The organism is Flagellimonas lutimaris, from assembly GCF_003581615.1.
GTDB classification, from domain to species: domain Bacteria; phylum Bacteroidota; class Bacteroidia; order Flavobacteriales; family Flavobacteriaceae; genus Flagellimonas; species Flagellimonas lutimaris.
This window is the reverse complement of the sequence record NZ_QXFH01000070.1, coordinates 922,744-980,414: the sequence shown is the minus strand read 5'-3', so window position 1 is coordinate 980,414 and position 57,671 is coordinate 922,744. Positions and strand designations below refer to the sequence as shown.

The 57,671-nt window shown below is 41.6% G+C and carries 50 protein-coding genes and 1 tRNA gene (2 of these 51 only partly in view); 13 read left to right on the top strand and 38 right to left on the bottom strand.

Going from position 1 to position 57,671, the window contains the following annotated elements:
* The 11 genes from D2V08_RS08840 to D2V08_RS08790 all read right to left on the bottom strand — a co-directional run.
* Window positions 1–815: the 5' portion of a c-type cytochrome gene (locus tag D2V08_RS08840; RefSeq protein WP_245980544.1), read on the bottom strand. Its footprint begins 268 nt before the window's first position; only the first 815 of its 1,083 coding nucleotides appear in the window; it begins with the start codon at window positions 813–815; the stop codon falls past the left edge of the window.
* Between the two features lie 232 nt (window positions 816–1,047).
* A complete protein-coding gene (gene ruvB / locus D2V08_RS08835) occupies window positions 1,048–2,070 on the bottom strand; it encodes a Holliday junction branch migration DNA helicase RuvB (protein WP_119607664.1) in 1,023 nt (340 codons plus the stop codon).
* Between the two features lie 61 nt (window positions 2,071–2,131).
* Window positions 2,132–2,953, bottom strand: coding sequence for a GIN domain-containing protein (locus D2V08_RS08830; RefSeq protein WP_182835505.1), 822 nt, complete (start codon window positions 2,951–2,953; stop codon window positions 2,132–2,134).
* A 120-nt stretch (window positions 2,954–3,073) separates the two neighbouring features.
* Window positions 3,074–4,897: a cytochrome c oxidase subunit I gene (locus D2V08_RS08825; protein ID WP_119607662.1), complete on the bottom strand. Its 1,824-nt coding sequence runs from the start codon at window positions 4,895–4,897 to the stop codon at window positions 3,074–3,076.
* Between the two features lie 35 nt (window positions 4,898–4,932).
* A complete protein-coding gene (locus tag D2V08_RS08820) occupies window positions 4,933–6,060 on the bottom strand; it encodes a cytochrome c oxidase subunit II (RefSeq protein ID WP_119607661.1) in 1,128 nt (375 codons plus the stop codon).
* A gap of 27 nt (window positions 6,061–6,087) precedes the next feature.
* Complete coding sequence (locus tag D2V08_RS08815; RefSeq protein ID WP_119607660.1) at window positions 6,088–7,422, bottom strand: quinol:cytochrome C oxidoreductase; 1,335 nt, start codon at window positions 7,420–7,422, stop codon at window positions 6,088–6,090.
* Window positions 7,423–7,439: 17 nt separating this feature from the next.
* Window positions 7,440–8,009, bottom strand: coding sequence for a c-type cytochrome (locus D2V08_RS08810; protein WP_119607659.1), 570 nt, complete (start codon window positions 8,007–8,009; stop codon window positions 7,440–7,442).
* Between the two features lie 4 nt (window positions 8,010–8,013).
* Entirely contained in the window at window positions 8,014–8,541 is a 528-nt protein-coding gene (locus D2V08_RS08805; protein ID WP_119607658.1) for a DUF3341 domain-containing protein, read from the bottom strand.
* A gap of 2 nt (window positions 8,542–8,543) precedes the next feature.
* On the bottom strand, window positions 8,544–10,295 hold the full coding sequence (locus D2V08_RS08800) for a helix-hairpin-helix domain-containing protein (protein ID WP_119607657.1): 1,752 nt from the start codon (window positions 10,293–10,295) through the stop codon (window positions 8,544–8,546).
* A gap of 33 nt (window positions 10,296–10,328) precedes the next feature.
* Window positions 10,329–13,442 (bottom strand): TAT-variant-translocated molybdopterin oxidoreductase, encoded by a 3,114-nt coding sequence (locus D2V08_RS08795; RefSeq protein ID WP_119607656.1) that lies wholly within the window; start codon window positions 13,440–13,442, stop codon window positions 10,329–10,331.
* A 32-nt stretch (window positions 13,443–13,474) separates the two neighbouring features.
* Window positions 13,475–14,842, bottom strand: a complete 1,368-nt coding sequence (locus D2V08_RS08790) for a cytochrome c3 family protein (protein WP_119607655.1) — start codon at window positions 14,840–14,842, stop codon at window positions 13,475–13,477.
* Between the two features lie 235 nt (window positions 14,843–15,077).
* On the opposite strand from D2V08_RS08790, the gene D2V08_RS08785 reads away from it, so the two are divergent.
* Complete coding sequence (locus tag D2V08_RS08785) at window positions 15,078–15,455, top strand: SPOR domain-containing protein (RefSeq protein ID WP_119607654.1); 378 nt, start codon at window positions 15,078–15,080, stop codon at window positions 15,453–15,455.
* Between the two features lie 56 nt (window positions 15,456–15,511).
* Here the strand turns inward: D2V08_RS08785 and infB are convergent, their stop codons facing one another.
* The 3 genes from infB to rimP are packed head-to-tail and all read right to left on the bottom strand — an operon-like array spanning window position 15,512 to window position 20,008.
* Complete coding sequence (gene infB / locus D2V08_RS08780; protein WP_119607653.1) at window positions 15,512–18,259, bottom strand: translation initiation factor IF-2; 2,748 nt, start codon at window positions 18,257–18,259, stop codon at window positions 15,512–15,514.
* Window positions 18,260–18,301: 42 nt separating this feature from the next.
* On the bottom strand, window positions 18,302–19,534 hold the full coding sequence (nusA, locus tag D2V08_RS08775) for a transcription termination factor NusA (protein ID WP_119607652.1): 1,233 nt from the start codon (window positions 19,532–19,534) through the stop codon (window positions 18,302–18,304).
* Between the two features lie 12 nt (window positions 19,535–19,546).
* The gene (gene rimP, locus D2V08_RS08770) at window positions 19,547–20,008 is read right to left on the bottom strand and encodes a ribosome assembly cofactor RimP (protein WP_119607651.1); all 462 of its coding nucleotides are present in this window, start codon (window positions 20,006–20,008) and stop codon (window positions 19,547–19,549) included.
* A gap of 343 nt (window positions 20,009–20,351) precedes the next feature.
* Between rimP and D2V08_RS17485 the strand changes: the two genes are divergently transcribed.
* On the top strand, window positions 20,352–23,780 hold the full coding sequence (locus D2V08_RS17485; RefSeq protein WP_220473389.1) for a PA14 domain-containing protein: 3,429 nt from the start codon (window positions 20,352–20,354) through the stop codon (window positions 23,778–23,780).
* A 103-nt stretch (window positions 23,781–23,883) separates the two neighbouring features.
* Window positions 23,884–24,999 (top strand): adenylate/guanylate cyclase domain-containing protein, encoded by a 1,116-nt coding sequence (locus D2V08_RS08760; protein ID WP_119607650.1) that lies wholly within the window; start codon window positions 23,884–23,886, stop codon window positions 24,997–24,999.
* Here D2V08_RS08760 and D2V08_RS17650 read toward each other — a convergent pair.
* The 20 genes from D2V08_RS17650 to D2V08_RS08665 form a co-directional block, all read right to left on the bottom strand.
* Window positions 24,996–25,118: a hypothetical protein gene (locus D2V08_RS17650; RefSeq protein WP_262696703.1), complete on the bottom strand. Its 123-nt coding sequence runs from the start codon at window positions 25,116–25,118 to the stop codon at window positions 24,996–24,998. The genes D2V08_RS08760 and D2V08_RS17650 overlap by 4 nt on opposite strands.
* A 131-nt stretch (window positions 25,119–25,249) precedes the next feature.
* Entirely contained in the window at window positions 25,250–25,714 is a 465-nt protein-coding gene (locus D2V08_RS08755) for a VOC family protein (protein WP_245980543.1), read from the bottom strand.
* A gap of 168 nt (window positions 25,715–25,882) precedes the next feature.
* Complete coding sequence (locus tag D2V08_RS08750; RefSeq protein ID WP_119607649.1) at window positions 25,883–26,335, bottom strand: GNAT family N-acetyltransferase; 453 nt, start codon at window positions 26,333–26,335, stop codon at window positions 25,883–25,885.
* 24 nt (window positions 26,336–26,359) lie between these two features.
* Window positions 26,360–26,830 carry a nuclear transport factor 2 family protein gene (locus D2V08_RS08745; protein ID WP_147374083.1) on the bottom strand — a complete coding sequence of 157 codons (471 nt, stop codon included), beginning with the start codon at window positions 26,828–26,830 and terminating at the stop codon, window positions 26,360–26,362.
* A 16-nt stretch (window positions 26,831–26,846) separates the two neighbouring features.
* Complete coding sequence (locus D2V08_RS08740; protein ID WP_119607647.1) at window positions 26,847–28,331, bottom strand: amidohydrolase family protein; 1,485 nt, start codon at window positions 28,329–28,331, stop codon at window positions 26,847–26,849.
* A gap of 45 nt (window positions 28,332–28,376) precedes the next feature.
* Window positions 28,377–29,315 (bottom strand): TolB-like translocation protein, encoded by a 939-nt coding sequence (locus D2V08_RS08735; RefSeq protein WP_119607646.1) that lies wholly within the window; start codon window positions 29,313–29,315, stop codon window positions 28,377–28,379.
* Window positions 29,312–29,695, bottom strand: coding sequence for a hypothetical protein (locus D2V08_RS08730; protein ID WP_119607645.1), 384 nt, complete (start codon window positions 29,693–29,695; stop codon window positions 29,312–29,314). The genes D2V08_RS08735 and D2V08_RS08730 overlap by 4 nt, the downstream gene beginning before the upstream one ends.
* 13 nt (window positions 29,696–29,708) lie before the next feature.
* The gene (locus D2V08_RS08725; protein WP_119607644.1) at window positions 29,709–30,119 is read right to left on the bottom strand and encodes a hypothetical protein; all 411 of its coding nucleotides are present in this window, start codon (window positions 30,117–30,119) and stop codon (window positions 29,709–29,711) included.
* Window positions 30,120–30,132: 13 nt separating this feature from the next.
* Entirely contained in the window at window positions 30,133–30,417 is a 285-nt protein-coding gene (locus D2V08_RS08720; RefSeq protein WP_119607643.1) for a hypothetical protein, read from the bottom strand.
* Window positions 30,418–30,435: 18 nt separating this feature from the next.
* On the bottom strand, window positions 30,436–30,918 hold the full coding sequence (locus D2V08_RS08715; RefSeq protein WP_119607642.1) for a GNAT family N-acetyltransferase: 483 nt from the start codon (window positions 30,916–30,918) through the stop codon (window positions 30,436–30,438).
* Window positions 30,919–31,029: 111 nt separating this feature from the next.
* Window positions 31,030–31,872, bottom strand: a complete 843-nt coding sequence (locus tag D2V08_RS08710) for an NAD(P)H-binding protein (protein WP_119607641.1) — start codon at window positions 31,870–31,872, stop codon at window positions 31,030–31,032.
* A gap of 8 nt (window positions 31,873–31,880) precedes the next feature.
* Window positions 31,881–32,390 carry an anthrone oxygenase family protein gene (locus tag D2V08_RS08705; RefSeq protein WP_119607640.1) on the bottom strand — a complete coding sequence of 170 codons (510 nt, stop codon included), beginning with the start codon at window positions 32,388–32,390 and terminating at the stop codon, window positions 31,881–31,883.
* Window positions 32,391–32,406: 16 nt separating this feature from the next.
* The gene (locus D2V08_RS08700; RefSeq protein WP_119607639.1) at window positions 32,407–32,802 is read right to left on the bottom strand and encodes a DUF5367 family protein; all 396 of its coding nucleotides are present in this window, start codon (window positions 32,800–32,802) and stop codon (window positions 32,407–32,409) included.
* Between the two features lie 92 nt (window positions 32,803–32,894).
* Complete coding sequence (locus D2V08_RS08695; RefSeq protein ID WP_119607638.1) at window positions 32,895–33,749, bottom strand: helix-turn-helix domain-containing protein; 855 nt, start codon at window positions 33,747–33,749, stop codon at window positions 32,895–32,897.
* Window positions 33,750–33,871: 122 nt separating this feature from the next.
* Complete coding sequence (locus D2V08_RS08690; RefSeq protein ID WP_119607637.1) at window positions 33,872–36,115, bottom strand: xanthine dehydrogenase family protein molybdopterin-binding subunit; 2,244 nt, start codon at window positions 36,113–36,115, stop codon at window positions 33,872–33,874.
* A gap of 45 nt (window positions 36,116–36,160) precedes the next feature.
* On the bottom strand, window positions 36,161–38,422 hold the full coding sequence (locus D2V08_RS08685; RefSeq protein WP_119607636.1) for a xanthine dehydrogenase family protein molybdopterin-binding subunit: 2,262 nt from the start codon (window positions 38,420–38,422) through the stop codon (window positions 36,161–36,163).
* A gap of 19 nt (window positions 38,423–38,441) precedes the next feature.
* Window positions 38,442–38,906, bottom strand: a complete 465-nt coding sequence (locus D2V08_RS08680; protein ID WP_119607635.1) for a (2Fe-2S)-binding protein — start codon at window positions 38,904–38,906, stop codon at window positions 38,442–38,444.
* A 94-nt stretch (window positions 38,907–39,000) separates the two neighbouring features.
* A complete protein-coding gene (locus tag D2V08_RS08675; RefSeq protein ID WP_245980542.1) occupies window positions 39,001–39,522 on the bottom strand; it encodes a flavodoxin family protein in 522 nt (173 codons plus the stop codon).
* Window positions 39,523–39,601: 79 nt separating this feature from the next.
* The gene (locus D2V08_RS08670) at window positions 39,602–40,051 is read right to left on the bottom strand and encodes a nuclear transport factor 2 family protein (RefSeq protein ID WP_245980541.1); all 450 of its coding nucleotides are present in this window, start codon (window positions 40,049–40,051) and stop codon (window positions 39,602–39,604) included.
* A gap of 24 nt (window positions 40,052–40,075) precedes the next feature.
* On the bottom strand, window positions 40,076–40,528 hold the full coding sequence (locus D2V08_RS08665; protein ID WP_119607632.1) for a nuclear transport factor 2 family protein: 453 nt from the start codon (window positions 40,526–40,528) through the stop codon (window positions 40,076–40,078).
* A gap of 224 nt (window positions 40,529–40,752) precedes the next feature.
* On the opposite strand from D2V08_RS08665, the gene D2V08_RS08660 reads away from it, so the two are divergent.
* Window positions 40,753–41,664 (top strand): helix-turn-helix domain-containing protein, encoded by a 912-nt coding sequence (locus tag D2V08_RS08660; RefSeq protein ID WP_119607631.1) that lies wholly within the window; start codon window positions 40,753–40,755, stop codon window positions 41,662–41,664.
* A 99-nt stretch (window positions 41,665–41,763) separates the two neighbouring features.
* Here the strand turns inward: D2V08_RS08660 and D2V08_RS08655 are convergent.
* A tRNA-Gln gene (locus tag D2V08_RS08655) sits at window positions 41,764–41,835 on the bottom strand.
* A 170-nt stretch (window positions 41,836–42,005) separates the two neighbouring features.
* Between D2V08_RS08655 and D2V08_RS08650 the strand changes: the two genes are divergently transcribed.
* Window positions 42,006–45,338: a glycosyltransferase family 117 protein gene (locus D2V08_RS08650; protein ID WP_119607630.1), complete on the top strand. Its 3,333-nt coding sequence runs from the start codon at window positions 42,006–42,008 to the stop codon at window positions 45,336–45,338.
* A 37-nt stretch (window positions 45,339–45,375) separates the two neighbouring features.
* Here the strand turns inward: D2V08_RS08650 and D2V08_RS08645 are convergent, their stop codons facing one another.
* The gene (locus D2V08_RS08645) at window positions 45,376–45,675 is read right to left on the bottom strand and encodes a thioredoxin family protein (protein ID WP_100817192.1); all 300 of its coding nucleotides are present in this window, start codon (window positions 45,673–45,675) and stop codon (window positions 45,376–45,378) included.
* A gap of 350 nt (window positions 45,676–46,025) precedes the next feature.
* Between D2V08_RS08645 and D2V08_RS08640 the strand changes: the two genes are divergently transcribed.
* Window positions 46,026–47,330, top strand: coding sequence for an OmpP1/FadL family transporter (locus D2V08_RS08640; RefSeq protein WP_119607629.1), 1,305 nt, complete (start codon window positions 46,026–46,028; stop codon window positions 47,328–47,330).
* A 77-nt stretch (window positions 47,331–47,407) separates the two neighbouring features.
* On the opposite strand, the gene D2V08_RS08635 is transcribed toward D2V08_RS08640, so the two are convergent.
* Together D2V08_RS08635 and D2V08_RS08630 are read right to left on the bottom strand one after the other, a co-directional pair.
* Window positions 47,408–48,640, bottom strand: a complete 1,233-nt coding sequence (locus D2V08_RS08635) for a metallophosphoesterase (protein ID WP_119607628.1) — start codon at window positions 48,638–48,640, stop codon at window positions 47,408–47,410.
* A gap of 54 nt (window positions 48,641–48,694) precedes the next feature.
* The gene (locus D2V08_RS08630; protein ID WP_119607627.1) at window positions 48,695–49,414 is read right to left on the bottom strand and encodes a copper homeostasis protein CutC; all 720 of its coding nucleotides are present in this window, start codon (window positions 49,412–49,414) and stop codon (window positions 48,695–48,697) included.
* Between the two features lie 40 nt (window positions 49,415–49,454).
* Here D2V08_RS08630 and D2V08_RS08625 point away from each other — a divergent pair, with 40 nt between their 5' ends.
* The 7 genes from D2V08_RS08625 to D2V08_RS08595 form a co-directional block, all read left to right on the top strand.
* Entirely contained in the window at window positions 49,455–50,459 is a 1,005-nt protein-coding gene (locus tag D2V08_RS08625; RefSeq protein WP_119607626.1) for an isoaspartyl peptidase/L-asparaginase family protein, read from the top strand.
* Between the two features lie 144 nt (window positions 50,460–50,603).
* Window positions 50,604–53,438 carry a DNA polymerase I gene (gene polA / locus D2V08_RS08620; RefSeq protein ID WP_119607625.1) on the top strand — a complete coding sequence of 945 codons (2,835 nt, stop codon included), beginning with the start codon at window positions 50,604–50,606 and terminating at the stop codon, window positions 53,436–53,438.
* Window positions 53,439–53,464: 26 nt separating this feature from the next.
* Window positions 53,465–54,145: a hypothetical protein gene (locus D2V08_RS08615; RefSeq protein WP_119607624.1), complete on the top strand. Its 681-nt coding sequence runs from the start codon at window positions 53,465–53,467 to the stop codon at window positions 54,143–54,145.
* A gap of 111 nt (window positions 54,146–54,256) precedes the next feature.
* The gene (locus tag D2V08_RS08610; protein WP_119607623.1) at window positions 54,257–55,438 is read left to right on the top strand and encodes an MFS transporter; all 1,182 of its coding nucleotides are present in this window, start codon (window positions 54,257–54,259) and stop codon (window positions 55,436–55,438) included.
* 70 nt (window positions 55,439–55,508) lie between these two features.
* Entirely contained in the window at window positions 55,509–56,327 is an 819-nt protein-coding gene (locus tag D2V08_RS08605; protein WP_119607622.1) for an NIPSNAP family protein, read from the top strand.
* A 23-nt stretch (window positions 56,328–56,350) separates the two neighbouring features.
* Window positions 56,351–56,626: a thioredoxin domain-containing protein gene (locus D2V08_RS08600; RefSeq protein ID WP_119607621.1), complete on the top strand. Its 276-nt coding sequence runs from the start codon at window positions 56,351–56,353 to the stop codon at window positions 56,624–56,626.
* 104 nt (window positions 56,627–56,730) lie between these two features.
* A protein-coding gene (locus tag D2V08_RS08595) for a S41 family peptidase (RefSeq protein ID WP_119607620.1) crosses the window boundary here: on the top strand, window positions 56,731–57,671 show its 5' portion. 2,338 nt of this gene lie beyond the right edge of the window; 941 of the gene's 3,279 nt are visible here — the first part of the coding sequence; its start codon is at window positions 56,731–56,733; the stop codon falls past the right edge of the window.

Below are 57,671 nucleotides of genomic sequence, written 5' to 3'. Positions count from 1 at the left end.
ATAAATTGAGCTGCGGTAATCACACGGGTCATACCGGCGCCATTATTATAAGAATCGTTTCCCCACAGTGGTGGGTAAAGATACAAGTCATTTTGTGGTAAACTTTGGCCTTGACCATCAGCACCATGGCAGATAACACAATGTTTTTGATAAACGGTTTCTCCATGGGATAAATCAACCGCTCTTTCCGGAATTTTTACTTTTAAAAATCCTTGTCCTTCAATTTTTCCGTTTGAAGGAGCAGCACGACCCAACCAATCCATATAAGCGACCATTGCTACCATGGCATCGCTATTTTCCGGTAATTTTCTTCCGTTCATACTGCGTTCCATGCATCCATTTATTCTTTCTTCAATGGTTCCAATTTTATTCTCTCGCCCTCTAAACTGTGGGAATCTTTTGACCACCCCGATCAATGGTGCGGCATAGGGTTTTGTACCTCCATCTAAATGGCAACTTGCACAGGCAAGGTTGTTGCCCGCATATATTTGTGTTGAATCTTTTTGTTTGGGCCCAATATGTAATGGAGTGTTTCTAAAAATTTCAAACCCTTTTTTTACAAGTATGTTTTTTTCGGTCAAGGGCAGATTGTTCACATTGTAATCCATATAATACACACCGTCCGGAATCGTGGCTAGTCCTTTGTCGGGGCTACCAAAACCAAAACCGAAGCGCATCATCATAATGCCAAAGGACATCACAATTATCAATGCTGAAAAAAATCCGATATACATCACCAATTTACGTATTTGACCAGTCACACGCTGAACATCTTCCATTTCGGATGCTCCTGAGTTTTTAAGGTTATCCCCCATGATTTCAATAAGTATTAATAGAAAAGCCTCGGCAGGGAATTAAATTCCCTTGGGTAAAATTTGGGAGTAAAATCTTGAATTTATGGAGTCTATATGATTGCGGAGATATTTCCCACAAAAATCGTAAACTTACAACCCGTTGTAAACCAAAGCAGTATATCAAGATACAAAAAGTATTTAACTATTGGTAGGCAAGCTCGATTGTTGTGCAGAAAATTTGAACTGGTAGTGATTAGAAAAGTCCTCCTTGGACACCACCCTTTTCCCTACCCAAATGTTTGTAAGCAAGTTCGGTTACTTCCCTTCCCCTTGGGGTGCGCATTATAAAACCTTGCTGAATCAAGAATGGTTCGTAAACTTCTTCTATGGTTTCGGCACTTTCGGACACCGCCGTCGCCAAAGTTGTTATCCCCACAGGACCTCCTTTAAATTTATCAATAATGGTACTCAGAATTTTATTGTCCATTTCATCTAGACCATGGGCATCTACATTTAAGGCTTTAAGTCCAAATTGAGAAATTTCCAAATCAATATTTCCGGTACCCTTTATCTGGGCAAAATCGCGGACCCTGCGCAACAATGCATTACATATTCTAGGGGTTCCTCTACTTCGTCCAGCTATCTCTATAGCAGCATCGTTGGTGATCGGCACTTTAAGAATTTCCGCACTACGTTCCACAATGGTGGACAATAGTTCTGTATGATAATATTCCAATCGGCTCTGGATACCAAATCTGGCGCGCATGGGCGCCGTCAGCAATCCTGATCTAGTTGTTGCTCCTATTAAAGTAAAAGGACTTAGGTTGATTTGTACCGTACGGGCATTAGGCCCGGTCTCAATCATAATATCAATCTTGTAATCCTCCATCGCAGAATATAGGTATTCCTCTACAATGGGGCTCAACCTGTGGATTTCATCAATAAAAAGAACATCGCGTTCTTCTAGATTGGTCAAAAGCCCGGCCAAGTCACCTGGTTTGTCCAAAACGGGACCGGATGTAACTTTTATGTTCACACCAAGTTCGTTTGCCAAAATATGGGCCAAGGTGGTCTTACCCAATCCTGGAGGGCCATGAAAAAGTGTATGATCAAGTGCCTCCCCCCGAAGATTGGCGGCCTGCACAAAAATCTTTAAATTTTCGAGCACCTGAGCTTGCCCGGTAAAGTCATCAAAACTAATGGGGCGCAAAGCTCTTTCTATATCAAACTCTTCTGGAGAAAGGTTTTCACCTGTTGGGTCTAAATTTTCGTTCATGGTTCAACAAATATAGTTGAAAAGCCGCGCTACTGGAAACGGTTTGTTCGCGAAACCAAGGTTACTCCTTTTTAATGAGCTGCGCAGTATCCAGAAATTCGGTTATGGCAATATTTGGTGTACCATACAGATAAATGCTTGCACCTCCCGTGGCATTGATTCGGATATCATTAAATGCATATACCCTTGCATTGGCATTCCCTGTGATTTTAAGTTGGCAAGAACCTATTTGCATACTTTCTCCACGATACTTGGCCGTGTCCAATAAATTAGCTTGTAATCTTTCGGAGGTACCCTCCATGGTCAAAGATGAATTCCCTTCCACATCCAATGCCCCCGCGTTGATTTGGGCATAAACGTAGGCTTGCGCTCTTTTATTCAGGTTGATGTTCAAGGAATCTACCTCTACATGAAAATCACCGCTGCTAGTATCTTCCAAATTAACATCCATAACAGCAGCATTAGCCTTTATGTCCATTTTTGCATTATTAAATCCATCAACAAACAGTTCATTGGATTCAATAATATTTTTGGAAACGACGCTTCCATTCTTTAATGTGATGGCCTTAAGTTCGGTATAGTTTACGGTAATTTCCAATTCCTTTTTAGCGGTTATGTTATAATAGGAACTGATTACCAAAGTACCGTCTTTGACTTCAAATTTTAGAACATCTATCAAATTATCATCAGCAATAATATGATATCCTGGACCAAATGACTTATCAAGGTTGATTTCAAGATCATCATTTAAAACAATGGCATCGAATGGTGGAAGTTCTTCGCTCACCTGTGTTACGATTCGACTTCCCTTAATTTTAGGTTTGCGTTGTGCTATTGATACAATTGGGGATACTACCAATAATAGAATAAGTAACTTTTTCATGATGGTTCTCATTTTGATAGGGGAAATGCCATTTAAAGATATACAATTCACTTCAAAATCTATTCCAATAAAAAAGCCCATCCAATCGGACGGGCTCTTTCACTAATATAAATCTATTTTCTAATGGTTGAGTTCTTCTTCGTTCTCCTGAAGCGGAACGTTTTGCGGCACAAAATCCTGCCCTGCAATAATGTACTCACCATTCTCATAAGTTTTACTGTAATCGTATGCCCAACGATAAACGTGGGGAATTTCTCCTGGCCAGTTTCCATGAATGTGCTCTTGTGGAGTTGTCCATTCCAATGTATTTGAACTCCAAGGGTTAACCGGTCCTCTTTTACCGTAGAATATGCTTGAAATAAAGTTGTAAACGAATATCAACTGTGCCAAACCTGCGATAATAGCGAATACCGTCATTAAAACTTGAACGTTTGTCAACTCATCGAACATTGGGAACGCCGTGTTTTCATAATAACGACGCGGTACCCCTGCCATTCCCACAAAGTGCATTGGGAAGAATACCCCATAGGCACAGACTGCGGTAATCCAAAAATGGACATAGCCCAAGTTCTTGTTCATCATACGTCCTTGGAACATTTTCGGGAACCAGTGATAAACACCGGCAAAAAGTCCGTAAAGTGCGGATATTCCCATAACCAAGTGGAAGTGCGCAACAACGAAGTATGTATCGTGAACATTAATATCCAGAGTACTATCACCCAAAATGATTCCCGTAAGACCTCCGGTAATGAATGTTGATACCAAACCAATGGAGAACAACATAGCTGGGTTGAGCTGCAGATTACCCTTCCAGAGTGTAGTGATATAGTTAAATGCCTTTACCGCTGACGGGATTGCAATCAATAATGTTGTAAATGTAAATACAGATCCCAAGAAAGGGTTCATACCAGATACAAACATGTGATGTCCCCACACAATTGTAGATAGAAACGCAATGGCTAAAATAGATGCTACCATCGCCCTATATCCAAAAATTGGTTTCCTTGCGTTTGTCGACATAACTTCGGACGTAATACCCAAAGCTGGCAACAATACAATATATACCTCCGGGTGGCCCAAGAACCAGAATAAGTGCTCGTACAATACTGGAGAACCTCCTTGATAATGTAGTACTTCACCTTGGATAAAGATATCTGACAAGAAGAATGAAGTTCCAAAACTTCTATCCATAATCAACAACAAAGCTGCTGAAAGCAATACTGGGAAAGAAATAACCCCTATAATTGCTGTTACAAAGAACGCCCAGATTGTCAATGGCAAACGCGTCATGGACATTCCTTTTGTTCTAAGGTTGATTACTGTAACAATGTAGTTCAAAGATCCCAACAAAGAGGAAGCGATGAATATAGCCATGGATACTAGCCAAAGGGTCATACCCAAACCAGAACCTGGCTGTGCCATCGGCAATGCACTCAATGGTGGATAAATAGTCCATCCAGCAGCGGCCGGTCCGGCTTCAACAAACAAACTGCTAACCATTATGGCCGATGAAATGAAAAACATCCAATAAGAAACCATGTTCAAAAATCCAGAGGCCATATCCCTAGCCCCAATTTGCAATGGAATTAATAGGTTACTAAAAGTACCACTCAGTCCTGCGGTTAAAACGAAGAACACCATTAGAGTACCATGAATGGTAACCAATGCCAAATAGATGTCGGCATCCATTACACCATCTGGTGCCCACTTGCCCAATACGGTTTCAAAAATCGCAAAGGATTCGCCTGGCCAAGCCAATTGCATTCTAAATAGCAATGACATGGCTATTCCAATGAATCCCATAATCAGACCAGTGATGAGATATTGCTTAGCTATCATCTTATGGTCCTGACTGAAAATGTATTTTGTTATGAAAGTTTCCTTATGGTGATGTCCGTGATCATCGTGGTGGTCATCGTGACTTACATGGGCTACTTCAGACATATTCCAATTAATTTTTTCGTTATTCTTTTTATTTGTTATTCTTCCGAAGTTCTCTCTTCCAATTCAACATCAACACCATCTTCTGTGTTGAATGCTTGTTCTTCCTCTTCATCCACCATAACGGTTTCTTTGAAAGATTTTTGCTCCGCAAGCCATTTATTGAACTCTTCTTCGGTTTCCACTATAATCTTCATCTGCATATTATAGTGTGATTTTCCACATATTTTGTTGCACAACAAAACGTAATCAAACTCCCATGGGTCAGAATTAGGTCTCCCTTCAGCAGCCCATTCTGCCCTTAGGGCATTGGTCCTTTTTACCTTGTCAACAACATCAGGATTCAAGCGCATCTCTTCTGTTGTTATCGTGGGGGTGAAAGAAAATTGTGTAATCATTCCAGGAACACAGTTCATTTGAGCTCTAAAGTGAGGCATATATGCAGAGTGCAATACATCTTGAGACCTCATTTTAAAGTTCACTTTTCGTCCTACAGGCAAGTGCAATTCTTTTACAATGATATCATCTTCGGCATTGGGGTCAGATTCGTCCAAACCAAGTACATTGGCATTAGCAATATCAATCAACCGAACATTGGCTTCGCCAAGTACGTTATCTTCTCCACTATATCTGGCTGTCCAATTAAATTGTTGGGCATATAATTCCACCACTAAAGGGTCGTCATCCTCATTGATATCCATAATATTGGTCCAAGTGTACAATCCCCAAAGAATCAAACCTGCCAATACAATTACTGGAATAATGGTCCAGATAAACTCTAACCTATCATTATCTGCAAAAAACAAGGCCTTTCTTCCTTTTTGCCCTCTGTACTTATAACCAAAGTAGTGCAGTAGAGCCTGGGTAATCGTTTGAACAAAGAAGATAATACCCATGGAAACCAACATCAATTGGTCGTATTCACCACCATGTTCAGATACAGCTTCTGGCAAAAGCATTTTGGAATACTTGGCGAAACTGAAAATCGTGATTCCATAAATGAAAATCAGAAAGGCAAATAAAAGGTACCCATTGTTCTTGTTATCGGAATCGTTGGCTATCTCAGCGCGCTCTGTTTTAGTTTGCGATAATTCAAAAATCTTGGTCATCTGCCAAATAGCGATCGCAACTAATACTAAAACAGTGAATGTTAATAATGCAGTCATCGTTTATCTATCTAAGACTTAAATCGTTTAATAATGAAAATGTCTACTCTCTTCAATAAATGGGTTTCTTTTGGGTTGTAATGGGGCTTTTGTTAAAGCTGTAAACACCCAGAACACAAATAAACCTCCAAAGAATAAAATACCGCCAATCTCAGGCAATCCAATATACCATTGATCACCAACCGTTGCAGGCATTACCATATTAAATATATCCAAATAGTGGCCAAAAAGAACCACAATACCGGTCATTATCACAAACCAGTTAACACGTTTATAATCACTGTTCATGAGTACCAATAATGGGAAAACAAAGTTCATGACCAACATACCAAAGAATGGTAATTTGTAATCTTGGAAACGGGCTATGTAATAAGTCACCTCTTCAGGTATGTCTGCGTACCAAATAAGCATAAACTGTGAAAACCAAAGGTAAGTCCAGAATATACTGATACCAAACATAAACTTGGCCAAATCGTGGATATGGCTATTATTTACATCCTCTAAATATCCTTTTGATTTCAGGTAAACGGTTACCATGGCAATTACTGTAATACCAGAAACAAACATACTGGCAAACACATACCATCCAAACAAGGTACTAAACCAGTGTGGATCCAAGCTCATAATCCAGTCCCATGACATCATGGATTCTGAAATTAGGTAGAATACCAAGAAGGCCGCTGACCATCTAAAGTTTTTCACAAAGTTGCTATTGTCATCGGACTCATCTTGAGCTAAAGAAAGTTTTCTTGAATATTGACGATAGAAAATCCATCCACCCAAGAATATAGCAGCTCTTATCAAGAAAAAGGTTGGGTTCAAATACCCTGCCTTACCTTGTAATAATTCGTCGTGAGCTACGGTATCCGCATCCATCCAAACAAACATATGGTTCATGTGCAATGACGAAAGCAATAGAATGACAAATACAATAATACCGCCAGGAATCAAATATGCGGTTATTCCTTCCATGACTCTAAACAATAATGGGGACCATCCTGCTTGTGCTGCTCGTTGTATAGCATAAAAAGCCAACACGCCCAAAGCGATCATAAAGAAAAAGAATGCAGCTACGTAAAGTGCGGACCAAGGTCTGTTTTGCAGTTGGTGCAACAAATGCGTATCGTGAGAAGAATCGTGCTCTTCTCCATTCGCGGTTTCTGCACCGTGACCCTGTTCTTCGCCATGGTTTTCGGCTGCTTCTGCATGCCCTCCACCATGACCATCGTCATGCACTGCCACCATGGCCTTGGCTTCTTCCACTGTTGATGGAGCTGACAAAAAACCAATTGCCAAGAAAATAACTCCAAGCCCCATGGCTATGAAAGATCCTATTCTAAGTTTGTTTGAAAAGGTATACATAGTTTATTCTTATCCTATTATTTTGTTAGGTCTTCCTTTAACTTCATCACATATTCGGACACTTGCCACATTTCTTTTTCATTGGCGAACTGAGAGGCATAAGACCCCATGGAGTTCAATCCATAATAAATAGTGTGATACGTAGTTCCAATTGTAATATTTCTGGCTACATCATCATAGCTAGGAACACCCAATATTTTTTCTCTCTTTACAAGATTACCTTGTCCATCTCCTTTTGCTCCATGGCATACAGCACAATAAATTGCATAGAGCTCTGCTCCTTTTGCCAAATTTTCATCGCTTTCCAAGGAATCCAATGGGCTTGTATTCAATCTTGCTAGTTCTTTACCTTCCGGAGTGTTTTCGAACTCATAGGGCATGTATCCTCTTGAGATGGTGTGTTCTGGGGGCAACAAGGCCTCAGTCCCTTGCGGAAACAACCCATTGTCCACACCTTGGTAGGTTTCATATCCTACGGGTTCGTACATGTTTGGCATGTATTGGTAGTTTGGACTGTTTTTATCTGCACAAGAGGCAGCAAACAGTACCAAAACCAAAGCAACACTTATTTTACCTAATTGCTTCATATTATTAAGACTCCTTTTCTGTAACTTTTACTTCCACCGCTCCTGTTTCCCACAACAAATCGGCAAGTTCGTTTTCGTTATCGTGCACACCAAGTTCCATTAAAAAATGGTCATCAGTTGTTCTTTTATCCGGGTTTTCGGCTTTTTTGAACGGCCACATTTTACTTCTCAAATAAAAAGTTATCACCATTAAGTGAGCTGCAAAGAAAACCGTAAGCTCGAACATAATTGGAACAAAGGCCGGCATGTTGTCCAAGTAAGTAAAACTCGGTTTACCACCAATATCCTGTGGCCAATCCTCAATCATGATATAATTCATCATAACTATGGCAACCGTTAACCCCAAACATCCATAAAGGAAAGATGTAATAGCTATTCGGGTGTCGGCCAATCCCATTGCCTTGTCTAGACCGTGAACAGGAAACGGAGTGTACACCTCTTCTATATGATGGTGCTCTGCCCTAACCTTTTTTACGGCATGCATCAACACATCGTCATCGTTGTAAAGTGCTTGTATAACTTTTGATGCCATAATTATTTTTTATCGTTTAACAACTTTGCCTGACCAGCCCAATCGTCCCGTTGCGCACGCCCTGGGAACCTTCCGGTAATCGAGTCTAACAACTCATACTCCTTTTCGGTCATTCTAGCGACCTGTGCATAGGTAAATATGCCTATTTCGTTCAAGGTACGCTCCATTTCGGGGCCAACACCTTTTATCTTTTTCAAATCGTCCGGGGTTTCTGTAGCCGCGTCAAAAGTACCAATGGAACCGAGCAACTCGGAAACTCCTACTTTATCACCAACAGTCGGCTTGGGCTCCCCCATCAAAACGTCATCGGTTATGGGCTCATCGTAGCTCACAACTTTGTTGACATTCGATGGCATTTCATAGAGAGGTTTACCAGCATCCCTTAATTTCTTGTATTTCTCACCAGATGCTTTCAAGATGGATTTTACCTCTGCCTGTGCAATTACCGGGAATGTTCTCGAGTACAACAGGAACAGTACAAAGAAGAATCCAATAGTTCCTATAAAGATTCCGATATCCACAAAGGTCGGGGAGAACATAGTCCAAGAAGATGGCAAGTAATCCCTGTGCAATGAAGTAACGATAATTACAAAACGCTCGAACCACATACCTATGTTCACCACAATAGAAATAAAGAATGAGAACATAATGCTGGTACGCAATTTTTTGAACCACATAAATTGTGGAGAGAATACATTACAGGTCATCATGGACCAGTAAGCCCACCAATAAGGCCCTGTTGCCCTGTTCAAGAAGGCGTACTGCTCATATTCAACTCCTGAATACCATGCAATGAACAACTCTGTGATATAGGCACATCCAACAATGGAACCTGTAATCATGATTACAATGTTCATCAACTCAATATGCTGTACCGTGATGTAAGCTTCCAAGCTACACACCTTACGCATAATGATCAAAAGGGTGTTCACCATTGCGAAACCAGAGAAAATTGCTCCGGCAACAAAGTATGGCGGGAAGATGGTGGTATGCCATCCTGGAATCACCGAGGTAGCAAAGTCAAAAGATACAATGGTATGTACAGAAAGCACCAAAGGTGTGGCCAAACCAGCCAATACCAAGGAAACTTCCTCAAAACGCTGCCAATCTTTTGCACGACCTGTCCAACCGAAACTCAACAGACTGTATATTTTCTTTTGGAATGGTTTTACCGCTCTATCACGGATCATAGCAAAATCGGGCAAAAGACCCGTCCACCAGAATACCAATGATACAGAAAGGTACGTTGAAATCGCAAATACGTCCCAAAGCAAGGGCGAGTTAAAGTTTACCCAAAGGGAACCAAATTGGTTAGGAACGGGGAGTACCCAATAAGCCAACCAAGGACGTCCCATGTGAATAATCGGGAACAATCCAGCTTGGATAACCGAGAAAATGGTCATCGCCTCTGCAGAACGGTTAATGGCCATTCTCCATTTTTGACGGAAAAGCAACAGTACAGCTGAAATAAGTGTACCTGCGTGACCAATACCTACCCACCATACAAAGTTGGTGATATCCCAGGCCCAGTTAACAGTTCGGTTAAGACCCCAAACCCCAATCCCCGTGGAAACGGTATAAATGATACATCCTAGACCCCAGAGGAATGCCACTAATGCAATGGTGAAAACAATCCACCATTGTTTATTGGCCTTTCCCTCAACCGGACGGGCAATGTCCACTGTTACATCGTGGTATCCTTTGTCTCCGACCACTAAGGGCTTTCGAATAGGTGCTTCGTAATGCGACGCCATAATTTATCTTCTAGTTACTTCTTTTTTTATTGATTAAGCCTCGTTGGTGTTTCTAACTTTCACATGGTAGAACACATTTGGTTTTGTTCCTACATGTTCCAACAAATGGTACATTCTATCATCCTCTTTCAATTCCGCTACCTTACTGTCATGGTCATTAACATCACCAAACACCATGGCTCCACTGCTACAAGCTGCTGAACAAGCGGTTTGGAACTCACCATCTTTGATGACTCTTCCATCTCTCTTAGCATCCAAAATGGTTTTTTGGGTCATTTGAATACACATAGAGCATTTCTCCATAACACCTCTTGAACGCACATTTACATCTGGGTTAATAACCATTTTACCCAAGTCGTTGTTCATGTTAAAGTCAAACTCGTCATTGTCACTATACAAGAACCAGTTGAACCTACGAACTTTATACGGACAGTTGTTAGCACAATATCTTGTACCTACACATCTGTTATAAGCCATATGGTTTTGACCCTGTCTACTGTGCGATGTGGCAGCTACTGGACAAACCGTTTCACAAGGAGCATGGTTACAGTGCTGACACATTACAGGCTGGAAAGCCACTTGTGGATTGGCAGACGGATCTTCCATCTCCCTAAATCCTCCAAGAGAACCTTTGTCCCCCCAAAGACCATCCATTTCTTCCTTCTTCTCATTATCTCCTTCAAAGGTCTCCTCAGAAGAATAATATCTATCTATTCGCAACCAGTGCATATCCCTGGAACGACGCATTTCTACTTTACCAACAACAGGAACGTTGTTCTCAGCATGACATGCTATAACACAAGCACCACAACCGGTACAAGCATTTAAGTCGATGGACAAGTTAAAGTGATGCCCTATACTTCTATCAAACTCATCCCACAAATCCGCATCGGGTGAAGTCACAGGTATTTCATTGTGATTCAAAGTTACATGCGGCATTGGGTTCCACTCTTGGTGGTCTTTGGTATTGAAGATTTCCAAGGTAGTCTCCTTGATAATATCACCTCTACCCATCAATGTTTTTTGAGATTGCACACAGGCAAACTCATGTACTCCAGAAGCTTTTTCAACAGTTACAGGCTGTACATCGGAGAAGTTGCCATACAATGTGTAAGCATTAACTCCTGTCGCCATCTCTTCCTGCATTCCAGCTTTTTTACCGTAACCGAAAGCAAGTCCTACAGTTCCTACCGCCTGACCTGGCTGAACGATAACCGGTACGCCTTCCAACACTTTTCCATCAACGGTAAGGTTCACATAACTACCATTAAGTCCGCCATCGGCTTCAATCGTATTTTCAAGACCCCAAGATTGAGCATCAGCTTTGGAAACAGTTACATAGTTGTCCCAAGAAACCCTAGAAATAGGATCAGGAAATTCTTGCAACCAAGGGTTGTTGGCCTGGCGACCATCACCCATTCCCGTTTTGGGATAAAGAACGAGCTCTGTTCCTGGACTTGTCGAATTCACCAAAGAACGAACTGCAGAGGCAATTGGAACTATTTCTGGCTCCTCCTCAGAATCAGTGGCAGCTACTGTTTCCTCCTCAACAATCATAGCCGGTGCGGCAAACACACCATCTTGCAATGCTTTGTTCCAAGATCCACCTTGAAGCACATCCGCACTCCAAGTTTCTTTAATGTATTCGTAATATGTTTTCTCGATGCCCATCCATGTTAAAAGTGCTGTTTGAAACTGTTTTGTATCAAACAACTCACGAATGGCAGGTTGCATCAAGCTATATTCTCCTTTTTTGAATTCGGCATCACCCCAAGACTCCAAGTAATGTGAAGCGGCGGCAACGTAGCTGGATGCTTGCGCAGTTTCATCATTAATGTAAGCAAAGTCAACCGATACATCCACTTGCCCTAACCCAGAAAGGAACTCCTCTGCGTTAGGTAAAGTATACGCAGGATTAACACCATCCATAATCAATGCACCTACACGACCTGCATTCATATCAGCAATCAACTTGCCCATTTTTGCAACATCGCCTTGACGTATATATTTTGGTTTTTCGGCATCAAAAGCTTCACTGGCCAACAATTTGTTAATGGCCAATACAACAGTCTGTACGTTTTCGTCATTAAGACCACTCACCACAACTGCTTTACTTCCTGCCCTTCTGATTTCAGCCGCAACTTTATCAACAGCCTCATCAACATCAGAAGTTCCACCACCAACACTACTGCCGTTCAATTTGCCATACAATTTGGCAAGGGCAATTTTTTGTTGGGTTGGCGTCATCGGGTATCTCTTATCTGCATTGGCACCTGTCAGAGACATATTAGATTCCAACTGAACATGTCTGGACATTTTTCCATTTTTGGGAACACGACCTTTGGCATAACCTGAGTCGTATCCACCACCTTGCCAATCACCTAGAAAATCAGCCCCGAAAGAAACAATCAAATCCGCTTTCTCGAAATCGTAATCCGCCAAGGCACGTTCACCGTAAGCTTTTTGGTATGCATTCAATGCAGCATCTTCGGATATAGCGTCGTAAACCACATGATTTACATTTTCTCCGTAGGCCGCTTTAAACTCAGAAATCAATTTGGTAGTCGAAGGACTAGCATAAGTTTGTGTCAGCAGCACTACTTGCTTACTAGAGCCTTTCAAAGCATTCAGCTTTGCTTTAACCGTAGCATCCAACACCTTCCATTCAACTGGCTCACCATTGGCCATCGGCCCTTGAACCCTTTTACTATCGTACAATGATAAAACAGAGGCCTGCACCCTTGCATTGGCACCACCATTAATTTTAGCATCGGTATTGTTTTCAATTTTGATAGGCCTTCCCTCCCTGGTCTTCACCAAGATGCTGGCAAAATCAAAACCATCCGCAATGGTAGTGGCGTAATAATTGGCCACACCGGGAACAATATTGTCCGGCTGCACCACATAAGGAATGGATTTATGAACTGGGCCTTCACACGCAGCAACCGTAGCCGCCGCCGTACTGAAACCTACATATTTCAAGAAATCCCTACGGGATGTGTTCGAGGAAGACAAGTTTTCCTTGTCGCCCAAAAATTCATCAACGGGAATCTCTTCTGTAAACTCGTTGTTTCTTAGCGCCTCAACAATGGAATCGTTCGGATTCAACTCCGCTTCACTTTTCCAATATTTCTTGTTTGATGCCATACGATATATCTGAGATTATCTTCTTTTAATTCTTAATAGTGACACTTACCACATTCCAAACCGCCCATCATGGCAGCAGTCAATTCCTCAACACCATACTTCTTGGACAATTCCTCATGGATTGCTTCGTAGTATGCATTGCCCTTAACCTTAACATTGGTCTCGCGGTGACAATTGATACACCATCCCATAGTCAATGGAGCAAACTGCTCTACTATCTCCATTTCCTCAACCGGACCGTGACAAGTTTGACACTCAACACCGGCTACAGAAACGTGCTGGGAGTGGTTGAAATAGGCAAAATCTGGCAATTGATGGATTCGAACCCACTCCACTGGTTGTGAATCACCCGTGTAGCTCTGGTTTTCCTCATCCCATCCAACTGCTTTGTATAATTTTTTGATTTCTCCAGTATAGAACTCATTAGTATACCCGTTAGCCAAATCTTCTGCCGACGGCCCTTCTGGATTACCCGCATACTCATAAATTGATTTATGACAGTTCATACAAACATTTAAGGAAGGTATACCTGAAGTTTTGGACACTCTTGCTGAAGAGTGACAATATTTACAATCAACATTATTATCACCAGCATGAATCTTGTGTGAGAAGTGTATAGGCTGAACAGGGGCGTAACCTTGATCGATTCCCACTTGCATCATCCACCCATAAGCAAAATATGCACTTGCCAAAAGCAGGAACACCACACTCACCAAAACCAAGAACTGGTTTTGAACAAATGCTTTCCATAACGGCAAACGCTTTTCCTTTTCCTGCTCAAGAACAACCCCATTGGCCTCTGCAATCCTACGCAAAGTCTTATTCACTAAAATGAGCATAATCACCAAAAGAGCAAAAACCAAGGCCAAGGCCCCAAGAATCATCTCATTGGAAATACCCGAACTGGAACCCGTTGTATCCCCACCAGCAGAAGTTGCCGCCGTTGCAGCAGCAGGCGCAGGTGGTGGCGCGGCAGTATAAGCCAAGATATCATCAATGTCCTGATTGGACAATGTTGGAAAAGGCGTCATTGCTGCTTGATTGTACTCTGCGTAAATTTTGTTGGCATAAGCATCTCCAGAAGAAATGACTGCAGGGCTGTTTTTGATCCATGCATAAATCCATTCCTTATCCAACCCTTCGTCTTCTGCCAACCTTGCCTCCACATTGACCAAAGCAGGACCCGTCATTTTGCGTTCCAAAGCATGACATGCAGCACAATTCTGATTAAAAAGCTGTTTCCCTTTAGCAGGATCTCCTCCAGCGGCATCAGCAGTTTCTTCCGTAGCTACGTCAGTGGCAGCTTCGGCTTCTTCCTGTGCATAAAAAGATGTGGAGAATAGTAGGAGAGTTAAACCTAAAACTTTAGAAAATAGATGGCGGTATAAAACCTTTTTCATATTCATTAAATTTCTATCGAAATCTTTGGTACGATTCTTTCTATTGAGTTTGAGAGCAATAGCTTTTTACCCTACCAAGAATGGCAACAAAAGTAAGACATACAGGTATTTTTTGAAATGTTAAGGTATTTATAACTTATAATTTATAAAGATTCTAAATAACTTTGCCCCGACTTGGTTATCTTAATATAATCTACATTTGCAATAAGCGCAAACAATACAACACTGGAACAATATGAAAACCACAGTATTTACAGCAATTTTAATTGGTTTGGCTACCCAGATTTCCGCCCAGGACGCACAAGTGACCATTCAACAAGATTCAAAAATTGATGAATTGGTAAAACTTTATACCAAGGTTCATGCTAATTCTGGATTTTACCAAATTCAGGTTGGTTTTGGAAACTATAAGAAGGCACAAGAGTTATTAGATCAGGTAGAGGTTGATTTTCCTACTTGGTATTCTAAAATTGAGTTTGAATCACCAACATATCGAGTAAGACTAGGTAGGTTTAAAACTAAATTGGAGGCTGAACGAAAGTACCTCGAGGTCCGAAAAAAATATCCGGATGCCATGCTCCTCAAACCTGAAGAAAAAGAATCCAAATCATAAAAAAATCCCGCTTTTCGAGCGGGATTTTTTATTTGAATACATATTAACTTTAGCTGTTACAGTTTTTTCTTGACCGCAACTTCCTGGAAGGCTTCAACAATGTCCCCTTCTCTTATATCATTATAGTTCTTGATCTGAAGACCACAGTCATATCCTTTGGATACTTCTTTAACATCGTCTTTAAATCGTTTCAACGAAGCCAATTCTCCGGTGTATACTACCACACCATCCCTGATTAACCTAATACGTGAATTCCTGAATATTTTACCACTGGTAACCATACAACCTGCAATGGTTCCAATCTTGGAAATCTTGAATGTTTCCCTGATTTCGGCGTTACCGGTAATTTCTTCTTTCATCACTGGGGACAACATTCCCTCCATGGCATCCTTCAGGTCATTTATCGCATCATAGATGATGGAGTATGTCCTGATATCGATTTCTTCTTTATCTGCAATGGTCCTGGCGTTACCCATTGGCCTTACATTAAACCCTATAATTATCGCATCGGAGGCACTTGCCAACAATACATCAGATTCAGTAATAGCACCAACTCCTTTGTGAATAATATTCACTTGGATTTCGTCTGTAGATAATTTCTGGAAGGAGTCGGTCAACGCCTCTACAGAACCATCCACATCACCTTTAAGGATAATGTTCAGTTCTTGGAAATCACCCAGTGCGATTCTTCGTCCAATTTCATCCAAGGTAATATGACGTTGCGTCCTTACCGATTGCTCACGCTGCAACTGCGAACGTTTTGCTGCAATCTGCTTTGCTTCACGCTCATCTTCCAATACATGGAACCTATCACCAGCCTGAGGCGCCCCATCCAATCCCAAAATAGAGATTGGCGTAGATGGACCAGCACTTTCTATATTTTTCCCTCTCTCATCTTGCATAGCCTTGACCTTACCACTACAGGTTCCGGCCAACACATAATCTCCGATATTCAAAGTACCGGTCTGCACCAAAATTGTGGACACATAACCTCTACCTTTATCTAAGAAAGCTTCTACCACAGTTCCCATTGCCAATCTATCTGGATTCGCTTTGAGCTCTAATAGCTCGGCTTCCAACAAGACCTTTTCCAACAACTCGGGCACTCCCTGCCCAGTCTTGGCAGAGATATCCTGGGATTGAACTTTCCCCCCCCAGTCTTCCACCAACAAATTCATGCTGGCCAAGCCTTCTTTAATCTTATCAGGGTTTGCCGTAGGTTTATCTACTTTATTGATTGCAAATACAATAGGAACTCCCGCTGCTTGTGCATGACTTATCGCCTCCTTAGTTTGAGGCATAATATCATCATCCGCAGCAATAACGATAATAGCAATATCGGTTACTTGGGCACCACGCGCTCGCATAGCGGTAAACGCTTCGTGACCTGGTGTATCCAGGAATGTTATTTTTTGCCCATCTTCCAAAGAAACACCATAGGCTCCAATGTGCTGGGTAATCCCACCACTCTCACCTGCGATTACATTCTCTTGACGGACATAATCCAATAAAGATGTTTTACCGTGATCTACGTGACCCATTACTGTAACAATCGGCGCTCGAGGCTCCAAATCTTCCGGAGTGTCCTCCACTTCCTCGATGGTTTCCTCGATTTCCGCAGTTACAAACTCTACTTCATAACCAAATTCATCCGCAACAATGGAAAGGGTCTCGGCATCCAAACGTTGGTTCAACGTTACCATGATACCCAAGGACATACAGGCCGAAATAATCTGGGTCGTAGAAACATTCATCATGGTAGCAAGCTCATTGACCGTAACAAATTCGGTAACCTTGAGGATTTTGCTCTCCATCTCCTGTTTCTCAAGATCTTTTTCCGTCTGTTGACGGTGCTGATCTCTTTTCTCCCTTCTGTATTTCGCCCCTTTTCCTTTACTGGATTTCCCTTGAAGTTTTTCAAGAGTCTCCCTTACTTGTTTTTGTACTTCTTCTTCGGTAGGCTCAACCTTGGGTGCGGTAGAACGTTGTCCTTTTCTTCCCGCTGCTGCTCCTCTGTTATTACGACCACCTCCAGATTGCGGGCCACTTTTAACAATTCTTCTTCTACGTTTCTTACGCTCCCCACCATCAGAAGAACCTCCTTTGGATTTTTGACTATCCTCCTTCTTCTTTTTAGCAGGTTTTTTGAACTGCGAAAGATCAATTTTATCACCAGTAATCTTTGGCCCTGAAAGCTTTTGATATTTGGTTTTGATAGTTCCAGACTCAGTGGCCTCTTCAGAACTTTCTTTACCTTCCTCCTTTGCTTCTGTTGGTTTTTCTTCTTCCTGTTTTGGCTCTGCCTGTTTTGGTTCTGCCTGTTTTTCTTCGGCTGAAACTTCAGGTTTTTCTTCTTTTTGGGCTTTTACAGGTTCTGGTATGGAAGCTTCTACTTTTTTCGGCTCTTCTTCCTTGACTTCTTTGGGCTTATCAGACTTTTTATCCAAATCTATTTTACCCACGGTTTTAGGTCCGGCCAGTTCAGCTTTAGCCTTGACTACTTGTTGCTCTGCCTCTCTTTTCTCCTTGGCCAACCTGCGCTCCTCCTGTTCCTTTTCCATTCGGATTCGGATAGCTTCCTTCTCCTTGCGCTTTTCTTCACCAACTTCCTTGGAAGCGACCTTTTTACTCTTATCCGTTTGGAACTCATCCAACAGAACTTGATACACCTCATTGGATATCTTAGTGGTAGGCCGCGCCTCTACCTCATGCCCTTCCGAGGAGAGGTAATCGACTGCCCTATCCAGTGAAATGTTCAATTCTCTGAGAACTTTGTTAAGTCGTATTGTTGGATTTTCTGCCATAAATAATTTTACTTGCCCTAAATTTTCGCTGCTAATATAAGCCTAATCTTCAAATTCTTCCTTGAGGATGCGAACGACCTCTTGGATTGTTTCTTCTTCAAGATCGGTTCGTTTCACCAAATCTTTCACATCTTGTTCCAAAACGCTACGTGCGGTATCAAATCCAATCTTCTTGAATTCTTCGATCACCCAGCTTTCTATCTCATCGGAAAACTCGGTCAATTCCACATCTTCTTCAACGCCTTCACGGAACACATCTATTTCATAACCAGTCAATTGACCAGCTAATCGTATGTTATGCCCACCTCTACCAATAGCCTTGGAAACCTCTTCGGGCTTTAGGTATACTTGAGCTGTCTTTTTCTCATCGTTCAATTTAACGGATGATACCCTAGCAGGACTAAGTGCTCGGGTAACCATTAATTGCGGATTGTTTGTCCAATTGATTACATCAATATTCTCGTTGCCCAATTCACGAACAATTCCATGGATACGAGATCCCTTCATACCCACACAGGCACCTACAGGATCAATTCTATCATCATAAGAATCCACTGCCACCTTCGCTTTTTCTCCTGGGATACGGACTGCCTTTTTAATGGTGATCAATCCATCGAACACTTCAGGGATTTCCTGGAAGAACAATTGCTCCAAGAAAATAGGAGATGTTCTGGACATAATGATGGCCGGCTTGTTTCCTTTAAGCTCTACACTCTCAATAATTCCACGTACGTTGTCCCCTTTACGGAAAAAGTCGGATGGAATCTGCTTCTCTTTTGGTAGAATGATTTCATTTCCTTCATCATCCAACAAAATTACGGCACGGTGTCTAATGTGATGTACCTCAGCAGTATAAATTTCACCTTCCAAATCTTTAAATTGCTTGTAGATGGTGGTATTATCGTGCTCATGAATCTTAGAAATCAAATTTTGACGCAATGCCAAGATCGCCCTTCTTCCAAGATCGATCAATTTAACTTCTTCCGAAACATCCTCCCCAACTTCAAAATCGGGTTCAATTTTTCTTGCCTCGGTCAAAGAAATCTCTTCATTCGGCTCTTCCACTTCGCCATCTTCAACAACGATTCGGTTTCTCCATATTTCCAAATCCCCTTTATCTGGGTTGATAATGATATCAAAATTGTCGTCAGAACCAAATTTTTTCTTGAGCGCACTTCGGAAGACTTCTTCCAAAATCGCCATAAGGGTCACCCTGTCAATAAACTTATCGTCCTTAAACTCCGAAAAGGATTCGATGAGCGCTAGGTTTTCCATTTTCTACTACAATTAAAATTTTAATTTAACTTTTGCCTCTTGAATGTCAGAAAATGCGATTTCCTGCTTTTTCTGCACTGTAACTTTTCCTTTACCCACGGGCTTTGGCTCGCGTGCCTTCCACTCCAAGGTAATACTATTTGTCGAGGTTTCTACCAGTGTTCCCTCCAATTCCCCAGAGCTGGTCTTCACCTTTAATTTTCTTCCAATATTTTTTTTATACTGACGTGGCAACCTCAATGGAGATGCAGCACCCGCGGATGTGACCTCAAGGGAAAAATCCTCTTCTTCACGATCCAGATTATGCTCAATGGCCCTGCTTACGTTCATGCAATCTTGAAGGCTTACACCTTCATCACCATCCAAAACCACTTTGATGCTATTATCTCCTCCAACAGTAAAATCAACTAAGAACAGGGAAGAATATTCCTCCAAAGCCTTGTTCAACAACGATTCCACTTTATCCTTTAACATAAGAAACCAGTAATAAAAGAGGGGACTCAAGGTCCCCTCATGAATACTTTAATATCCGTTCAGTTTTGCAAATATACAACAAATATTATCGCTTGTGCAACCCCTTTCAATACAAAAATTAAGCTTTCCACATCTATTTTTCAGTACATTATACATAGTCGAGGAACTAATGTGCGACCTCTATACCATTTGCCGAGATTATTATTCAATAAAGCAAAGTGACCTGAATAACATGGAGATTCCAACGAATTCATAGGGTTAACAATCGTTTTACCCCCTTTCACAACAAATATTTTGTACCGAAGACCTACCTTTTACTTTTGTTGTTCAATCAACAGAATACATGGGCATAACCTCAAATTCTACATGGTCAACAAAACCATTTACCCAGCCAGGCATGGTGCTTATTGCCTTCTTCTTATTGGGTACAATGGTTGCATTTTCGCAAACCACCATTTGGAGCGAAAATTTCAACAGCTATGGAAATGGGACCGAAAATGGAACTGCCACCGGACCTTCATCTTCTGGCTGGACCACTACTTTAACAGGTGATGTTTGGGTTCAAGGGAACCGCATTGAAGCCAATAATCTTGGTACGGAAGGAATCTGGCGAACTAACCCTATAAATATTTACGGATATGAGTCTGTTAACTTCAGTTTGGATGTGGCCACTCAGGCACAAACGCAACAATTTGAGGCAGGTACCGATTATTTTATTGGTGAATATCGCATTGATAGCGGTTCGTGGACCGAATTTGAAAATGCATCTGGAGATTCCAATCCTTCTGATCCGCTAAATTCATCTTATACGGTCAACCTCCCCACTGCAGGTTCAACACTTGAAATCAGAATACGATTTTACAATACTGCTGGCAACGAATACTACTACATCGACAATATAGATGTACAAGGAACCCTTAACCTTTGTAACGGAGAGGTCGACTTTGAATTCTACGACAGTTCTCCATCAGGCAGTACCGTGGATAATATACCTACTTCAGGCTTTCTAGGGTCTGGAACATTTACAAGTTTTGATGTCGACGCATTACAAAACCAAGAAGACCCTGGTGATACCAATAATTTTAGTATACGATATAGTGGATACATCCAAATAGACACTCAAGGTTCTTACACTTTTTACACCTCATCTGACGATGGTTCCAAATTATTTATTGATGGCACTGAAGTTGTCAATAATGATGGTGCCCACGGCAATAGGGAAAGGTCAGGAAATATTACATTAACTGCAGGATTACACGATATCACCGTACTATTTTTTGAAAATAGTGGCGGGGAAACATTGACCGTTCAATACCAAGGACCTTCCATTTCCAAACAGAACGTACCTTTTTCAAAATTGTATTCAAACTGCAGTATGGCCAGCGCTGATCTTGATGGTGATGGTATTGATGATGCAACCGATATTGACGATGACAACGATGGTATTCTAGATACCGACGAATGTGGAGGGGCCAGTGGAAATTTTGTCCAAACAGCAACTAACATTGCCTTTTTTACCAATCCTTCAAATGCAGAGGGCAGTCCAGGCACTTCTTATGCCGCCAACGCAGTTTACACCTACCAAGGACAATCGGAAATATTGCTACAGTTTGCCCAACCCATAACAGTGGGTACTTCGGTAAGTGTTTTTTTAGGTGCGGACCCTGCTGTTTCCAGCACAGATATGCAGATACAACGCTCTACAGCGGCAGGAGGAAACAATGGCTGGCTGGCTGGTGCAAATGGCACTACCCCTGGCTCCATTCGTGAAGTAACATTTACTGTGAACGGAAGTAGTTTACAGTATATTAAAGTAATAGCTTGGCAATTGGGCGCAAGAGTTTATGGTGCCAGTTATGGTGCCTCTGTGGATTGCACGACCGTGGATACTGACGGCGACGGCATTCCAAACTACCAAGATCTTGACAGTGATGGCGATGGCATTCCCGATAATGTGGAAGCTCAGACATCTAACGGTTACACTGCTCCATCAGGAAGCGATTCCGATAATGATGGCCTGGACAATGCTTACGAAACTGGCGGCTTATCCGCTGTTGACACAGATGGAGACGGAACTCCAGATTTTATGGATACCGATAGCGATGATGACGGAACCAGCGATACCAATGAGGCTACTTTGACCCTATCTGGTTCGGATAACGACAATGATGGACTGGACAATACCATAGATACAACAACCGGTTATGGTGACCCCGGAGGTGATATTGATGACCCAACAAATACAACAGGAGGCACATTAATGCTACCCGATTCGGATGGCGATCTAGGTTCTGGGGGCGATTTGGATTTTAGAGATGACACCGTAGATGCCAACGACCCACCATCCATTTCTGCAACAGGAGATCAAATATTTTGTCCTGGTGACACTATTCCCGTAGTAGAGACTGTAAGTATAACCGACCCCGACAGCAGTAGTTTGGATGCGGTATACATACAAATTACATCCAATTACGATGTTTCTGGCGATCTTTTAAGCTTAACGGGCACACATCCTAACATTACGGCAAGTTGGGATACATCAGAAGGAAGGCTTTTATTGAACGGTCCAGCTACATTGGCCGAGTTTGAAACTGCAATTGCCGCGGTCGAATTCCAAACTACGGCAACGGTAACCTCTGGGGATACCCGTACATTTTCCGTTGTATTGAACGAGGCAAATTACCTGGAATCAACAGGACATTATTACGAATATGTACCCTCTTTGGGGATTACTTGGACAGCAGCACGAGATGCAGCCGCCCTACGGACTTTTTATGGACTTCAAGGATATTTAGCTACTATTTCAAATCAGGATGAATCAGACCTTTTAGGATCACAAGCACCAGGTGCAGGTTGGATTGGCGCGAGCGATGCAGCTACCGAAGGAGATTGGTACTGGGTAACAGGTCCCGAAGCGGGAACTTTGTTCTGGAGAGGAACTGCAGGAGGAACTGCATTTGGATATGAATTTTGGAATACCGGTGAGCCAAACCAATCTGGAAATGAAGATTATGCTCATATAACAGCACCAGGGGTTGGATTGCTTGGATCTTGGAACGACCTTTCGAACACTGGGGCAGGTAGTGGAGACTACCAACCCAAAGGATATTTGGTAGAATATGGAGGAATGTCTGGTGATCCTGCGGGGCCAAACATAGCGGCCACGACTATTATTACAGTGGACAATGTTGCTCCTACAGCTAGTGCTCCTGCACCTTTAACGGTTTATTGTTCAGCCGATGTTCCAACAGCCGACATCACGGTTATTGGAGATGAAGCAGATAATTGCGACCCAAGTCCAACGGTAACTTTTATTGGAGATGTAAGTGATGGGGGGACAAATCCTGAAATTATAACCAGAACATATAGAGTTACCGATGCATCAGGAAACAGCTTGGATGTGGAACAGACCATTACCGTAAATCCATTTACCATATCTACACAACCTAGCGACCAAACTGTAGTGGTCGGCAATAATGGAAGCTTTTCGGTAGTAGCAACAAATGTAGATACCTATCAATGGGAAGTAAGCATGGATGGAGGCAGTAACTTTGTTGCCATTTCCGATGGTTCGGAATATTCCGGAACACAAACTGCCAATCTCACCTTGAATACTCCAGACTCCAATTACAACGGATACATTTACAGAGTACTCGTTTCCAACAGCAGTGGAACCTGTACACCGCTCACTTCTAATGAAGCAACCTTAACCATGAAAACGGGAAGAGTCATCACCAATAGAGGAGTAACTTTTAGAGTGAATAAAAATTAACTTTTTAAAAGACCTGCCAAAGCCATATTATTTTACTTGCCGGCTCCGTATAAGTTTTTAGGGTTCACATAGCAAAATTTAAAATTCATCATACCTTTATGGTATGGCCCTTCTTCGAAATCCGAAAACTGGATATTATATAAAACGCATCCTGCCCTTTGGGATTATTTGGCTGGTATTGAGCTGGTTTATCCTGCTCATTGAGTCCATGGCTACTGAATACCAGAATCAGCGACCTGAAACGGATATCACTATTACTTGGAACATTTTTCTGTTCGCCTCCCTAGCTGTTTTTCTCGTAGGTATTGCAATGGGTGCCGTGGAAGTACTCTGGTTGGGCAAACGATTCAAACGCAAAGCATTTTGGCAGAAGATTTTATACAAAATGGGGTTTTACCTCTTGTTTATGTTAGTCATCAACTTGGTAACATTTCCCATTGCAGCAAGTATTGAACTTAAGACTTCACTTTTGGATACCGAGGTATGGCACAAATTTTCCAACTACATTACCAGTACCACTTTTTTGAGCACCATGGTTTCGCTTGCCTTCAGTATATTCTTATCGCTTCTTTACTCCGGAATAAGCGAACATTTGGGACATAATGTGCTGCTCAACTTTTTCTCAGGAAAATACCATTCCCCAAAGGAAGAGTCGCGAATATTTATGTTCGTGGACATGAAGTCCTCTACCTCACTGGCTGAAAAACTGGGACACCAGAACTATTTTAAATTCTTACGTGATTATTACAACCAACTTTCGGATGCCATAATCCAATATAAGGGTGAAGTATATCAATATATTGGCGATGAAATAGTAATCACATGGGAACAGCAAAAGGGATTGAAAAACCAGAACTGCTTGCGCTGCTTTTATGCCATGAAAAAAAGTCTACATAAAAAGTCCACTTATTTCGAGAAAACCTATGGTATGGCACCGTCATTTAGGGCAGGGTTGCACATGGGTAAGGTAACCACAGGGGAAATTGGTGCCTTAAAAAAAGAAATCTTCTTTACCGGTGATGTTTTGAATGTTACAGCCCGTATCCAAAAGCTTTGTAAATCCTTTGACCGCGATTTAATTGTTTCCACACAGCTAGCGGAGGAATTAATATCCGATGAGTTAAGTTTTGAACCTTTGGGCAGCATCGAGTTAGAGGGCAGAAAAGAATCTTCAGAGCTCTTTGCCCCAAAACCGACCCCAGATGGTTTAATGGATTAATCTTGAGTCAAAAACTTAAATTCTTCCAAGTACTTGGTCTTCAATTCCAACTTTTCAGTTTCAAAGGCCAAAAGTTTACCACTATTTTTTGTAACTGCTCCATTGGTGGATTTTTCCACATTTTAATTCTGAGTTTCTACAATAGTTGGGCATTGCCCGCCTAAGTGCTTAATAAAGGCTTTTAAAAATGTCAAAAAATATATCTTTATCAATACAAGCGTATCAACAACTATACTCGCAATGTTTATTTTTATTTTGAAGTAATTCTCAGGTAATAACCATCGGGGTCTACAACACGGAAATCCGTTAATCCCCAACTTTGGGTTGTTAAAGGTACCTCCACAGGGTATCCACTTGCTTTGACCTTCTCGTAAACCTCGGCTACGTTATCCACTTCCAATACGATTTCCACGCCATATCCTTTTTGAATATTTTTTAGGTTGGGATTAAAATGATGGCCATCGGAAAGTTTACTTAGAGGGCCAATTCCAAAGATGACATTCCCTCTTTTTACTGGCTGATAGGAATAATTTATCTGCTTACCTTCCATTGTAAAGTCCAATATCCCGGTATAAAAATCCACCGATTTTTTCATGTCCGAGGTAAATAGCTCCAACCGTAAAGTCATACGCTCATCTTGGGCATTGTTGTTTCCAGTATTACAGGAATAGTTTAGAAAAAGTACAATGGATGCTATGGCTGTAGTCAGTCTCATTTTAATGGTTTATTTAATGATTGATGATAGAATTTTAATCAAAGAAGTTTAAATCCTAGTTGATTTAAAACCTCTGTATTTGACAAATATAGAGGGGATAAAATGGACTAATCTTAACCTACCTTAAGAAAATGGGACAATTGGAATTTTAGCAAAGACAGCTATAATTTAAAAATGCATTTTCATGCCTTCGTGGGTGGCCTTAAACCCAAGGGACTCATAAAAACGAATGGCATCTGGGCGCTTTTTGTCGGTTGTCAATTGCAATAAATGGGCGTTTCGTCCCTTCGCTCTTCGGATGGCCCAATCAAATATAATTTTACCTATTCCCAGACCCCGATGGTCCTTGTGCACGCGTACGCCTTCAATTTGTGCACGAATACCACCTTGGTAAGTCAGATAGGGAATGAATGTCATTTGAAAAACCCCGATGATCTGTCCAGTTTCGCTTTCAACCACGGTCAGTTCTTGGTTTGGGTCCGAATCGATTCGCTCAAAGGCATCATAATAAGTTTTGGGCAATGGTATGGTGTAATTTTCCCGTTTACTCCCCAAAGCATCGTCCGCAATCATTTCAACAATTGCAAGTACGTCCTTAGTTGTTGCTTTTCTGAAATTCATGATCTTTCCTGCTTATTCGATTTTTCAGTTGTGATGTCGTCTTAAGTGCTTTATCAATCCACTTTCATCATATTCAATGGACATGATTTGACCTGTAGTGTGTTCCACAATGGTATCCATGTGGTACGGTTTTACCTTGGCCCAGATTTTTATTTTGACAAAGGCAACATTGTTTCCCATCATAATATCCTCTATGGTTACCCGATGAAAATACACTTTGTTCTGTAGTTTGTCCACTAACCCCTTTTTGAACTCCGCTTTATCTTCGACAACCACACCGTATTTAATGTGCTCATCCTTAAAATCATCTGCAAAAAAGGAAAGAAAGTGATCAACATCATCAACAGTACTATTGGGTTGTTGTTTGGCACTGTAAGCGTTGATAAACAACGTTGTCCTGTCAATCAAATTTGTTTTTGTTGTATCCCTTTGTGTCGATGCAATTAGCATAAAAGCAGTACACAGGATTGTAAGGATGAATTTTGTCTTTTTCATGGCTTCCTATTAAGAATTACTCATCAGCATTTTTGGCAGATAAGTTTGTTCTGTTGATTGATTGACCATTCACGACAACTCGGTCAATATCATTATATGCCGTGATATCCTGCAAAGGATTTTTGTTCAAAATCAGAAGATTCGCTTTTTTACCCTCCTCAACCGTACCATATAGTTGCTCAAGCTTAAAGGCTTTTGCATTTTCTATGGTCGCCATTGCCAATATTTTGCTCAACGGAATCCCAGCACTTTCCATTTCCAACATTTCCAAATATCCATTATACCCAGGAGGGTTCCCATATGTTGGGGAGGACGGTGTATCCGTACCGAATAAGATATTGCCACCATGGTCAAACAAATATTTCAAATTGATTTTCCCTCGACCGGAAAGTCGATTGAAATTGGTTGAAATTATATTCTTGGGGGCATCACCAAATACATTGACATACATTGTATTTGAGTTTGCCTTGTAATACTCGATCAACCCGTTCGGCAACACGTGCTCCAACTCGGAATCATTCAGGTAATTGGAATCCGTAAGTTCCCTCAATCCGTTGATTACTTGCAAGGTTGGCATGTAACCAACATTGTTTTTGATCTCAATATCCAGTACTTTTTTGATTTCTTCAGGAATACCACTATCGCTATCCAATCTGAAGTCACCCCAATTCCAAAGACCATGGGCCACAATGTCCACTTTTGCATTTCCTAAAAACCTATGTGCCTCTAGTGAGTTACCATGAACTACCAAAACCAAGTTGTTTTTGTGCGCCTCCGTTTTCAACTCTTCCATTAACGCTTCGGAAGGGGTCGGAAAAGGAGGCTGCGTTGGGTCAAAACCGGGTTCGTAGTAAGTTTTTAAGGCAATAGCACCAGATGCTGCAATTCTATTGGCTACTGCTTTGGGGCTATGGTTTTCTTTGACGTATTTTTCAGGAATGGGATAGGCTTCATTTTCCTGATAAATAAAATTGGGGATATCATCATTCCAGTTGGATAGTCCATATCCGTTCCCGATAACAGCTCCTCCACCCACAAAATACAAGTCGGGTCTGATTTCGGCCTTTTGAAAATCATCCAATCTTTCCGGTTTGGCGGTTCCCAAATCAATCAAAGTAGTATAGCCAAAATACAAATAGCTCTTGGGGAGTTGCTCTCTATAAGATGCTACAATCTCGGGGTTTTCCATTTCCTCTTCATCCGAAAGGGCATCGGTAGCAGTTACATGAACGTGACTATCTATAAGTCCAGGGATAATGTACTTTCCTTTCGCATCAATGGTTTCGAACGAACCCTTTACAATAGGTTTCTCTACTCCAACATATGCTATGCTGTCTCCATTCACTACAACAAAGCTATCGGGAGATATGGTTTGGTTTTCGGGGGATATGATTTGGGCATTTTCAATAAGCAACCCATTTTCCACAAAAATTTCAACCTCACTGGTTTTGCATGAGATTAAAGTGAAGATAAAGAGCAGTATCCCTATTATTTTGTTCATGGTTTTTTTTAATTGAAACTAGTACGCAAATTTTTACAAGCTGTCTTAGTTGCTGTTAATGTTCTTCTCAATATTTTCTTTTACAGCCCTGAAATCTACCCAATAAATATCACCATCATCATCTACTCCCCTATGGAAGAATAAATACTTGCCATCGGGCGAGACACTTGCCGTCATTTCAGTTTGATCGGTATTTATTTTAGGCCCCAGATTATAAGGTGCTGTCCATGTACCATTTTTATTAAAACTGATGTACAAATCACTTTCCCCATACCCGGTGTTATGCTCAAAATCATAAATCATATAACTTTCGTCGGGCGCAATATATGAATGAGCTATTAATTTGCCGGTAGCGTTTATTTCCCCTTCCATCCTTTTGATACTTTTATATTGACCATCTTTCTTAATTGAATTATAAATAACCCAATCTTCTGGTTTGTCACCTTTTTCTCCAGTGGTAAAATATAAATTACCGTTCTCTGAAGATGTTAAGTACATTATTACAGACCTATCCACAAATGGTTTTTCCAATGGTTTTGGCTCACTCCAACCGCTGAAGCTTTTTTTACTGTACCATTGGTGTAACCCTGTTGGTCCAATTGTATCGTTAAGGGGCCTTAAACTTCCAAAATATAGTTTATCGCCTTTAGGGTTGATATGGGGCTCAAAATCCCATCCTTCGGTTGCAGCAAAAAATGCCGGTTCTGGGTTAGACCACTTACCATCAATTAGTTTCATGGCATAAATTTCATTGTCCTCTTCTGGTTTTCTACGCGTAAAATAGATTTCGTCCATTTCTGGGGAGAAGGTAATTGCAAAATCCTTCGCATCTTTTATAGAAACAACACCTGGACCAAAAACCAAGGGTGTATCTATTGGGATTTGATTGCTGAGTAATGTAATGTTTGATTTTTTACTGTCCTGACATGAAGTAATAATGACAAGCAGGATGATCAAAAAGGAAAAAAGTTTTATTTGTTTCATTTAGTTGGATTAGTTTTAAAGACATAGGCAAAAAGTAGCGCAAAAATAAGATAGACCGCTGTGAGAGAAATTATTATTTCAGAGTGTGTTTCGATATTAGAAACAACTTTAACTAAGGCAATCGCCCCAACTCCAAAATGCATAAGATTTCCAATGGCAATAGGTCTATTATAAATACCTCCAATAAGTGTTCCTTTTGCCATCCAATTTAAAATGCCAAATCCTAAGTATAATGCGCTCATTATTTGCAAAAAGAGTATGGTAACAAGGTTTGATTCAACATTAAAATAATCTGCTATTTCATTGGGCAAAAAAGAAAGTAACGCTCCAATAATAGCCAAGAAAATGGCGCTTGTGGTCATTAAAATTTTTGTGTTCATTATTTTGATTTCGTTACAATGATGAGTTAGTAGTCCAAGATTTAATGTCGCTGTATATTATTGTCAATAATAGTAAAAAGGCTGCACCGAATCCTAAAACACCGATATTAATCCCAAAAAGTGTTTTTTCACTGCCGTCCAAATATTTCATGGATCCTCCATAAAAATTTTGAAGTATATAGGCCAATAAAAATCCTCCTGTGATAAGCAAACTTAATATTGCACTGATCTTTGTTTCCTTCTTTACCCAAACCATCCATAGACACAGCAGTCCGATTCCGGAGTTGGTAATCAATTGCCAAACTTCGTGAATGCGAACATGGGGCGTCCAATCCGGGTTAAACACATGAGTTGTATTAATTTCTAAAAATGGAACTACAACAGCATAGAGAATGATGCTGAATGTGATAATTGCTTTTCTCATTACTTTAAAATTTTTAGTAAAGATTTTCTGTAGCTTTTTTTAAACCTGCATCAGGCAAAAACTGATCGGAAATAGTTAAAATCGCATGCAAGTTGTCCCGTAACCTATCCAACTTAATCTCCTCGGGTTTCATAGAAGTTTGCAAAAGATGTAAAGCCATGTCCGCTAAGAGCAAACGCTGTTTTTCCAACCACTCATCATCATTTTTAGTTGCTGAGTGATTCAAATACGCAGTTTCTACCTGGTTGTGCAGTTCCCAACTGGTTTTTATCATTTCTTTTCTTTCTTCTTTTGTCATACTTCTGTTTTTATAAAATTACCGAGCAACGGTAGCTTGTTTCATATTTGATTGGTTACTTTTCAATTTCATGTGCAAGATTGGATAGGGTTTTCCCGATGCATCCAACGCTGACCGTCCAATAACTTCAAACCCATAGTGTTCATAGAATCCAACGGCCTGCTTGTTTTGTTCGTTCACATCTACCTTTTGAACCTCTAATTCATCTATTGCAAAGTCCAACAATTTTCTTCCGATACCCATTCCTCTATTGTCGGGATGGATAAAGAGCATTTCTAGATTGTGATCGGCAACGCCCAAAAAACCAAGAACAATTCCTTGACCATCTCTTGCGCATCGGAGTTCAACCGCATCCAAATAGGTATTGAGAATCAATGGTCGGAAATATCGGATGTCCTCCTCCTTCAAGAAATCGTGGGTTGCACGGACCGATGCCTCCCAAACTTCTACCAAAATGGGATATTCTGATTTTTGAACAATGTCTACTTTAAATGTATTCATGTATTGCTATTTTCTATTGGTCTTAATAAAAGGTGCTAATTTACATTAACACCTATTCATTAAGATTAACCGTGGTCAATAAACAGCTGAAAGCCTACATCCAAACAAACGTTAAGCATTTTGTGCTGTACTTTCCCAAATACCCGTTTTCTTCGTCTCACGTACATACTCGACAAAACTCTTGGGTTTGCGTTTGAGTACCTTTTCAATATCATTGCTGATTTCGGACACCATAGGATTTCCCAATACTTCGGTAAACAAATATTCGACTAGCCAGACGAAGTCTGCTGGCACGCCGTGTTCTTTCATAGCAGCAACATATTCTTCTATCGTAATTGGAGTAAAAGCAATATCCCTTTGGGTTGCTTTGGCAATTTCCGCTACAGCTTCTTTAAATGATAAAGTGGTCGGACCAGTCAGCTGATATATTTGTCCATCATGCTCCTCATGAAGCAATGTTTCGACCACTACATCGGCAATATCACCTGTATCCACATAGGGCACCTGCACGTCTGCTTGTGGCAAGGCCACAAACCCCTGCTGAATGGGTTCCAAAAAGAAACTTTCGCTAAAGTTTTGGTTGAACCAACTTGCCCGCACAATGGTATAGTTCAATCCTGAACTTATGACCACTTGTTCACACAGTTCAGCCTCCCGTTCTCCTTTACCGGAAAGCAGTACCACTTTTTTCAAGTTCTTTTGCTGTGCAAGAACGATGAGGTTCTCAATGGACTGTTTTGCCCCGGGCACGGCCAAATCTGGCTGATAGGTGATGTACATTTTATCCACTCCTTCAAGAGCGTCTTCCCAAGTATCTTCATTGTTCCAATCGAATGCTGGTTGTGATGATCTTGAACCGATACGAACATTTTGGTTAAGCAATTCAAGGCTTTCAACGACCTTTCTTCCTGTTTTACCAGTTCCTCCGATGATTAAAAAATTGTTTTTTTTCATGATTATAACTATGTATTTGTATTGATTTGATTTTGTAATAGACTTAGAATCAGTAGTAAAAATGATAGTGCAGAGGTTACTGTGCGTATCAAATGCAGTCTGCTCCACTTGACCTCAAAAAGGTTTCGTAATTCTTTCAATTGTTTTGGGGTAGCAACTTGTAAATCTGTTTTATCCAGAATTTCGTTAAGAGGCACATTGCCCAATATGGTGATGACCACAACCCCTGCAACATAGAGCATTCCTGCTGCAAAAAGCATCCAAAATATCATATTGGACTGGTTTCTATGGAGATACACGTTGGCTATATGTGTGAGAAAGGGTCCAAAAAAGACCAAAAGGAACAACGGGTTTATGATAGCCCTGTTCATTTCTTGGAAGGCCTGCAAATATCCAAGATTGTCCAAGCGGCCTATTCCCGGCGTTACGGCGTTTGTCCAAGTAAAGCAAAGACCTGCGGTTAAACCGGTTAGCAAAATTGTACTGATCAGTGTTAGTGTGTTGATTGAATATGTCATGGTTTTTCATCGTTTGTTAGATTGATTGTTGTTTAGGACGTACGTTCAAGTACCAATATGTTAGGGACACCAATATGAATTCAATAGCAATCAGCCAGAAATCCAGAGATCCGAAAAAACTGGCATAACTTCCCCCAAAAGGAATAATCAACATGGGTACGGTGACCAAAGCATCCAACGCGACACTGGCCAACAACATCAACAAACCAAGTTTTAATCCATGTGTGGACTTCACTTTTTCATAATAGAGCTTGGCTCCCAACCATACCAGTGGAGGAACCACCAAAGCCAACCCAACATTGGCTTGTAAATATCGATTTTCCATTAGCGGAAGCTCATAGATAGCCGTAAAGGCAGACACGCCAAGAATCCAAACCAAGAATCCTATTGCCAATGCTCTTACTGTTTTCATTTTTCCTGTTTTTTTTGATTACAGGACAAAACTACATTGACAGTCAAGCCTTTATTTATTCCAAAAGGAGTATGATTTGTTGCAAATGGAGTTTACTTGATTTGGCTGGGGCGATAACCAAATTTTTTTTCGAAAGCGTTGGAAAATGAGCTCAAACTATCATAGCCCACGTGCCAGGCCGCCTCTTGAACGGTGGCTTCTTGACTACTGATCAGTTCATGGGCGGTTTTTAAACGTTCGTTCTGTAGATATTTGAACACTGGTACGCCAAAAAGCTCCTTAAAATTCTTCTTAAGGTTATAACTGTTAAGGCCAATTTGAAGAGATAGCTCGGATAGCGAAGGTGGGTTGTCCAAGTTGTTGATCAAGATTTCCTTGGCCTTATATAACTTGTCCCGTTCTGTAGTATTGATTTTTTCTGTTTGGAGTGTGGCCAATTGCCCAAAAAAATGAGATAACAAAGTAGTCATTTGGCTTCGGAAAAACATCATTTTGGTTTTACCATGGTATTTCATGTTGAAAACCGAATCAACAATTCGGTCCATGTCCGGGGTCATAAAAAATTGAGGGCCTTCTACATAATGATCGGATGGATTCACCAATTCATTCAATAACGAGGAGAAAATTTCCCCTTCTTCATTGGGCAGATTCTCCAAATTTCTCAAAGCTGTTGCTATGAGCACACAACGTAATGGCTTTTCTGGCGAAACGGTATGTTCAAACTCAACATTAGAGTCAGCATAAAATGATAGGGCCAAACCCTTTGTATAATTGAACTCCTTGGATTTGCTACCATATTTCACGTTTAAATCCACATTTCCTGAACCATAAAACGCAACGGCAACTACGGGTTCATCAAAACGGCAAGCATCCACAATAATATTTTTGCTGGTGGCTTCCTCGACCAAAATGGTAAAATCGTTGATATCTATAAAGTCCCTAGTCATAACAATGGAAAAATCCTTTAAAGATAAACAACCGCTTATTAATTGAAAGACTTATTCGATTGTTTATAACATCCTGCTGAACCAGACGATTTTGAAAAAATAAATACAACTCTTTTACCAGTCTAGCTTAAATACTTTATATAAGGTTGATGGTAAAAACGTTCACCCTTGGCCTTATAAAGTGCATTGGCCACTGCGGCAAAAATTGGTGGGAAGGTCGGTTCCCCTAAACCTGTGGGGGCCATATCACTATCAACAAAATGAACCTCGATTTCTTTCGGCGCTTCGGCCATTCGAATCATTCGATATGTATCAAAATTGGATTTTTGCGGAACGCCTTCCTTAAAGGTCAATTCTCCATAAAGCGCATTACCTATGCCATCCACGATACCTCCCTCGGCCAAATTGGTTGCGGCATCCGGATTGACCACAATTCCACAGTCCACCGCACAGGTCACTTTTTCTACCATTGGTTTTCCATCCTGTATTACCATATCCAAAACATGTGCAGCATAGGAGTTATGGCAGAAATAGGCTGAAACACCTCGATGCAAATTCTTATTGGTTGTATCCCAATTTGATTTTTCCCTTACTAGTTTTAAAACTCCCGCATAACGGTCTGGATCGTAATCATTGTTTTCTCCTACAGGGTCTGCCTTCGCCCGCCCCAAAAGCTCTAACCTAAATTCAATGGGGTCCTTGCTAGCCGCTTCGGCTACCTCATCCAAAAATGATTGTTCCGCACTGGCCATAAAATTAGAGCTTGGAGCCCTAAAGGAACCTACGGTCAAGTTGGTGTCTATTGTCCAATCTTCTGCAAGGTAATTCGCTACCGCACCAGCAGGAAAACGATTTTGGGCAAGAGGGCTCTGTGGAATCCCTCCTGTCTTTACATGAAAGGCAATAAGGTTATTATCAGCATCCAATCCAGCCCTAAATTTAGCTTGGTAACTTGGCCGGTAGATACCATCAGTCATATCATCTTCACGAGTATAGATAAGTTTTATTGGAGCCTTTATTTTTTTCGATATAAGTGCCGCCTCAACTAACCAATGTGCGTATGACCGGCGCCCGTACCCTCCACCCAAACGGGTCATTTGAATGTCAATTTTATCAATGGGCATTCCAAGACGAGCCGAAAGCGTTTGTTCCGTAAGGTCTGGTTTTTGAAGAGGGCCAACAAGTTCTGCGCGGTCCTCGGTGACATCAGCAAAAAAGTTCATGGGTTCCATGCAATTGTGGGCCAAAAATGGGGCAGTGTAACTGGCTTCAATAATATTCGCGGCATTTTTAAATGCTCTTTCGGGGTCACCATCTTTTCGTCTCACCTCTCCGGGTTCTGCAGCTCGAGCTCCCATAAGAGCAAAGTGTTCGTCGGTACTTTCCAAACCTGCTGGAGTATGCTCCTCCCATTTTCGTCCAAATCTATCCCTGGTCTCCGTCGAACTTTCGATAGGTTCACATTCAATTTTCAAAGCCTTTTTAGCGTTCATGACTTCCCATGTAGAATTCCCAACAACTACGGCCACTTCATTAAAGGTTCGCGTATCGAAAAAGGCCTTTTCGTAATCATCATTAAAAACATTGATAGTAAATATATCCTTGATACCCGGCATTTGTCTAGCTTTGGTATCGTCCACCGATTTAAGTTTTAGGCCGAAAGCCGGTGGATGCACGATCATAGCAATTAGCATTCCTTCACGATGGGTATCCATACCAAAAAGTGGTTGCCCTGTAACAATTTTTAACCCATCCACATTTTTTTTGGATGTCCCAATAATCTGGAAATCATCAATACTTTTTACTTGGACCTCTTCTGGAACTTGCATCTGAGCGGCTGCAGCTGCCAATTCACCATAAATAGCGGATTTATTACTCTGTTTATGGCTAACAACCCCTCCTTTTGTTGTGATTTCATTAAATGGAACTTGCCATTCCTTAGCTGCTGCTTCTATAAGCATATGCCTAGCTGTTGCCCCTGCCAACCTTAAACCTTCCCAACCTCTGCGAATAGATTGGCTACCACCCAACCATTGGAATCTAAAAGCATCGGCATTTAGGGGAGCCTGTTCCACAATAACATCTCTCCAATCCACATCCAATTCATCAGCGACAATCATTGGCATGGAAGTTTTAACATTCTGCCCTCCTTCAGGATTGGGGGACATAATGGTAACAAGACCGTTTTCTGCTATTTTAATGTATCCGTTCACTTCCACCCAATCTTTGGGCAAGGCTTTACCACTTTGTTTGGAGGTATTCTTGCAAGATATAATCCAACTGAATCCCAGCACAAGCCCCCCTCCTGCTAGACTTGTATTCTTGATGAAAGCACGTCGGCCAATTTTAGTTTTTGAAGTATGCATAGAGAGGTTTGTTTTCATTTAAAATGTATGACCATGAAAAATTCCTTAGCCCACCAAAGGGGGTTTGTCCGTTGCAAAAGGTTGATTGTAATGCCTTCTTCCCGTCGCCTTGTAAATGGCATTGGCCAAAGCTCCAAACACCGGGGGAAATGGTGGTTCCCCTAGACCAGTAGGGTCAATTTCATTTTGAACAAAATGGACTTCAATATTTTTTGGTGCTTCGGAATGACGTATCATCTTATATCGGTCAAAATTGGTCTGATCGGGCTTACCGTCAGTAAAGGATAGGTTCCCGTACATAGCATTGCCGACACCATCCACAATGGCACCTTCAGCCATATTGGCCGCGGCATCCGGATTAATCACGATACCACAATCAAGTGCGCAGACAACATTTTCCACTTTGGGTGTGTTACCATCCATGGTTACGTCGACCACATGTGCCGCGTAACTGTTGTGACAGAAATAGGCGGATACACCTCTGTGTGTTCCTGAAGGTACTTGGGACCAATTTGATTTCTCACGAACCAGTTTCAGCACTCCCGCCAATCGTTCCGGGTCATATTCGTTTTCTTCCCCTACGGGATTGTCCTTAGCCCGCTGCAACAGCTCCAATCGAAACTCGATAGGGTCTTTTCCCGCAGCTTCGGCCACCTCGTCCAAAAATGCCTGTTCCACGCCCGCCATAAAGTTCGATCGAGGCGCCCTGAAAGCGCCAATGGTGATATTGGAATTGATTTCCCAGTGCTGTGCCAAATAATTATCGACGGCACCTGCAGGGAAACGGTTGGCAAAAAGAGGTGTTTCCGGTATACCACCCGCCTTTACATGGAACGCAACTAGGTTGTTGTTCTCGTCCAAGGCCGCCTTGTAGTCGGCACGGTATGAGGGGCGGTAGATACCACAGGTCATATCATCTTCCCGGGTATAGACTAACTTCACGGGAGCCTTGGCCTCTCTGGAAATCAATGCGGCTTCCACGGCATAGTGGCCATAGGCCCTTCTTCCAAAACCACCGCCCATCCGGGTCAGTTCAATGTCAATTTTTTCCGCGGGTATACCCAATCTGGCCGCCACGGTTGGAGCGGTCAAAACCGGAGCCTGCAAAGGACCGGCCAATTTCGCACCTTCATCGGTGACATGGGCAAAAAAGTTCATGGGCTCCATACAGTTATGCGCCAAGAACGGACAGCTATAAGACCTTTCGATAATCTTTGCAGCTGTTTTGAATACTTCTTCCGGATTACCATCCTTGCGAGCAGTAGTCGATGACTTTGAAGCCATTTCATTCATTTGGGCATAATGGTCCTCCGTACTTTCCAAACCACTCGGGACATCCACTTCCATTTCGGTGCCGAACCGGTCCATTTTAAACTTTGAATCTGCAATGGGTTCCCAATCAACATTCAATTGTTTTTTGGCGTTCATGACCTCCCAAGTGGTTTTGCCCACAATGGCAACCAGGTCCGTAAACGCATTGGTATCAAAATAGCCCCGGGTAAAGCCATCTTCGAGTGTCTTTATTTTGAAAACATCCACAATGCCCGGCATGGATTTTATCTGGGAACCATCAAAAGATTTTAATTGCAGACCAAAAGCGGGGGGATGTGCTACCATGGCCACAAGAGCTCCATCAAACTGATAATCCAGACCGAACAATGGTTTTCCGGTTACAATTTTGTGGTTCTCCACACTTTTTTTGGAGGTACCGATAATGGTAAAATCCTTCACTTCTTTTAAGTTGACTTCTTCGGGCACCTCTAATTTTGCAGCCACAGAAGCCATCTCACCGTAACCTGCTGAATTATCGGAAGCTTGATGGCTAAGCACTCCTCCTGAAACTGTAATTTCTGATGCGGACACTTGCCAAGTCTCGGCAGCTGCCGCTATCAACATTTGCTTTGCAGTGGCCCCGGCCATACGAAGGCCTTCCCATCTGCGGCGGATGCCTTGGCTGCCACCGGTAAATTGCCATCCATAGTCCTCTTGATCAAAATTGGCCTGTTCCACCAATACATCTTGCCAATCCACATCCAGTTCATCGGCCACGATCATGGGCATGGAGGTAATTACCCCTTGTCCAAATTCGGGATTGGGCGACATAATGGTCACCAGTCCGTTATCGCCAATTCTTAGGTAGGCATTGATCTCGAACCACTCTTCTGGCATTTCCCGAGCGACCATTTTTTCGGCATCCTTGGGTTTGCAGGAATTCAACATGCTAAATCCAAGCACCAATCCGCCACTGGCGAGACTTGTATTTTTGATGAAGGCGCGGCGGCCCGTTTGTGTCTTTATCTTTGCCATCTTCTGAATTTCTTAATGATTAAACGTTTTCCGAGTTAGCGGCAGTTTTGATCGCTTTTTTGATCCTTGTATAGGTACCGCAGCGGCAAATGTTACCGTTCATGGCCATCTCGATCTCCTCATCGGTTGGGTTGGAATTGTTCTTGAGTAATGCGGATGCCGTCATGATCTGTCCTGCCTGGCAATAGCCGCATTGGGGCACATCAACTTCCAACCAAGCTTTTTGAACGGGATGGTTTCCATTTTCAGACAGTCCTTCGATAGTAGTGATCTTTTGATTGCCCACGGAAGAAACCGTCAGCATACAGGAACGTGTCGCCACATCGCCAAGATGTACCGTACAGGCACCGCATTGTGCGATACCACATCCGTATTTGGTCCCGACCATGTTCAAATGGTCTCGCAATACCCAAAGCAGGGGTGTAGTTGGATCAACGTCTACCTCGTGAGTTGCCCCATTTATGTTTAAGTTGAATGTTGCCATATTTATTCTGTTTTGTTTGAAGTTATGAATTTTTGATTGTAAGGACTTACTGATTTCAAATATTATCCCTAAACCATTTTAAAATTTTGTATTACTATTTACTTATCTGTATTTCATCCAACCAAGATTCCAAAAGTTCCTCAACCTTAACCTTTCTATCTCCCTTAATCGCAAGGTAGACCCCATCCCGTTCACTACCCCCTCTTACCGAGAATACCTTTAAGACCTCGCTCTCCGGGCAAAGTTTCCTTATTGTTTTAACAGTACTCCCCAAACCATAACCTCCATTGGTATTGAAAGGAGCAATTGTTTTTCCCTTGATATCCTGGTGATTTAGAAAACTCTTCATTGGGGGTGGCAATTGCATTCCCCAAGTAGGAAAACCAATAAAAATAGTATCGTATTTATCAATATCAACCTGTGTCTTTAAAGGAGGGAGATAACCAGTCCTGTTTTCTTCTGCTACTTGATCCACGATTGCCCTATAATTTTTGGGATAGGGATTTTCGAGTTCGAGAGCCACTAAATCACCTCCTATCCTTCTATGAATAAGTTCGGCCACGGTTTTGGTATTATTAGTTCTGGATAGATATAGAATCAGGATTTTTTCAGACATATTTTCACCAGTCTGTGCAAAACAACAGGATGAAAGCATAAGAAAGTAAACCCATAACATTCTCATCTGTATTCAAATTTTAATTTTCTGGACTCATTAATTTACTAAAGGTCAAATCACCAAGCTTCCAGTCATTATTTTTTTTAACATAAACTTCGGTCACCATAAAAGGGTTCGTTACTTCATTTGGACCTACAACTGCCAGCAACGTTATGCGGTTCCAAAGGATAACGGTATTGTCATTCAGAACTTCAATCATTACTTCATGGATATCGGCCTTTTTATAGTGAATAAACCCGCCTTTAATGATATCCAATTCGCGCTCCTTGCCCCAAGTACCGCCCATGTGCACAAATTTGGCCTTGTCGTGGAAAAGCTCATCGAGCTCATCCGTATTCCTGTCGGCCATCCATTGCCATTTTTGAGCAGAAAGTGCTTTTACCTCTTCTTCCAGTTCTGTTTGTGCAAAACAAGCGGGAAACATCAGAATCGAGAGGATGAATCCAAAAAAATGTGCTTTTATGTGCATCGTATTCGTAATTATTAGGTTGTTCTAATGTTCAATTTTATGGGTATCGCGAACACTACTAAAGGTGAGGTCCAACAATTTCCAATCACTTCCTTCTTTCTTGTAAAATTCGGTAACCGTAAATTCATTGGACACATCATTTCCACGTACATGTGCCACTAAAGTGATTCTGTTCCAAAGCACGGCGGTATCATCGCCAAAAACCTCAACGGCCACATCGTGCACATCTGCTTGTTTGTACCAAATACTTCCTGTTTCAATAATTTCCAGCTCCCTGTCCTTTTTCCAAGAACCACTCATGTGTACAAATTTGGATTTGTCGTGAAAAAAAGATTCCAATTGGTCCACATCCTTGTCTGCCATCCACTGCCATTTTGCTTTGGAAAGCCCCTTTATCTCTTGTTCAATTAAAGCCTCTTGCGCAAAGGATGACACACTTGTCATCACTAAAAAAAATCCAATTAATAATGTCCTCATTTTAAAAAAATTTAAATCAGTTTGTAATAAATATTGTTTATCTGAAATTCGATTTTATCATGAGATTTACAGCAACTAAATCATCATTGTTCAAACCTAATCATAAATTCTAGTGCTAAACCAACCCAGATTACGGATATACATACCATTACTACAGAATTCGGAAAGTGTATTTGATTTACTGATAATCAATAGCTTATATTTATCTAAAATTTAAGACTTACATGCAAGAAAAACTGGACATCAACACCGTAGGTGATTATCTAGCCTTGAGAAGACAGGAGGTCCAGCACCCATTAGTGGGTATAGTCGATTTTAATCATGTGGAGGAAGACGGAAATACGATCAAAGGTTACGATGCCCTGCATTTTAATTGCTATGCAATCTTTATTAAGGATACCAAGGGTTGCAAAATAAAGTATGGGGGCAAGGACTATGATTATGATGAAGGCACCTTGGTTTTTATAGCACCCAACCAAACCATTGGTCTGGGAAACTATCCGCCACACTACAAACCCAAAGGGTATGCTATGCTTTTTCATCCCGACCTGTTATTGGGTACGGAATTGGGGCGCAAAATCCATTCCTATAGTTTTTTTGCCTATTCCAGCAACGAGGCACTCCATCTATCTAGCAAAGAGCGAAAGATACTTTTAAGCCTGTTGGAAAAAATACAGTTTGAACTAGAGCAAAATCTTGATAAGCACAGCAAAAAGCTGATTGTGGCCAATATCGAGCTATTTTTGGACTATTGTAGTCGTTTTTATGACCGTCAATTCTTGACACGTGAAATTGAAAACGTAGGGTCTTTAGAAAAATTCGAGAATCTGTTGAACGAGTATTTCGCGTCAGATAAACCACAAAAAATTGGTACTCCATCGGTTGGTTACTTTGCGAAACGATTGCACCTTTCTCCCAATTACTTTGGTGATTTGGTAAAAAAAGAAACCGGTAAATCCGCGCAAGAGTATATTCAGAATAAACTTATAGAGGTTGCCAAAGAAAGAGTGTTTGATCCCAATAAATCGGTCAGTGAAATAGCTTATGAGCTTGGGTTTAAATATCCGCAGCACTTTACACGGTTATTTAAGCAACGCGTAGGGCATTCGCCCAGTGAATTTAGGACCTTGAACTAACGGAAGTTTTGACTTAAGAATTACTCGGAAGAATTCCTCTCAAGTTCCAATAAAATTAAAAAAACAAGCCCCGCAAATTTAAATTTGCGGGGCTTTTCGTTGGCCTACTAGGACTCGAACCTAGAACGACTGGACCAAAACCAGCTGTGTTGCCAATTACACCATAGGCCAGTACCGTATTTGAGCGTGCAAATTTATAACAAAGTTTGGTTTCAACAAATATTTTTGACAAGAATACATGCTATTTTTCTTAAGTATGGGTGTTAAAGGTTTTCCAAAAATGGCTATTCTTCTATTCTATATTTACTAAATTCGCCACAATTCGGTTAACAACCAACTCTATGTTTGCAAAAGACTTCAAAAAATGGGACACCATCCTAGGGTGGGTTTCCTTCGCTATCGCGTTTATAGTTTATGCCCTGACCGTTGAACCCACAGGAAGTTTTTGGGATGCAGGGGAATACATTTCCACCTCAGCAAAATTGCAAGTCGGGCACCCTCCAGGAGCGCCGTTGCTACAAATGATAGGAGCCTTTTTTGCCTTGTTCGCCTTTGGTGACGAAACCAAAATAGCGCTTATGGTCAATGCAGTATCCATAGTTTCAAGTGCTTTCGCTGTATTGTTCACCTTTTGGACCATTACCAACCTTGTCGGAAAAATGATCTCCAAAAAAAGTGAAATGACCAATAGCAAAGCTATTGCCATTTTTGGAAGCGGACTTGTTGGTGCACTTGCCTTTACCTTCTCCGATAGTTTTTGGTTCAACGCCGTAGAGACCGAAGTATATGCCATGGCCAGTTTAATTATGGCTCTTTTACTTTGGTTAGGTTTAAAATGGACGGACAACTTGGGAGACCCCAGAGGTCACCGCTGGCTCATGCTTATCTGTTTTGTGATCGGGCTTACCTTCGGAATCCAGTTTATGGGCTTTTTGGCCATTCCTTCCATAGGCCTACTCTATTATTTCAAAAAATATAAAACTACTACGGTCAAGAACTTCTTATTGGCCAATATTGCCGTGATTGCGGTTCTTATTTTGGTTTACAAATTCTCTTTGACCTATGTATTGGAACTTTTTGGTTGGAGCGAAGTGTTCTTTATCAATGAAATTGGGCTTCCGTTCAACTCAGGTTCCATCATTATGGGACTAGTTTTTGTCGCAGCCTTTTATTTTGGACTCAGATATACCCGAAAACATAATTATTACAATGCGAACATTATTGTTCTCTGCTTGATGTTCTTGATTCTTGGGTTTTCATCGTGGTTGATGTTGCCTATTAGAGCAAACGCCAGAACCGTAGTAAACGAAAACAATCCTGCCGATGCAAGGGCCTTATTGGCCTACTACAACAGGGAACAATACCCTGGTGTGGACAGTCCTGTGTATGGCGCTTATTATTCAGATACTTTTGCTCCTTCGGGAGAAGATAGGGATGATAGCCCCAAGTATGAAAAAGACTTGGAATTGGGCAAATACGTTATTGTAAACCACTACAAAGGTGCAATCCCCGGACCCAATGAAAAACACGTTGGTATTTTGCCCAGAATGTGGAGCGACCAGCATGCCGAAAACTATATGCGCTACTTTGGCGCCTTGGATTTCCGTATTAAATCGGAATACATTTCCAACAACGACCTAAGAGAAGCCGTAAATCAATTTAAGACAGCCTATTCTCAAGGAGAGCTAGATTCTGAACAATACATCCGCTTTTTACGGGAGTTTGGAGAGTATATTGAGGTAGAGCCGCCAACATTAGGGCAAAACCTGGAATATATGTTCGATTTCCAGTTCAGTTATATGTACATGCGCTACTTCATGTGGAATTTTGTCGGAAAGCAAAATGATCTTCAAGGTAGATACGATGAAAATGGAAATTGGCTGAGCGGCATCAATTTTATTGACAGTATTCGACTGGGAAGTCAAGAAAATCTGCCTAGTGACTGGAAAAACAACAAAGGTAGGAACACCTATTTCTTCTTACCATTGCTTTTAGGAATTCTGGGCATCGTGTTTCAGATTTCCAAAAACCCAAAACAGTTCTGGGTGCTTTTTGTGTTCTTTATGTTCACCGGACTGGCTATTCAGTTTTATACCAACCCCTATATCTTCCAACCTAGGGAAAGAGATTATTCCTTGGTGGGATCCTTTTACGTTTTCTGTATTTGGATAGGCATTGGGGTCTACGGACTCTTTGAAGAGTTTAAAAAGATAATGTCCCCAAAAATTGCTGCACCGGCCATCGCTACTTTATGTTTATTGGCAGTGCCCTTGTTAATGGGATACCAGAATTGGGACGACCATGACCGTTCGAACAGGTATACCGCACCATCAACCGCAAAAGCTTATCTAGATTCCTGCAAAGAAGATGCAGGGGCCATATTGTTTACCATTGGGGATAACGACACCTTCCCAATTTGGTATGCACAGGAAATTGAAAACTATAGAACCGATGTTCGCGTGGTCAACACCAGCCTATTTGCCACCGATTGGTACATCGACCAAATGAAACGTAAGGCTTACGAGAGCGACCCTATCCCTTCTCAATTGACCCACGACAAATATAGTTATGGAACTAGAGACGCGGTTTATTACCAAGGCATCACGGAAAATCGTTGGAACATCAAAGATTTTATGAACTGGATTGGCAGCGATAAGCCACAGACCAAATTCAGGCATATTTTAACCAATCAAGGTGCCGATTTGAGCAACTATTCCGAAAGCACCTTGGATATTGTGTACTATCCGACCAACAAAGTCAGGATTCCCGTCAACAAACAAAATGTACTGGAAAGCGGATTGGTCAAGGAAAAAGATTCCGCACTTATTGTGGATTATATTGATATTGATTTACCTCAGAGTGCACTTCCAAAAAACAGAATATTGATGTTGGATTTGATTGCCAACAACGATTGGAAACGCCCCATTTATTTTTCTGGAGGAAGTTTTGACAGTGCCGAATACATTTGGATGAAGGACTATCTGCAATTGGATGGTTTGGTGTATAAATTGGTACCCATCAAAACCCCGAACCGAAACTCCTTTGAAATGGGCCGTATTGATTCTGATTTGATGTACGACATTGTTAAGGATTGGGATTGGGGCAATTCGGGAAGTGATGAAATTTATCATGATCCACAAACACGTTCGCAAGGACTATCCTTCCGAAGTAATTTGGCCCGTTTGATGGAAACCCTCATTGAGGAAAACGACATTGATAAGGCCAAGGATGTTATCAATATTGCCATGGAGAATATGCCTGTGGAGCATTATTATTTTTATGCCTTTGTAGAACCATTTGTTGATGGATACTACAAAGTAGGCGAAACCGAAAAGGCACGTGAACTATTCGGCAAACTGAAAAAGGTGTATCAAGAGCATTTGGAATATTATTCCAACATACCTTTGGATGAGCAATACGATAAAATTGATGACATACTATCCGATATGCAGGCCTACCGAAGAAACATTGATATCCTAATTGAAAACGGCGACAAGGAACTCGCAGAATCCGAAACTGTGATTTTTAACGAGTACATAGATATGTTCTCCCAGTTTGTGGGCGACGAAGAAGATGTATTGGACGAACCGATACCCTTGGACCCTGATTTGGAAGATTCCATTCCGTTGGACACCATAGAAAGTGTCCCAGACTCTATACTACCAAAAGAATAAATAGCATAAAAAAAGCGAGGTTTTTACCTCGCTTTTTTTATTGGATATATTCGTTTAATATTCCTATAAGTGTATTGGCGTCCTGCTCACCGCTTTGGCGCCACACCATCTCACCTTTCTTGTAGATCATTAAAGTAGGCAACCCCTTTATCCGAAGTGCCTGTGAAAGTTCTTTGTTCTTGTCCACATCAATTTTAATAACCTTTCCCTTATCGCCAAGGGCTGCGGCCACATCACTCAAAACAGGATGCATGGAAGTGGACTGTTCATTCCATTCTGCATAAAAATCTAATAGTACAGGGACTTGTAAATCTATAAGTTCTCCGAATTTGGACATGTATTCTCAGGTTTACAGTCAAAAGTAAGAAAAAATGCGAATGTTTTTACAGCCAGTCAATACTTGAAGTCAAACTCAAGATGATATCATCTCGGTAAAGGTATCCAGGACAAAAAACTAAACCCTGGCCTTATTGGTTGCCCAAACCTATTTTAAATATACAAATGATTAAAAAAAACTTGAAATGCTTTCATGTTGATTGTCAAGACATTGACACTAGTATAAAATTTATGACATTTATCATTACTTTTAGTCCACTAAGTTTATAGGTTTACACCTGAATTAACACAACAGCAATTGACTGACCATTAACTTACTATTCAGCCACTTACTGTGTAAAACCTCTAACAATGAAAAAATTCATTTTTACACTTGGTGCTCTATTCATGACCACAGTCACATTTTCGCAAGCCGGACACATCATGCAAGGTGTGGGCTCGGTAAATATGTCAATGGGGGGTGCCGCTACCGCCCAGCCTTTGGATATTTCTGGTGCGTTGCATTGGAATCCTGCCACAATTTCTGCTTTTGATGAGGACATAATCAAATTGGACGTCGGATTGTTCTTTTCTTCTCCAGAACTGAGCTCAACTGTTCCTGAATTTGATAACGAAGGACAGCCTACAGGTAACTTTTTCAGTGGAACTACCGAGGATGACCGTGGGATTTCTCCAATGCCAGCATTGGCTGCTGTATGGAGTAAACCGGACAGCAAGCATACTTTTGGTGCATCTGCCTTTGGTATTAGCGGATTTGGGGCAACCTTCCCCGAAAGTATGTCTAACCCCATAAACATGCCTCAGGCCAATGGAGGGTTTGGTAGGATTGAATCCGACTATATGCTTTTCCAAATTGGATTGGCATGGGCTTACGAAATAACCGATGAACTTTCATTTGGGCTGCAACCCACATTCAATTATTCTGCTTTAGAATTGATGCCCAACCCAACAGCCAACCCTAACCAAGCAGGTTACCCTTCAACAGATAAAGCTTCCGCACTAGGTTTTGGTGCCCAAGTAGGATTGTTCTACAATTCAAACTCTGGATTTAAAGCTGGGGTATCCTATAAAACAACTCAAAATTTTGGGGACTTTGATTTGGACAACACTTACTTGGATGGATCAACGGCAACCAATTCATTTAATATGGATTATCCGGCCATTCTATCCTTTGGTTTAGGCTACTCTTTAGGAACCATAGACCTAGCGCTTGATTACAGAATGGTGGACTATGAAAATACAGATGGTTTCTCTTCTGTTGGTTGGACTGAAACTGCCTCCGTTGCAGGTTTTGGATGGGAAAACATTAATATTATTTCCGCAGGAATCCAATATAAGGGTATCAACAAACTACCTATTCGTTTAGGGTACACCTATAGTTCCAATCCTATCAATAATGATGTGGCATTCTTTAATATTCCAGCGACAGCTATCATTAAAAACGCTTTTCAAGTAGGTTTAAGCTATGAGGTAAGTGATAGATTCCAATTAGATTTGCTTTACCACTACGGTACAAGTGGCGATGCTACTTCCGGCCCGGTATTGAACCCACAGTTCATTCAGAATTTTCCACCCTATGGAGCTATTCCGGGTAGTGAAGTATCCTACGATATGACCACCTCTATGATCGGTATTGGAGCATCGTTAAAACTTTAAACAACAAGTACATAACCAACTCTAACCAAAAAGGCACTGAAATTTATCAGTGCCTTTTTATTTTTGGAAGTTTTATATTATGCCAATCCTTTTTTCTTTAAAGTGATTACTGAAATCTCCGGCCAAATACCAAAACGGCCCGGATAGCCAATAAATCCGAATCCTCTGTTTACGTTAATAAATTGTTCCATTTCCTTGTAAATGCCCGCCCAGTATTTATAGCGCCATTTTACAGGACTCCATTTTACCCACCCTGGGATTTCGACCCCAAACTGCATGCCGTGGGTATGCCCGCTCAAAGTTAAATGAAAATGGTAATCATCATGTATCACCACATCTTCCCAATGCGATGGGTCGTGGCTCAATAATATTTTAAAGTCTTCTTTGGAAACACCTTCTTTGGCTTTCTGTAGGTCACCCGCTTTTTTAAATCCACCACGTCCCCAGTTTTCTACTCCGACCAAAGCAATTTTATGCCCGTCTTTCTCTAAAAAGCGGTTAGTATTTAAAAGCAAGTCGAAGCCCATTTCTTTCTGCATAACTTTGAGGTCCTCCAAGTTTTTTTCCTTCTCTTCCTCAGTGTCCCAAACCGCATAATCCCCATAATCGTGGTTACCCAAAATGGAAAACACTCCATCCTTGGCATCCAAACGGGAAAAGACATCTTTCCATGGTTCCAACTCGCTCGAACGGTTGTTGACAATATCTCCGGTAAAGAAAATTACATCACTATTTTGTTCGTTGACCAAGTTGACCCCATATTCTACCTTCTTATAATCATCAAAACTACCGCTGTGCACATCGGATATCTGGGTAATCTGATAATTGTGAAACGCATCGGGAAGGTCATCGAACTCCAGCTCATACTTCAACACCTGATAGTTGTATTTTCCGCGGTACATCCCATATAACAAAGCCCCAAAAGGCAAAGCTGCCAGGCTTAAGGCAATACCACTTACAAACTTTCTACGGGAAGGAAGAAAACCTGCATCAGCATCGGAAACACCCGCAATTTTATTATATCCAAAGCCTATCAATCTAACAATGTCCTCCAACAAAAGGAAGAACCCCAACACCAAGGCCAATAGAAAAAATGCGGCAAAGATACTTCCTGCTATAGCAGCAGTCCCTTTGAACCCATCTCCGGGATCGTAGGTAATCACTTTTATGGTCAAAAAAATCAAGGCCCCCAAGAAAAGAACAATGTAGGTCCAATGCATCAATGGACTTTTGAACAAAGTTTTGAAAGCTTGAAAACCATAAACGGCCAATACCACATACAGGATTGACAAAACGATAAATCGGGACATACAATTTTTTTACAAAATTAGAGCTAATCTGCTATTAAACAGTGTATTTAAACTTTATTTAACGGCTTCAACTATCGATGCAAGGGTATCTACACTTGAAACAGCCACCTCATCTTCCACTAAATGTTTTGTGGAATTCATACTGATTTTCCCCTCCAAGTTCAATCGATTCCCAAAAGAAGTTCCGGAACAATGGATGGCTCTTAGGCCAATATCCTTAAATTTTGATGCATTTTTAGGGGAAACTCCACCACCAGCCATGATGGTGAGCGATGTTTGTTTTTGCCAAGCATCAAGATGGTTGACACCTTTTTCCGCTGATGTCTCTCCGCCCGAGGTCAATATCGTTTGCACGCCCAAGTCTTCCAACTGCTTGATGGCTTCCAAAGGTTCCGCTACCCAATCAAAGGCACGATGGAAGGTGAAATGCATCGGCTTCGCCAAATCCACCAAAGCCTGGGTTCTTTCCATATCCACCGAAAAATCATCCATCAAAATTCCAGAAACAATACCTTCAACACCCAACTCTTTACAAGCCAAAATATCAGCTTTCATTACTTCAAATTCAGCATCGGAGTAGGTGAAATGACCACCCCTCGGACGAATCAAAACATGAACCGGAATATTCAATTCCTTTTTCACCAAGGTAATCAGTCCAACGGAAGGTGTAACACCCCCAACGCCCAGTTCGGAACAAAGTTCTATTCTATCGGCTCCTGCCTTTTCAGCGTTCAAGGCCGATTCCAAGGAATTGGCACAAACTTCTACCAGCATATTGTATCTTTATAACCCTTAAAATTAAACATACCAAACCATGGAACGACGCAAATTCCTAAAAAATTCCAGCCTATCCGCAGCCGGGCTGGTTTCCGCCTCCACATTGGTCGCTTGTAAAACAGAACCAAAGCCCGAAGCAGTCCCTGCCGCAATGGTACCCACTACTCCAAATCCTATAAAACCCATTGTAGTTTGTACATGGAACTTTTTCAATGCTTCGGAAAAAGCATGGAAAGTCTTAAAAGAAGGAGGCAATGCTTTGGATGCCGTGGAACAAGGTGTAATGGTGGAAGAAGGGGACGAAACTAACGAAACGGTAGGCAAAGGAGGGCGCCCCGACCGTGATGGCAATGTGACTTTGGATGCCTGCATTATGGACAAAGATGGTAATTGTGGCGCTGTGGTTTGCATGGAAAATATTGTCCATCCCGTTTCCGTAGCCAGAAAGGTGATGGAGGAAACCCCACATATTATTTTGGCTGGTAAAGGAGCCGAAAAGTTTGCCTACGAACAAGGGTTTAAAAAAGAGGATTTGTTCACCGAAAGTACCAAAAAACAATACGAAGAGTGGTTAAAAACCTCCAAATACGAAACCACTATCAACATAGAAAACCACGATACCATTGGTATGTTGGCCATTGATGAAAACGGGGATATTGCCGGTGCATGCACTACGAGTGGAATGGCATACAAAGTAGCTGGGCGTGTTGGGGACTCCCCCATTATTGGCGCCGGACTTTTTATTGACAATGAAGTGGGCGGTGCCACGGCGACGGGGGTTGGCGAAGAAGTCATCCGTACCGTGGGCAGCTTTTTGATTGTAGAATTGATGCGACAAGGCAAAAGTCCACAGGAAGCCTGCGAAGAAGGTGTAAAACGAATCATGAAGAAAAACGAAGGCCGCAAAGATTTCCAAATCGGGTTTTTGGCCATCAACAAAAATGGGGAAACAGGCGGTTACTGCGTACACCCAGGATTTACCTATCGCGAATATTCCGATAATGGACACAAGAACAGAGAAGTCATTAGTTTTTATGAATAGAGATTAGACTCAATACCGCTTCGCTGATAGATTCAAGAATAAAGACTCCTGAAATCTTATATCTGATATCTGACATCTTTTAAACCGCAATTCGTACATTTAAAAACTCGTACTTCTAACTTTGTATTTCAAAAAATTTATAAAATGTCTGACCAAAAAAGACTGTTTCTTCTAGACGCCTACGCACTTATATTTCGTGGTTATTACGCCCTGATCAAAAACCCACGAATCAACTCCAAGGGAATGGATACTTCAGCTATTATGGGGTTTGTGAACTCCCTTTTTGATGTGATCAAACGGGAAAATCCCGACCATTTGGCGGTGGCTTTCGATAAAGGAGGAAGTGTGGAGCGTACCGAGCTTTTTGAAGACTACAAAGCCAATCGCGACGAAACGCCCGATGCTATCCGCATTGCGGTGCCTTATATCCAACAAATTTTGCAAGCCATGAAAATTCCCGTTGTGGAATTGGAAGGCTATGAGGCCGATGACCTTATCGGAACTTTGGCCAAACAGGCTGAAAAGGAGAATTACAAAGTCTTTATGGTAACGCCCGATAAGGATTTTGGGCAATTGGTGAGCGAGAACATTTTTATGTACCGCCCTGCAAGAATGGGCAATGGTATCGAAATTTGGGGTATTCCCGAGATTCAGAAACGATTTGGCGTAAAACGTCCAGAGCAAGTTATTGATTATTTGGGCATGATGGGCGATGCGAGCGACAACATTCCGGGATTGCCCGGTGTTGGAGACAAGACAGCCAAAAAATTCTTGGAGCAGTTCGATTCTTTAGAAGGCTTGCTGAGCAATACGGACCAGCTCAAGGGCAAAATGAAAGAAAAAGTCGAGGACAATGCCGAGTTGGGTCGCTTGTCAAGAAAGTTGGCTGAGATTAAAACCGACTGTGATGTGCAATTCCATGCGGAGGATTACGAAATGTGTCCGCCAGATGCCGAAAAAGTGCAGGAAATCTTCGAAGAACTCGAGTTTCGCAGACTCAAAGACCAATTCATAAAAATATTTTCGGGAGAGGCAGAAACCAGCACTCAAGTGACCAGTACCAAAACAGCCAAAGAAGAGGCCAAAGTTGCAGGAAGTGGTCAGTTTACCCTATTTGGAGGAGACCCTTCGGATGCTGCAGCCACCATTAAAGATGTAAACAGCCGAAAAACCATTGCCGACGTCTCCCATTTTTACCAGAACGTAAAAGAGGGGTTGGATATGGAACTCTTTTTGGAAATGTTGATGAAGCAGCCCTCCGTTTGTTTTGATACGGAGACCACTTCCCTTAATCCTTTGGAGGCAGAACTGGTGGGCATTGCCTTTAGTTGGTCGCCTGGAAAAGGGTTCTACGTACCTTTTCCCGATAATGAAAACGATGCCAAACCGCTAATTGAAAAATTGCGTCCGTTTTTCGAGTCGGAAACCATCGAAAAGGTGGGGCAAAACCTGAAGTATGACATCAAAGTGATGCAAAACTACGGGGTGGAGGTAAAAGGCAAATTGTTTGATACCATGTTGGCCCACTACCTCATCAACCCCGATATGCGCCACAATATGGATGTGCTTGCGGAAACCTATCTCAACTATACGCCGATTTCCATTACCGAACTTATCGGAAAAAAGGGCAAGAACCAGCTCAGTATGCGACAGGTTCCTTTGGAAAAGCAAACGGAATATGCGGTGGAAGATGCCGATATCACCTTTCAATTAGGGTTAAAATTCACCCCAGAGCTGAAAGAGGCCCATACCGATACATTGTTTGATGAAATCGAGATTCCGTTGGTTCGCGTATTGGCCGATATGGAACTGGAAGGCATCAATCTAGACAAAGATTATTTGAATGGCCTTTCAGAACAATTGGACATCGATATAAAGGAACTGGAGCAAAAAATATATAAAGAGGCCGGTGAAGAATTCAATATTGCCTCGCCAAAACAGTTGGGTGAGATTCTTTTTGGCAAACTGAAGCTAGTGGACAAGCCGAAAAAGACCAAAACAGGTCAGTTTTCCACTTCGGAAGATGTACTCTCCTATTTGGCGAAGGACCATGAGATTATCAAAAATGTGTTGGACTACCGAGGATTAGCTAAGTTAAAAAGCACCTACGTGGATGCGTTGCCCAACGAAGTGCAGCAAAAAACTGGTCGGGTGCACACCGATTATATGCAGACCGTAGCTGCAACAGGCCGTTTGAGCAGCAACAATCCAAACTTGCAGAATATCCCCATCCGAACGGAACGGGGACGACAAGTGCGAAAGGCTTTTATACCACGAGATGAAAACTATGTGTTGTTGGCCGCGGATTACTCCCAGATAGAGTTGCGTATTATTGCGGCATTGAGCGAGGAAGACACCATGATTTCCGCCTTTAAAAACGGTGAGGACATTCACGCTTCCACGGCATCCAAAGTATTTAATGTGCCCATTGAGGAAGTGACCCGCGAACAACGTAGCAATGCCAAAACGGTGAACTTTGGGATTATTTATGGAGTTTCGGCCTTTGGATTGAGCAACCAAACAGATTTGAACCGTACCGAGGCCAAGGAACTTATCGACACCTATTACAAAACCTACCCGAAATTGCGCAATTATATGAGTGAGCAGGTGGATTTTGCAAGAGACAACGGTTATGTACAAACAGTTTTGGGGCGTCGTCGTTATTTAAAGGATATTAATGCAGGCAACCAAGTAGTTCGCGGTGCAGCGGAACGCAACGCCGTAAACGCGCCCATTCAAGGAAGTGCGGCGGATATCATTAAAATTGCGATGATCAACATCCACAAAAAGCTTTCCGAAGGACAATACAAGACCAAGATGTTGTTGCAGGTGCACGATGAATTGGTGTTCGATTGCTACAAACCCGAGTTGGATGAAATGAAGGAACTTATTAAAACCGAAATGGAGCACGCCTACGAACTCTCTGTGCCGTTAGATGTAGAAGTGGGTATTGGTGAGAATTGGTTGGAGGCACATTAAGGCATGTTTTTTGATTCCTCTTTTTTATGGAAAAGCATTTTGCAATATTCTTACTTGTTTGCCTCACTACACTTTCTTTTAGTTGTGATTATTCATTAGAAAATAACCAAGATGACAAGTTGAGTGAATTGACTTCCTCAAAGATATTTTCAGATAAATTTTTAGAGTTTCAAGGTGACCCTGATTTTGAAGTAATTAACCTTGAAAACGTTTCAAATTTTAGCACCTTGATTGATCGAATGCAAACATTATCCTGTGAGGATAAATATACAGGCATCACTTATCAGTTTAACGATACAATCTATCATCAATATGGTTACGTGGAGTGTCCAACTAGCGATGTCATTTCATGCTTTATGAATAGAAATACAATTCATATTAAAAATGATTCTTTAATGAATTATCGAGCTTCTCTAGATAGCCTCTATCCAATTAATTCACTTGCCCACCAGTTGAATACAATGAAACACGTGGATTATTACAATTCTGTTGGAGAACCAGTTCTGAAACAAATCTTGATTTACTTAAATATAGAAGATCATTATCCCATTTCTAAGACCAAGGAAGTTCTAGCTGAGGTTGAAAAACAATTTACAAAAGCGAATAAGGAAAAAAGCGATAATTATTATCGATACATGATATTTTTTGAAAAATATAGTAAAACCGATATCCCTCTGCCTCCACCGCCTCCTGAGTTAAAGGATTAGCAAAATTTATATCTTATATCAAATCTATTCCATTAGTTTGTAAGAGAAAGCAAAGACTGCAACAAAGTCAATAGTTTGTAGCAGATTGATCAACACTTATTTTAGACCTAAATGAAACCCTCCAAAATAATACTCCCTGTCATCGTGTTGTCGCAGTTTTGCTGCACCTCGCTTTGGTTTGCGGGCAACGGGGTCATGGGCGACTTGGTAGCCACCTTTGGGTTGAGCGAAAGTGCGGTAGGGCATTTGACCTCCGCAGTTCAATTTGGGTTTATCGTGGGTACCTTGGTGTTTGCCATTTTATCGATTGCCGACCGATTTTCGCCATCCAAAGTATTTTTTTGCTGCGCCGTTTTGGGCGCACTTTTTAATTTAGGAGTCATTTGGGAAGGCAATGGTTTGGCCAGCATCCTATCCTTTCGGTTTTTTACAGGTTTTTTTCTCGCGGGCATCTATCCCGTAGGAATGAAAATTGCAGCAGATTATTATGAGAAAGGCCTTGGCAAATCCCTTGGGTATTTGGTAGGCGCATTGGTGGTCGGCACCGCATTTCCGCATTTATTAAAAGAGATGACCCAAGCGTTGTCTTGGAAAACGGTGCTGATGTCCACTTCATTCTTGGCCGTTTTGGGCGGAGCTTTAATGGTAGGGTTGGTACCCGACGGACCATTCCGAAAACCGAGTCAAAAAATCCATTTATCCGCTTTTTTAAACGTGTTTCAAAATAAACCTTTCCGCTCCGCCGCCTTCGGGTATTTTGGACACATGTGGGAACTCTATGCGTTTTGGGCCTTTGTACCCATTATGTTACAAACCTACGTGTTGGTTCACCCAGTAACATCATTCAACATACCATTATTATCGTTCCTGATCATTGGCATCGGAGGTTTGGCCTGTGTGTTGGGCGGTTATGTGTCACAATCAGCAGGAACCAAACGCGTGGCTTTTATGGCACTCTTACTTTCCTGTGCTTGCTGTTTGATTTCTCCCTTGCTTTTCGCCCAGGAATCGGAAGTGGTTTTTGTTGCTTTTCTCATTTTTTGGGGCATGGTGGTCATCGCAGACTCTCCCCTATTTTCCACCTTGGTGGCACAAAATGCATCCGCAGAAATAAAGGGTACAGCACTAACAATTGTGAACTGTATCGGTTTCGCCATCACCATCATCAGCATTCAATTGCTCAATGAAATGCGAATCTGGACAAGCTCCAATATGGTTTATATGATTTTGGCCCTAGGTCCAATTTTGGGTTTGATTGCATTGGTTTCAAAAAACAAAGTATCATCGAATTAATCACTATCTTGAGACGTCGTTTTTGAATCAACTTCAATAACCTACATTACATCAAACTAAACTACATAAAATGAAAACTATCAAACTCCATTTGCTATTGCTTACAGCAGCATTAGCAAGCTGTGGAAATCCAAACCCCGAAACCGATGCAACTACGGAGCCACCTGAACAGGTTCAAGAAGAACGAGAGTTCTATCAGCTCAAAATCTATTCCTTTAGCTCTGAAGACCAGATATCGGCCACGGACAATTACCTAAAAAATGCCTTTATGCCTGCCGTAAAAAAGCAAGGCATTGACAAGGTCGGCGTTTTTAAATTTCGCACCAATGAAACCGATACGGTACAAAAAACCTACGTGCTACTTCCTTTTGAAAGTTTAAAGCAATTTAAAGTGTTGGACCAACAACTTATGGAAGATGAAGAATATGTGACAGCAGGCAACGCATACATCAATGCCAATTATGACAATCCTCCCTATGATCATATAGAGTCTATCCTACTACAGGCTTTTACCGATATGCCCATGATGAAGGTTCCTAATTTGGACAGCCCAAGGTCCGAACGGATTTATGAATTGCGCAGTTACGAATCCCCCACCGAAAAATACTATCGTAACAAAGTGGATATGTTCAATGCAGGTGGCGAGGTAAAACTTTTTGACCGTTTGGATTTCAATGCGGTGTTTTATGGCGAAGTACTTTCCGGGCCCAAAATGCCCAATTTAATGTACATGACTACCCATGCCGATATGGCCACGAGAGAGAAAAATTGGGAAGCGTTTGTAGATTCACCGGAGTGGAAGGAACTCAGTGCCCTGCCCAAATATGAAAACAACGTTTCCCATGCGGACATTTGGTTCCTCTACCCTACCGAGTATTCCGATTATTAAGCGAGTTATACTTGACGAATTATATGATAGAACTGATTTATTTTACGGGCAAAACTTGTGGTGTTTGCAAAGTGCTCAAACCAAAATTGCTGGAAGCCGTACAGGAAAATTTTCCAAAAGTCAATATTCGCGTGGTGGACGTCGAGGAAGAAGTTGAGTTTACAGGACAGTCCATGGTATTTACCCTGCCTGTTGTCATTATCAAGGCGGATGATAAGGAAATGTACCGCTTCGCCCGAAGTTTTGCCGTATACGAAGTGTTGGAAAAACTCAAACGGTTAAGTAAGATATCATCTTAAAAAGCCTTTCATATCTAAGTCCGACAACTCTTCCGTTGTTTTATGTATTTTTAGGGTAATGAGGGATTATCCCGTGTATCAATTAATAACCTCAAACCAATCCAATGAGAAAAATATATTTTTTGGGAATTGCATTACTGGCAACGGTACATTTGATGGCCCAAGAAGGCACATTATTGCTCCGTGAGCCAACGTTGAGCAAAAATTCCGTGGTGTTTGTACACGCCAACGATCTTTGGAAAGCGCCACTTAACGGTGGCGAAGCCCAACGTCTTACAAGTGGCCTGGGAAGTGAATCGGACCCCCACTTTTCTCAAGATGGACAGTGGATAGCTTTTACCGCAGAATATGACGGTAATAGCGACGTTTATGTCATCCCGTCTACAGGGGGAACTCCAAAACGAATAACATTTCATCCTGCTATGGATGAAGTTCAGGGTTGGACACCTGAAGGAGATATCCTTTTTAGGTCCACCCGTAATGCTAGGCCCACAATGACGAGTCAGTTTTTTACTGTTTCACCAAACGGAGGACAGCCCAAAGCAATGGAAATTCCCAGAGGTGCTTACGGTAGTATATCGGCAGATGGTTTATATATAGCATATACGCCCATTACCTCATGGGACCCAGAATGGCGTAATTATAGAGGAGGACAGGCTATGCCTATTTGGATTGTAAATCTGAATACTTATGAACTAACGACTACTCCACAACTAGATCAGGAGCGGCATTTATATCCAGTATGGTCCGGCAACAAAGTATATTATTTATCAGAACGTGATTATACCAGTAATATATGGAGCTTTGACATTAATACAAAGACAGAAGAACAGATTACTTTTCACAAAAAGTTTGATGTAAAAAACTTGGATGCCAACGGAAACCGACTTGTTTATGAGCAGGGAGGCCGATTGCATCTGTTGGACTTAACTTCAAAAGAAAGTAAACCCTTGACCATCATCGTAAAGGGAGATTTAAACTTTAGCCGTGAACGCTGGGAAGATGTAACGCCCAACGCAGTTACCAACCCTAATATTTCTCCAAA

Coding starts and splice junctions, on each gene's coding strand:
- D2V08_RS08600 (WP_119607621.1), top strand. CDS start 56,351: ATGATAGAACTGATTTATTTTACGGGCAAAACTTGTGGTGTTTGCAAA.
- infB (WP_119607653.1), bottom strand. CDS start 18,259: ATGGCAGAAAATCCAACAATACGACTTAACAAAGTTCTCAGAGAATTG.
- D2V08_RS08795 (WP_119607656.1), bottom strand. CDS start 13,442: ATGGCATCAAACAAGAAATATTGGAAAAGTGAAGCGGAGTTGAATCCG.
- D2V08_RS08830 (WP_182835505.1), bottom strand. CDS start 2,953: ATGAAAAAGTTACTTATTCTATTATTGGTAGTATCCCCAATTGTATCA.
- D2V08_RS08735 (WP_119607646.1), bottom strand. CDS start 29,315: ATGAAACAAATAAAACTTTTTTCCTTTTTGATCATCCTGCTTGTCATT.
- D2V08_RS08805 (WP_119607658.1), bottom strand. CDS start 8,541: ATGGCATCAAAAGTTATACAAGCACTTTACAACGATGACGATGTGTTG.
- D2V08_RS08760 (WP_119607650.1), top strand. CDS start 23,884: ATGGCCCTTCTTCGAAATCCGAAAACTGGATATTATATAAAACGCATC.
- D2V08_RS08670 (WP_245980541.1), bottom strand. CDS start 40,051: ATGCACATAAAAGCACATTTTTTTGGATTCATCCTCTCGATTCTGATG.
- D2V08_RS08785 (WP_119607654.1), top strand. CDS start 15,078: ATGAAAACCACAGTATTTACAGCAATTTTAATTGGTTTGGCTACCCAG.
- D2V08_RS08685 (WP_119607636.1), bottom strand. CDS start 38,422: ATGGCAAAGATAAAGACACAAACGGGCCGCCGCGCCTTCATCAAAAAT.
- rimP (WP_119607651.1), bottom strand. CDS start 20,008: ATGTTAAAGGATAAAGTGGAATCGTTGTTGAACAAGGCTTTGGAGGAA.
- D2V08_RS08755 (WP_245980543.1), bottom strand. CDS start 25,714: ATGAGACTGACTACAGCCATAGCATCCATTGTACTTTTTCTAAACTAT.
- D2V08_RS17485 (WP_220473389.1), top strand. CDS start 20,352: ATGGGCATAACCTCAAATTCTACATGGTCAACAAAACCATTTACCCAG.
- D2V08_RS08720 (WP_119607643.1), bottom strand. CDS start 30,417: ATGACAAAAGAAGAAAGAAAAGAAATGATAAAAACCAGTTGGGAACTG.
- D2V08_RS08635 (WP_119607628.1), bottom strand. CDS start 48,640: ATGTCCCGATTTATCGTTTTGTCAATCCTGTATGTGGTATTGGCCGTT.
- D2V08_RS08615 (WP_119607624.1), top strand. CDS start 53,465: ATGGAAAAGCATTTTGCAATATTCTTACTTGTTTGCCTCACTACACTT.
- D2V08_RS08745 (WP_147374083.1), bottom strand. CDS start 26,830: ATGAAAAAGACAAAATTCATCCTTACAATCCTGTGTACTGCTTTTATG.
- D2V08_RS08810 (WP_119607659.1), bottom strand. CDS start 8,009: ATGAAGCAATTAGGTAAAATAAGTGTTGCTTTGGTTTTGGTACTGTTT.
- D2V08_RS08705 (WP_119607640.1), bottom strand. CDS start 32,390: ATGACATATTCAATCAACACACTAACACTGATCAGTACAATTTTGCTA.
- D2V08_RS08800 (WP_119607657.1), bottom strand. CDS start 10,295: ATGGCGTCGCATTACGAAGCACCTATTCGAAAGCCCTTAGTGGTCGGA.
- ruvB (WP_119607664.1), bottom strand. CDS start 2,070: ATGAACGAAAATTTAGACCCAACAGGTGAAAACCTTTCTCCAGAAGAG.
- D2V08_RS08630 (WP_119607627.1), bottom strand. CDS start 49,414: ATGCTGGTAGAAGTTTGTGCCAATTCCTTGGAATCGGCCTTGAACGCT.
- D2V08_RS08825 (WP_119607662.1), bottom strand. CDS start 4,897: ATGTCTGAAGTAGCCCATGTAAGTCACGATGACCACCACGATGATCAC.
- D2V08_RS08675 (WP_245980542.1), bottom strand. CDS start 39,522: ATGTCTGAAAAAATCCTGATTCTATATCTATCCAGAACTAATAATACC.
- D2V08_RS08715 (WP_119607642.1), bottom strand. CDS start 30,918: ATGAATACATTTAAAGTAGACATTGTTCAAAAATCAGAATATCCCATT.
- polA (WP_119607625.1), top strand. CDS start 50,604: ATGTCTGACCAAAAAAGACTGTTTCTTCTAGACGCCTACGCACTTATA.
- D2V08_RS08725 (WP_119607644.1), bottom strand. CDS start 30,119: ATGAGAAAAGCAATTATCACATTCAGCATCATTCTCTATGCTGTTGTA.
- D2V08_RS08610 (WP_119607623.1), top strand. CDS start 54,257: ATGAAACCCTCCAAAATAATACTCCCTGTCATCGTGTTGTCGCAGTTT.
- D2V08_RS08625 (WP_119607626.1), top strand. CDS start 49,455: ATGGAACGACGCAAATTCCTAAAAAATTCCAGCCTATCCGCAGCCGGG.
- D2V08_RS08680 (WP_119607635.1), bottom strand. CDS start 38,906: ATGGCAACATTCAACTTAAACATAAATGGGGCAACTCACGAGGTAGAC.
- D2V08_RS08650 (WP_119607630.1), top strand. CDS start 42,006: ATGTTTGCAAAAGACTTCAAAAAATGGGACACCATCCTAGGGTGGGTT.
- D2V08_RS08820 (WP_119607661.1), bottom strand. CDS start 6,060: ATGACTGCATTATTAACATTCACTGTTTTAGTATTAGTTGCGATCGCT.
- D2V08_RS08605 (WP_119607622.1), top strand. CDS start 55,509: ATGAAAACTATCAAACTCCATTTGCTATTGCTTACAGCAGCATTAGCA.
- nusA (WP_119607652.1), bottom strand. CDS start 19,534: ATGGAAAACCTAGCGCTCATCGAATCCTTTTCGGAGTTTAAGGACGAT.
- D2V08_RS08815 (WP_119607660.1), bottom strand. CDS start 7,422: ATGTATACCTTTTCAAACAAACTTAGAATAGGATCTTTCATAGCCATG.
- D2V08_RS08730 (WP_119607645.1), bottom strand. CDS start 29,695: ATGAACACAAAAATTTTAATGACCACAAGCGCCATTTTCTTGGCTATT.
- D2V08_RS08660 (WP_119607631.1), top strand. CDS start 40,753: ATGCAAGAAAAACTGGACATCAACACCGTAGGTGATTATCTAGCCTTG.
- D2V08_RS08740 (WP_119607647.1), bottom strand. CDS start 28,331: ATGAACAAAATAATAGGGATACTGCTCTTTATCTTCACTTTAATCTCA.
- D2V08_RS08700 (WP_119607639.1), bottom strand. CDS start 32,802: ATGAAAACAGTAAGAGCATTGGCAATAGGATTCTTGGTTTGGATTCTT.
- D2V08_RS08690 (WP_119607637.1), bottom strand. CDS start 36,115: ATGCATACTTCAAAAACTAAAATTGGCCGACGTGCTTTCATCAAGAAT.
- D2V08_RS08695 (WP_119607638.1), bottom strand. CDS start 33,749: ATGACTAGGGACTTTATAGATATCAACGATTTTACCATTTTGGTCGAG.
- D2V08_RS08790 (WP_119607655.1), bottom strand. CDS start 14,842: ATGAAAAAGGTTTTATACCGCCATCTATTTTCTAAAGTTTTAGGTTTA.
- D2V08_RS08645 (WP_100817192.1), bottom strand. CDS start 45,675: ATGTCCAAATTCGGAGAACTTATAGATTTACAAGTCCCTGTACTATTA.
- D2V08_RS08640 (WP_119607629.1), top strand. CDS start 46,026: ATGAAAAAATTCATTTTTACACTTGGTGCTCTATTCATGACCACAGTC.
- D2V08_RS08710 (WP_119607641.1), bottom strand. CDS start 31,872: ATGAAAAAAAACAATTTTTTAATCATCGGAGGAACTGGTAAAACAGGA.
- D2V08_RS08665 (WP_119607632.1), bottom strand. CDS start 40,528: ATGAGGACATTATTAATTGGATTTTTTTTAGTGATGACAAGTGTGTCA.
- D2V08_RS08750 (WP_119607649.1), bottom strand. CDS start 26,335: ATGAATTTCAGAAAAGCAACAACTAAGGACGTACTTGCAATTGTTGAA.